We start from the raw sequence: 57,671 nt of genomic DNA, 5'->3' as shown, positions 1-57,671 counted from the left end.
GCCCGTCCACCGCCGCGTCCTGTACGCGATGTACGACGGCGGTTACCGCCCTGAGAAGGGCTTCTACAAGTGCGCCCGCGTCGTCGGCGACGTGATGGGCAACTACCACCCGCACGGCGACACCTCGATCTACGACGCGCTGGTCCGCCTCGCGCAGCCGTGGTCGATGCGCATGCCGCTCGTGGACTCCAACGGCAACTTCGGCTCCCCGGGCAACGACCCGGCCGCCGCCATGCGCTACACCGAGTGCAAGATGGCGCCGCTGTCGATGGAGATGGTCCGCGACATCGACGAGGAGACCGTCGACTTCACGGACAACTACGACGGCCGCTCCCAGGAGCCGACCGTCCTGCCGGCCCGCTTCCCGAACCTGCTGATCAACGGCTCCGCCGGTATCGCGGTCGGTATGGCCACCAACATCCCGCCGCACAACCTGCGCGAGGTCGCGGCCGGTGCCCAGTGGTACCTGGAGAACCCCGAGGCCTCCCACGAAGAGCTCCTGGACGCGCTGATCGAGCGCATCAAGGGCCCCGACTTCCCGAGCGGCGCCCTCGTCGTCGGCCGCAAGGGCATCGAGGAGGCGTACCGCACGGGCCGTGGCTCCATCACGATGCGCGCGGTCGTCGCGGTCGAGGAGATCCAGGGCCGCCAGTGCCTGGTGGTCACGGAGCTTCCGTACCAGGTCAACCCGGACAACCTCGCGCAGAAGATCGCCGACCTCGTGAAGGACGGCAAGGTCGGCGGCATCGCCGACGTCCGCGACGAGACCTCTTCGCGTACGGGCCAGCGCCTCGTGATCGTGCTCAAGCGCGACGCGGTCGCCAAGGTCGTCCTGAACAACCTGTACAAGCACACGGACCTGCAGACCAACTTCGGCGCCAACATGCTGGCCCTGGTCGACGGTGTCCCGCGCACGCTCTCCCTTGACGCGTTCATCCGCCACTGGGTGACGCACCAGATCGAGGTCATCGTCCGGCGCACCAAGTTCCGGCTGCGCAAGGCCGAGGAGCGCGCCCACATCCTGCGCGGTCTGCTCAAGGCTCTCGACGCCATCGACGAGGTCATCGCGCTCATCCGGCGCAGCGACACGGTCGACATCGCGCGTACGGGCCTGATGGAGCTGCTCTCGATCGACGAGATCCAGGCCAACGCCATCCTCGAGATGCAGCTGCGCCGGCTCGCCGCCCTGGAGCGCCAGAAGATCGTCGCCGAGCACGACGAACTCCAGGCGAAGATCAACGAGTACAACGCGATCCTCGCCTCGCCCGAGCGCCAGCGCCAGATCATCAGTGAGGAACTGGCCGCGATCGTCGAGAAGTTCGGCGACGACCGCCGCTCCGCCCTGGTGCCCTTCGACGGCGACATGTCCATGGAGGACCTGATCGCCGAGGACGACATCGTCGTCACGATCACCCGCGGCGGCTACATCAAGCGGACCAAGACCGAGGACTACCGTTCGCAGAAGCGCGGCGGCAAGGGCGTACGCGGGACGAAGCTCAAGGAAGACGACATCGTCGACCACTTCTTCGTCTCCACCACGCACCACTGGCTGCTGTTCTTCACGAACAAGGGCCGGGTGTACCGGGCGAAGGCGTACGAACTTCCCGATGCCGGACGTGACGCGCGCGGTCAGCACGTCGCAAATCTGCTCGCCTTCCAGCCGGACGAGCAGATCGCCGAGATCCTCGCGATCCGCGATTACGAGGCGGCCCCCTATCTGGTCCTCGCGACCAAGTCGGGCCTGGTCAAGAAGACCTCGCTCAAGGACTACGACTCGCCTCGTTCGGGTGGTGTCATCGCCATCAACTTGCGTGAGACGGACGACGGTTCGGACGACGAGCTGATCGGCGCCGAGCTGATCTCCGCCGAGGACGATCTGCTGCTCATCAGCAAGAAGGCCCAGTCGATCAGGTTCACCGCAACGGACGATGCGCTGCGCCCGATGGGCCGCGCGACCTCGGGCGTCAAGGGAATGAGCTTCCGCGAAGGCGACGAGCTCCTCTCGATGAATGTCGTCCGGCCCGGTACGTTCGTGTTCACCGCAACCGACGGTGGGTACGCGAAGCGGACCAACGTCGACGAGTACCGCGTCCAGGGTCGCGGTGGCCTCGGTATCAAGGCCGCCAAGATCGTCGAGGATCGCGGCTCCCTCGTCGGTGCACTGGTGGTCGAGGAGCTCGACGAGATCCTCGCCATCACCCTGGGCGGCGGTGTGATTCGTACGCGAGTCAACGAGGTCAGGGAGACGGGCCGTGACACCATGGGCGTCCAACTGATCAACCTGGGCAAGCGCGATGCCGTGGTCGGTATCGCTCGTAACGCCGAGGCCGGGCGCGAGGCGGAGGAAGTCGACGGGGCCGACGAGGAGTCGGCTGTGTCGGTCGAGTCGGCCGAGGGTGAGACGGCCGCAGGCACGGACGAGGGCACGGCGCCCGAGACCGAGTAGCGCGAGGAGTGCAGGACGTGAGTGGAGCCACGGGCGCCGGAACGAACGGACCCGGACCGGAAGGCGGCCGTGGCCCCGCCGAGTCTGAGCACGCAGCGCAGGGGGGGACAGTGACGGATACGCGAGGGCCCCAGGCATACGCCTCGGAGCCTCAGTCCGAGTACGCCGCCGGGCCCCTGCCCGGTGAGCGTCAGCCGAACGGGCCGTCCGGCCCCTATCACCCGCCGCAGGCCTACCCGGCGCCTCCCGAGGGTGCCGTACGCCGTGCGCGGACCGGTGCGCGTACGACACCGCGCACGCGCAAGGCGCGCCTTCGGGTCGCGAAGGCCGATCCGTGGTCGGTCATGAAGGTCAGCTTCCTGCTCTCCATCGCCCTGGGCATCTGCACGATCGTCGCCGCGGCCGTCCTGTGGATGGTCATGGACGCCATGGGTGTCTTCTCCACGGTCGGCGGGACGATCTCCGAGGCCACGGGGTCCAACGAGTCGAACGGCTTCGACCTCCAGGCGTTCCTCTCCCTGCCCCGGGTCCTGATGTTCACCTCGATCATCGCGGTGATCGATGTGGTCCTCGCCACGGCTCTCGCCACGCTCGGAGCGTTCATCTACAACCTCTCCGCCGGTTTCGTGGGCGGTGTCGAGCTCACGCTCGCGGAGGACGAGTAAGCGCCTGCGGACCGGCCGGTTCTATCGATTTTGGGACTGGGCGCGTCGTGCGCTAATCTTCAGAGGTCAGCGCGCGGGACACACCCCCGCAAAGCGCGGCGGGGCTATAGCTCAGTTGGTTAGAGCGCATCCCTGATAAGGATGAGGCCACAGGTTCAAATCCTGTTAGCCCCACATGCGAGAAGACCCCCAGCCGGCTACGGCTGGGGGTCTTTGGCGTCCGGGTGCTTCTCTTCTACGCGTAGCGCTCTAGCAGAGCCTCGATGTACTCCGCGAGCCTGTCGGCGAGAAGGGCTTGGGTGAGGTCTGTGCGGCCGAGTTCGCGCCAGGGGACGGCTACCTTCTCGGCGTCCGGCGCGAAGGCGAGGGCGTCGATGAGCCGCCAGTACAGGTGGGCCGCACGGTGCTCGGCAAGTTGCCCTCCCGCGGCGAGGTACCGGTCCGCGAAGCTCATTCCCAAGGGAACACCGTGGAGCAGCGCCAGGGCTGTCGAGCAGTGCGCCACATCAAGGTCGGCCGGCCCCCAGGAAGTCTCCACCCAGTCGACGACCCCGCTGATGCGTAGATCGTCCCCGTCGCCGTCGAAGAGGACATTGCCGGGGTGGAAGTCCCGGTGCAGAAAGCAGGGCCGATGGGCGGGAGGGTCCTGACGGATGACGTCGATTGCCCTTTGCCAAAGCTCCGGCAGTGCTGTGGCCTCGGGCAGCGTGACCCGCTCCGGCGAGGTCCAGGCCTGCCAGGTCCGCGGCCTCGTCTCTTCGGAGACCTCGACCTGATGGATGCGCAGCAGCTGCGAGGCCAGCAGATCGGCTCGCTGCTCCGCGCCTCGGTCGTCCACACGGACGCTGCCGGGCAGCATCGACATCAGCAAGGACGGATGGTCGCAGTGCGCCGCAGTCGAGTCCACATCCAAAAGGGTGGCTGCGGGCACGTCCGTCTCCCCGAGCAGGCGCAGGATCGCAGCTTCGCGGGACAACAAGCCGTCCGCGTGCCGGACGTAGAAGGGTTTGACGAAAGAACGCAGCACCAGAACCCGGCGACCGTCCGGACCTGAGACCTGCAGGCTGCGCATCTGTGATGTCCAGCCTCCACGCAAGTGCCCGGTGCCTTCAATGCGCTCTCCACCGGCGAGCCGCTGCTCCACCCACGATCGCGTGGCGTCCCAACCCTGCGTCCCGATACCGCCGACGCCTTGTTCTCCGCCGTCCCCTTTGATCACCAAGGGAGGCTAGCGGCACCACGGTGGCCGGCCGCCAGGGCGAGGCCGAGGGCATCGCGTCGTAGCTCACCGGTGCGCTCGAGGGCTTCCTCCGTGGCATCGCCGGACCGGTGCCGGCGGAAACGGAGGTGTGCGTCGAGTTCCAAGGTGAGCTGATGGTGTACCGAGAGCCCGACGACTCGGGGACCGTGTCGTGGTCCCGCCGTCAGCCGGTCAACATGCTGTGCCGTGCCGTCATATGCGCCTTCGATCAGTGGCGGTCGGCCTCGGTGAGGCCGGTTGCCGGGAGCGGTGGGGTGGCCCTTCGCCGTCGTGAGCTTGAAGGGCTGTGTACCGCTTGGCGCAACGCTCTGGGGAGCGGAAGCCGGCACAACGGGGGTCGTTCGTCCAGGTCTTGCTGCTCCCTGCCTGCGTACGTTCTTCGGGGCGGTGCTTCGTATCGCTCTGCGCTCTCGTGCTTCGCTAGCGGTGCCGAAGACCAGGGCCGGTACTGCCACGAGGGTGAAGGTCACCCGCGGTCCGGCCAGTTGCTGCCAAGTCGTTCATCAGGCTGCTGAACAAGGTCCGCGCCGGCCCGAGGGCCGGGGGCTCGTTCTGCTGAGCCGTCCTCTGCGTACAACTTCTCGGGGAAGTGGCTTCCCTTCCCCTTCACTCACCATCACTCGCCGTCAAGCCTCGCGGCTCCGCCCGACATCAGTGGCTGATATCAACGCGGTGATTCGAGGCGGTCAGGGTCGAGCCCTGACGGACTGCCGCACAGGAAACGTCCGGTAGTTCTCGGAGTTGCCAGGCTTCAGTCACTGCTGTGGTGCTGCAGGTGGCCGGCTGCCGAGTTCGTCTCGTACGCGCCGGCCGCGGTCTCTTCGTTCAGCAGGTGCGGCTCACGGGTGTCGGCCCGGTGGCGTGCCTCGGCGCGCGGGATCTTGAAGCTGCGGGACGAGGGCGAGCTGCCGTGCGCTTCCGCGCGGATGCGCTGCTTCATCGTCGGCGGTAGCGACAGGTCGTAGGGCCGCGCGGCGAGCGGAGCCGGCACGGAGTGCGCGGCCGGGGTGCTCGTCGCCGGGTTGCCGGCGTCGGTCTGCTGCGGTACGGCCGCGGCGGCCTGGGTGGTGATGAGCCCCAGTGAGGCGAAGAAGGCGAGAAGCGCGCTGACGAGCGCGGACCACAGACGCGTGGCCTTGGTGGCAGCCATGATCTTTCCCTTTCGGATCGGTCGTGCAAGGTGGTCGTCCGCCCCATTTGGGTCGGACGATTTGCGTACTTTCCTCATGATGTGTACGCAGGACTTGGAGTGGGGGAGCCACCGCCGTGATTCGCCGATCTTCGGATTAACACCACCCGTTCGGAGTCATGCGGGCCCTTTTGGTCCCCGAGAGTGCGCTTTTGCCCCCGCGAGGGGTGAAAGCGGCGAACGTCACAGGGTGGCGCGGGGGTGTCCCCGACTCCTTCGGCAGCGCTGTTTCGCAGGTCGACTGCGGTGCGGAGGGCGGGAGTTGGGTGCGCGACGAGGCCGTCGGCCGGCCATCCCCGGTGTGTATAGTCGGGCGCCAGAAGGTCCCTCTACGTCAAGGAAAGACGAGGTAGCGCGGTGAAGAAGCTTCTCCTGGTCGCACTGGCCGCCATCGGCGGGCTCCTCGTGTACCGCCAGATCCAGGCGGATCGCGCCGAGCAGGATCTGTGGACGGAGGCGACTGACTCCGTGCCCACCGGTTCGTGAGCCACATACGTCTCTTTGCACTTGCCCCGGTCGCAGCTTGCGGCCGGGGCTTTGTGTTGCGTGGAGTGCAGTTGTGTGCTCAGTGTGACTACGAGCCGTTCTCTCGTGGTCACTGACTGTCCCTTTTGTTCGCTTGCGTGAATCTTTCGATTGCGCTTGTGAACGGGGTGGGTGCAGGGCCGATCTGCCGGCGGTGCTTCGGCATGCGCTGACAGTGCCGTGGGCGTCGCGGCAGGATGAGACCGGCCCGGGCGAAGACGAGGAGCACGGTGACGATGCGGCGTGGCAGCAGGCGTACGGCGGTGGTGGCGGCGGCCTTGAGCGCCGCGATGGTGCTGCACACGCGGACGGCGGCCGCCGAGCCCTATCCGTATGGCTTCCCCGATGGGACGCGGAACGTCGAGGGTGCGAGCGGGCCGGGCGGGGCTCCGACGCTGGCCGCCGACGAGACGTATCGCAGCACCATCGCCCCCGGGCAGAAGCTGCACTACCGCGTCGAGCTCGATGCCGGCTCGGCCGCGTATGTCTCGGCGGTGGCGCTGCCTCGGCTCGATGACCGGGTGGCCTTCGGGGACGGGCTCGACGTATGGCTCGAGAACGCGGACGGCGGGCGGTGCGGGTCCGACTCGAGTGGGTTCGGGTCCGCCGACTATCCGCGGCCGCTGGTGGCCTCCGTGGAACGGCTGGTCGAGCAGGGCAGTACGAGGTGCCAGGCGGCCGGGACGTACACCGTGGTCGTCGAGCGCGCGGCGGGCGGCAGAGCGGCCTCGCGCGAGTCGTGGGACCTGGAGCTGGACTTCGTCAACGAGCCCGCGCTGAAGGGCGCGTCGCCGAGCGCCACGCCTTCGGCCGCGGCGCCGGGGGCCGGTTCGCTGCCGGAGGGGACGGCGAAGGAGCGGCAGGGCGGTACGAGCTTCCATGACGCGGCCGCCATCGGGGCGGGTGTGTGGCGGGGGCGGGTCGAGCCCGGGCGGACGCTCTTCTACAAGGTGCCCGTCGACTGGGGGCAGCGGCTCGCGGCCGAGGCGGAGCTCGCCGGGACGGGCGGCAAGGGGTCGGTCGGGGCGGCGCTGCGGCTCGGGCTGCACAATCCCGCCCGGGCGGAAGTGACCGCGGAGCAGCCCACTTTGAGCGGTACGGGGGTCACGGCGGCGCTCGAGGGGGTGCCGGCGGTGGCGTACGAGAACCGGCTGGCGTCCGCTCCCAAGGTCAAGGGGATGCGCTTTGCCGGGGCGTACTACCTGCAGGTGACGTTGAGTCCCGAGCTGGCCGGGAAGTACGGGGACCAGCCGCAGGACGTGACCCTGCGGGTCGGCGTGGAAGGGGCGGCCTCGGACGGGCCGCCGTACGCCGGTGACCCGGGGATCTTCCAGGTCGAGGAGCAGGACGGACAGGCCGGAGGCGCGGGGCAGGGCACCGGGCGGGACGGCGGGATGCAGGCCGTGGCCGCGGTGGGGATCGGCTTGGGGACGGCGCTGGTGCTGTGGCTGGCGGTGTGGGCTGTGGTGGGGCGGCGGCGGGCTGAGGCGTGACCTGCCTGGGTGCCGGACAACGCTGCGGGTGTCTGTCGGAGCGCGGCCCCTTGCGTGCCTGTCAGAGCCCGCCCCCTTAGCGCCTGTCAGACCCCGCCTCCTTAAGCGCCTGTCAGATCTGACTCAGAGCCCAGAATCCGACCGCGAAGCAGAGCGCCGCGAGGAGGAGGACCGGGACGGCGACTTTGGCGGGGGGACCGCCGCGTGCGCGTCTGTGCGCCGGCGGTGTGGCATGTGGGGTGGCATGAACAGGCTGGCTCTGGGCGGGTGCCGGGGGAATCTGGGCCGGGATGCCGGGGGTCTGGAGGGTGTACGGGCGGGTGGGGGTGTGGTCCGCGAACGCTGCCGGCGAGGGCGCTGAGGTGGGGGCGGGAGCGGCGGCAGCAGGAGCAGGAGGAGGAGCCGGGTGCGGGGGCGGTGGGGTGGGCGTCGTCGGTGCGGCAGCGGGTGGGGGCGCCGACGGGGGCGTATGCGCGGAGGAGAGCGCGATCTGAGGCGTACCGGCCGTTGCCGTGGGGGCGTCGGGGGAGGCCGTGGGGACGCGGATCGGGCCGTCGGGGCCGAAGGCCTCCGGGAGCGGGCCCAGTTGGTCGAAGACCTCGATGAGCTCGTCGTCCACGCCCGGCTCCGGAAGGAGCAGGACGGCTTCCGCGAGCGCCTTGCGCGCGCCTGTCGCGCTGCGGAAGCGGGCGTGGGGTTCCGGCTGGAGAAGGCCCGTGAGGACCTGCCACAGGGGCTCGGGGACCGTACGGGGGGCGTGCGGGGTGCCGTGGGCGCGGAAGAGCTCCGTCAGCGCCTGTGCGTCCGGTTTCGCGCCCTCCAGGAGATAGAGGGCGACCAGACCCGTCGCGAACAGGTCGGCAGGGAAGTCCGGTTCGTCGTACGCGCTCTGCTCCGGCGCGATGTACCCCGGCGTCCCCACGACGAGATCGGTCGCGGTCAGCCGGGGGTCGCCCTTGCGCATGGCGATGCCGAAGTCGGAGAGCCGCAGATGCGGCCGCCTCGTACCGGTGGCCTCGAGCAGGATGTTGGCGGGCTTGATGTCGCGGTGCACGACGCCTTCCGCGTGCACCGCCGAGAGCCCGGAGAGCAGTTGATCGAGCAGCTGCGCCACATAGCGCGGCGGCAGCGGCCCGTAGTCCCCGATGAGATGGGCGAGTGAGCCGCCACCGACCAGGTCCATCGTGAACAGGACCTTGTCGTCGTCGGCGGCCCAGCTCGCCGGGGCCAGAACGTGCGGGTGATCGATGCGCAGAGCCTGCTCGCGTACGAAACGGAGCAGGCTGTGCGCATCGCTCTGCAGCAGGACCTTGGCGGCGACATAGCGGCGTCTGCGGTGATCCCAGGCACGCCAGACGGCACCGACGCCACCGCGTCCGATCGGGTCGACCAGTTCGTACCGGCCGGCGAAGACCTCACCCATGACCGTGCTGCACTCCCCGTCCAGCCCCTGTGGGCTGCTCGGCTGCTGGCTGCCGGTTCAGATCCTCTCCCCGTGTGGACCTGAACCGTTCGATCGAGCCCTGCTGTTGGTCGCGGCCGTCAGCCCTGATGCGACTCGTAGTGCGTCACCGCGTCGGCGGTGCGCCCCGCGCCGTAGACCCGCAGGAACTCTGCCAGTTCCGGATGGGTCGGGGCGAGTGCGTCGGCCGCCTCGATGATCTCGCCCGCGGACGAGACGGAACGCAGCAGCGACTGGATCTCGCGGACCACGCGCTTCACGGTCGGCGCCCCCACGCCGGCCCCCCGCGCCTGAGCGGTCGTGGTGAGCACCGCACCGCCCTGGTTCTTCTTGATCTCCTCCATGCGCTCGGCCGCTTCGGAGGCACTCACGCTGCCGTCCGCGACCTGTCCCGACAGATCCTGGAGCAGCTGTACGCGCTGCACCACGGCCGGGTTGCCGATCTTGGCCCGCTGGCCGCTCATCAACTGCGACAGCATCGGCGCCGACAGGCCGAGTACCGCCGCGAGCCGGGCCTGGTTCAGGCCCAGGTCTTCTATGAGCCGACGGAAGAGCGCCCCCAACGGCTCTCCGTACCAACTGCGCTGGAGCTCTCTGGCTCTCGCAGTGGCTTCCTGCTGCTCCGCATCCACGATGCGTCCTCCCCTTCGCTGGTGCGAACCTCGCGGTGCATCTTACGGAGAGTGGTCGCATAGGGGGAGCCCCAATCCTTTTGCGGGATCCGGGGGGTGACCCGGTACTCTTGTCTCCGACGCACGCGCGGGAAGGATTCTTCCGCGGCGCTTCCCGTCCCGGGGCCTTAGCTCAGCTGGTAGAGCGCTGCCTTTGCAAGGCAGATGTCAGGGGTTCGACTCCCCTAGGCTCCACAGACAAGACCCCGCCTGACCTGCGTATACGCGGTTGGGCGGGGTCTTTTTCGTTAGGTCGGCGGGCGGTTTTCGCTATGCGGTCCGGGCTCACGCCGCAGGATCGTCGGCCATCGTCATACGGGCCACGTGCAGCGCCAGATAGGAGACCTCGTCCTCGCTGAGCTGCTGGCCGAGCCGCAGTTCGACGATCGTCGCCAGCTGCTGTGCGGTGTGGGTGGCGTCCGGGTAGTGCTGGCGGATGCCCTTGCCGATGGTGGACTCGTGGCCCTTGAGCTGCCGGTGCTGCTGGATCCGTACGAAGAGGTAGCGCACGTGCGTGATGAACCGCGCGGCGTTCATCGACTGCTGCGACACGTCGAGTCCGTACCGCTCCCCCACCACCGCGAGCATCTGCTGGATGACGCCGGTCATCGTGTACGTGAAGGACAGATCGCCCGAGGCGAAGCCGGCGTTGACCAGATGGAGTGCGAGCGCGGTCGCCTCGGAGGGCTCCAGCTTCGGGTCCACGCGCTCGTTGATGGCAGCGAGCAGCCGCTCCGCCTGGGCGTACTCGGTGGCGTACAGCGTCTGGGTCTCGGCGCGCAGCGGGTACTCGATGACGATGCCCCGCGCGGCCCGGTCGAGGGCCCCCGCGACATGGTCGGCGACGGCGATGGCGAGCGTGGGGCGGGTGGACTCGCGGCCCTCGATACCGGCCTCGCCGAGGGCGATCACGACGGCCCGCAGGACCTCTTCGTCGATGAGGGCGAGGGTCTCGGCCACATGGTCGGGGTCGCGGCCGTCGGCCGGGACGAAGACGCGCACGATCAGGGAGGGGTCGATGACCGCGCCCTGACGGGAGTTGAAGCCGATGCCCCGCCCCGTGACGATGACCTCCTGGCCCTTCTCGTCGCGCGCGAGGACCACGTTGTTGTTGAGGACACGCAGCGTCTTCACCGCCGGCCCTCCTTCCCGTCCGTGATCAGGCTCTGTCCGATGATCTCGTACTTTCCTGCGGTCTCTTACCGTTTGCTCATCTATGCCTCATCCTCTCCGACACGGCGCACGCACGCGTCCACGAGGGGAAGCGTGCGTGCGCCGGACCGGATGGCGGTGACTACCGCCGTACGGTCACCACGGGGGCGCCGACGGCGACGTCCTGCCCGGTGTGCGGCTCGACCGAGGCGAGGTCCGCGGTGTTGGTGACGGTCATGAGGGTGACGGTCGGGTGCTTCGCGGCCCGTACGGCGTCCAGGTCGACCTCGACGAGCAGGTCGCCTGCCGAGACCTGCTGACCGGACTCGACGCGGACGTCGAAGCCCTCACCCTTCATCTGCACGGTGTCGATGCCGACGTGCACGAGCACCTCGACACCGTCCACGGTGCGGATGCCGAAGGCGTGGCCGGTCTCCGTGGTGGTGACCAGTTCACCGTCGACAGGGGCCACGATGTGGCCGTCGGCCGGCTCGATGCCCACGCCCTCGCCGAGTGCGCGGGAGGCGAAGACCGGGTCCTTGACGTCGTCGAGGCTGACCACGTGGCCCGCGACGGGTGCCGTGAGTTCGATGCCCGTACCGGCTGCGACGCCGACGGAACCCGCGGTGGAGCCGGCAGCCGCGGCGGAACCACCGGTGGCGGACGCGGACTTGGCGGCGGAACCACCGGCCGCGGACGTGACCTTGGCGGCGGCACCGACGCCGACGAGCTCGCGCGCCTCGACCTCGGCGGTCTCGACGTTCGGGCCCTCGGCCGGGGTGCCGGCCGCGGCCGCCTCGGCGGCGTCGCGCTCGGCGTTGGCCTGGGCGCGGTCCTCCTTGGTGCGGAAGTCCGAGAAGTAGACGAGTGCCATCGAGGTGAAGAAGGCCGCACCGATCGCGATGACGTACGTGACCATCGGGTCGAAGACCGGGATGGTGAGCAGCGAGGTGAAGGCGAAGGCGTCGGTGTCCACGCCGCCCATGACGCCGACGATGACGCCGCCGACGAGGCAGCCCACGAGCATGCGCGGGTAGATCCGCTTGAAGCGCAGGTGGATGCCGTAGAGCGAGGGCTCGGAGATACCGCCGAACAGACCCGCGGCGAGCGCGCCGGTCGCGGTCTGGCGCATCTCCTTCTCACGGTGGCGGACCGACAGGAGCAGCACACCGGCGGTGGCGCCGAAGCAGGCGAAGTTCCATGCGCCCATGGGGCCCTGGATGAAGTCGTAGCCGAGGACGCTGATGTTCTGCAGCATGAGCGCGTTCAGCGGCCAGTGCAGACCCAGCGGCACCAGGAACGGGTAGATCAGCGGGATCATGATCGCGAAGACGATCGGGGCGTTGTTGTTCATCCAGGACAGGCCCTCACCGAGGCCGTTGCCGGCCCAGACGCCCATCGGGCCGATGAGGAAGGCGGTCACCGGGATCATGATCAGCATGCTGAAGAACGGCACGAACACCATGTGCACGTTCTCCGGGAAGACCTTCTGCAGACCCTTGTAGACCAGGGCGAGCACGGCGACCATCAGGAGCGGCACGAAGACCTGGCCGCCGTAGTCGTTCAGCTGCATCGGCAGACCGAAGACCTTCGCCACACACTCCTGGGTGCCCAGGGTGTCGTTGACGGTGCAGGTGATGCCGGGGATCCCGGAGTCCTTGTTGAGCATGCCCGTGAAGTTCGGGGTCATCACCGCTGCCATGACGGCGGCGCCCACCCACGGGTCGATCCGCAGCTTCTTGGCCGCGTTGTACGCCACCATGATCGGCAGGAAGTAGAGCACCGAGCGCCACATGGCGTCGACGAACACCCAGGTCGCGGACTTGTCCTCGGCGCGGAAGTCGACGTAGCCGAGGGCGTCGAGGACCGAGGCGATCGCGATGATCAGCGAGGAGCCGAGGAGCACACCCATGAGCGGGCGGAACGAGTCCGAGAGGTACTCGAAGAAGTTGTCGACCCAGGCGAACTTGCCGCGGCTCTTGGCCCGCATCTCGGCCTTGACGTCGGCGTCCGACTTCGGCTTGGCAGCGCCGCCCTTGCTCATCGACGGCAGGTTCATGATCTCGGAGTAGACGCGCGAGACGGCGCCGCCGACCACGATCTGGAAGCGGTCGCCTGACTGCGGCACCGTGCCCATGACGCCCTGGAGGGAGTCGAGCGCGGCCTGGTCGACCTTCGTTCCGTCATGGAGCTGGAAGCGCAGCCGCGTCGCACAGTGCGTGAGGCTCTCGATGTTCTCGGCACCGCCGACACCGCGGAGAATGCTCTCCGCCAGCGTCCCGGGTCCCGCCTGGGGTGTGCTCATGATGCGTCCTTGCACCTTGCTGCTTGGTTTTGGGCAACAAAAAAGGCCCGGGTCGCGCACGCGGCGCTACCCAGGCCTTGCCTCTCCTCAAGCGGCCGGCCTCCGTGGCATCGCGCGGGGCGATGACGGTGGACGTCCTCGGAGAGTAACAATCCTGTGATCGAGATCGATCGACATCACGTTAACCCGCGCGCAACCCATGTTTCACGTGAAACGGGCGTGAGGTGAAGCACACATAAAGGGGCGGGAGACCCAGCCGGCCTCCCGCCCCTCGATGTTCGCGTCGTCCTCAGGCCCTGTCATCCGGGCGCTGCGGCGACCAGTTCCCGTCGTCCGCCTCGGCCTCGGCCTGCTTGGCCTGGACCTCGGGGTCGAGGAGTGCCTGTCCGCTGCCGTCCACCGACGTCAGTGTCGTCGAACCGGTGTCCGCGACCTCGGTGGGTGCGGGCGGCTCGACCAGCCAGTCCGGGTTGGCCTGCTTGTCCCACCACTTCCAGGCGGCAAGCGCGGACAGGCCGATCGCGCCCACCACGGCGAGCCGCTTCATGAAGCGGCCGGCCGAGGCCCGGCGCTCATGGCGGCGCACCAGACGCTGGATCTCCTGGGACGAGACCTGGCCGCGCAGAGCGGCGACGGCCGCCGTACTGCGGTCGACCGCGGCGTCCTTGACCGGCCCTGCGGCCGCGACGGCCTGCTCGACCTTCGGCCGGGTGTACTCGGCGGCCTGGCGGGCTGCCCGGCGGGTGCGCTCGGCGGCCTCCTGGGCGGCGGAGTCCACCTTCGGCGGGACATGGGCGCGTGCCTGCTTCAGACGCGGCGCGACATGGGAGCCGTACTGGGTGCGCGCGGTGTCGGCGGTCAGGTGTGCGGCGTCGGAGACCACGGGCGCGAGCCGTACGCGAGCCTCGTGCGCGTAGTGCGCGGCCCGGTCCTTCGCCGTGCCGGCGTAGGGCGCCACCGCTTCCGCGGCGTGCCGCACAGTCTCCTTCGCCGAGCTGGCCGCGGCACGCGCGCTGTTCTTGCGGGTCACGGGATCCTCCTCCTCGGTGGCGTACGGTATTTCACCTTTCCACCCTTTTAGGGATCATGCCTGTCGGCTGGCGCCCCGGCATGTGCGGGCGGGCATCCGGGTCACGGCCCAGGCGCCCGCGCAGAAACCGGGTGCCCACAAAGAAACAAGCGAATCAGGCGCCGAGCAGATCCACGGGTATCGGGTGATCTTCGGGCATTGCGGTGCAAGGGGAGCTTGCGGCAGACAATGCCACGGATCGGCGCGATGCGCGCCCTTCCGGCGAGGACTCGTGCAGGGATCGGCCAGGACTTGTCGCGTTCCTCTCCCCGAAGGCCCCTGCGTGCGAGGATTCTGGGCGTTGGACGCGACAACGGAAGGCACACCGTGGCTGAGCAGCTGTACGCCACCCTCAGGACCAACCAGGGCGAGATCGAGATCCGGCTGATGCCGTTCCACGCGCCCAAGACGGTCCGCAACTTCGTCGAGCTCGCCACGGGCGAGCGGGAGTGGACCCACCCGGCCACCGGCACCAAGTCCACGGACAGGCTGTACGACGGCACGTCCTTCCACCGCGTGATCAGCGGCTTCATGATCCAGGGCGGCGACCCGCTCGGGAACGGCACCGGCGGCCCGGGCTACGAGTTCGCCGACGAGTTCCACCCCGAGCTGCGCTTCGACCGCCCGTATCTGCTGGCCATGGCGAACGCGGGTCCGGGCACCAACGGCTCGCAGTTCTTCATCACGCTCGCCCCGACGACATGGCTGAATCGCAAGCACACCATCTTCGGCGAGGTCGTCGACGGGCCCAGCCGCAAGGTGGTCGACGCGATCGCGGCCACGCCCATCAACCCGGCGACGCACCGCCCGGTCAGCGATGTGCTCATCGAGTCGGTCGTGGTCGAGAAGCGCTGAGCCGAGCCCACGGAATGCGCTGAGGGAACCATTTCGCCCCGCCCATCCGTAAGGATGAGCGGGGCGGTGTCGTTGCTTCCCATGCCTTCGTACGGAGATTGAGGGGACCCCATGGACCAGGTGCCAGGCAGCCCGCAGCAACCCCAGGGCGCCTCCGGCCTGCCCGGCTGCTACCGGCATCCGGACCGCGAGACGGGCATCAGCTGCACCCGGTGCGAGCGGCCGATCTGTCCGGAGTGCATGGTCAGCGCTTCGGTGGGGTTCCAATGCCCGAACTGTGTGCGGGAGGGGTCGGGGACGGGGCATGCGGCCACGGCGAATCAGCCGCGGACGATTGCCGGCGGGACTCTCGTCGCCGACACCCGGATGGTCACCAAGATCCTCGTTGTGATCAACCTGGCGGTCTTCCTCGCGATCCAGGTCGGCGGTGACCAAGTCGTGGACCGGCTGGTGCTTATCGGCCAGGCCTGGGACCCCGCGCTGGGGGAAGTCGTCGGCGTCGCCGACGGCGAGTGGTACCGCCTGATGACGTCGGTGTTCGCGCACCAGGACTTCTCGCACATCGCGATGAACATGCTGCTGTTGTGGTTCCTCGGCACCCACCTCGAAGAGACCCTCGGCCGGACGCGCTATGTGGTGCTCTATTTGATCTCCGGCCTTGCGGGCAACGCACTGGCGTACTTGATGCTGGCAGCGGACCAGCCCTCGCTCGGAGCTTCGGGAGCGGTCTACGGTCTGTTGGGCGCCACGGTTGTCCTGTTGCGTCGGCAGCAGCAGAACCTCGTGCCCATCGGCATCCTTGTCGTGATCAGCCTTCTCGCCCCGTTCTACAGGGACGGCATCGCCTGGCAGGCGCACGTCGGCGGTCTGATCGCCGGCGTCATCGTTGCGTTCGGCATGCTGCACGCACCCCGCGAACGCCGAGCCCTCATCCAGTGGGGCACCTGCGCCCTGGTCCTGCTGATCACCGTGGCCGTCATCCTGATCCGGACCTCCGAGCTCACCTGAGCGCGCAATTATCCACAGCGAGTGCCGGATCTTGTGCATTACGTGGGGAACGTACGTGCCCCTTGTCGCTGACCTGGGTTTGCCCAGCAAGGGCAAGGTGTGTACGTGCCTGCGAATGGCCCCGCGCAGTCGTACCGGCGTCAACCTCGGAAGAGTTATCCACAGATCTGCTGAGTAGTGTGCTTACTTATCCAGAGCTGTGGATCAGCCTGTGGATAACTCTATGGAGGGCTAGGGGCAGGGCTTGCGCTAGCGCAGTTCCTTGGGCGGTGTCCGCCGCGAGTCCACCTTCTCGATGCGCTCCAGCTCGCCCCACACGATGTACCGGTACTTCGACGTGTAGACCGGCGTGCAGGTCGTGAGCGTGATGTAGCGGCCGGGCTTCTTCACACCCGATGCCTTCGGGACCGCGTTCAGGACGTCCACGTTGTACTTCGAGGTCTCGGGGAGCGACTTGTAGACCTTGTAGATGTACCAGCGGTCCTTCGACTCGAAGACGATCGCGTCGCCGTTGTCGAGCTTGTCGATGTTGTGGAACTTGGCACCGTGCCCGTCCCGGTGCGCGGCCAGCGTGAAGTTGCCGTTCTCGGCCTCGGGGAGCGCGGACTTGACCGGGTCCGTGTAGTACCCGGCGACACCGTTGTTGAGCGTCTTGAGGTCGGTGCCCTTCTTGACCAGGATCTCGCCGCTCTTCATCGCCGGTACGTGCAGGAAGCCGATGCCGCCCTTGGTGTCCCGGGCGCCGGGGCCGCCGTCGTCGCGGCCGGCCCAGTCGTTGCGTACCGCGTCGCCCTGCTTCTGGGCCTCGCGGTCGGCGAGCACGTTCGTCCACCACAGCGAGTAGACGACGAACAGACCGAGCACCAGGCCCGCGGTGATGAGGAGTTCACCGAAGACCATGACCGCCGTGGCGATGGGTCCGCGGCCGCGGCGGGCCCGTGCGGGAGCAGAGCGCTGCGTCTGCTCCCCCTGGTCGGTGGCTACCACTGTCTCCCTGCCCCGTCGTCCCGCGCGCCTGGGGCGCCGGGTCTGCTGTGTGCCGTACGGCCGTAAGTGATCTGCCGTATGAGATGTGCGGTCTATTCAACCAGCGCGCTGGGCTTGCCCTTGTCGCGAGGCCGTTCCTCGGCCAGCTGCCCCCAGACGATCATGCGATACGTGCTGGTGAACTCCGGCGTACACGTGGTCAGCGTGATGTACCGGCCCGGCTTGGTGAAGCCCGAACCCTTGGGGACCGGGTTCAGGACCGAGACGTTGTCGGGCGTCGTCTGCGGCAGGATGCTCGCCATCTTGTAGACGTAGTACGTGTCCTGCGTCTCGACGATGATCGGGTCGCCCGGCTCGAGCTTGTTGATGTAGCGGAACGGTTCGCCGTGGGTGTTGCGATGGCCGGCCACCGCGAAGTTGCCCTTCTTGTCCCCGGGCATCGCGGTCTTGATGCTCTCCTCGCCGTAGTGCCCGACCATGCCGCGGTCGAGCACCTTGGGCTTGCTGATGCCCTCGGCGATGGGCACGACCACATCGAGCTTGGGGATGTACATGATGGCGAAGCCCTGGCCGGGCTCGAAGGCGCCGGGCTTGCCCTTGCCGTTCGCCCAGCCCTCCTCGATCTTGTTGCGCTCGGCGCCCGCCTGCTGGCCGGCGAGGACGTTCGTCCACCACAGCTGGTACGTGACGAACAGCAGCATCAGGACGCCGATGGTGATGAACACTTCGCCGAGCGCCCGGCTGGCGAGCACCGCGGGGCTCGGCCGCTTGGCGCGTTCGGCGCGGCGGGCCTCCAGGCGCGAGAGGCCCGGTACTTGGCGCCTCAGGGCCGCGCGCCGGGTGTCGGAGGTGCGCAGACCGACGGTCTCGTCGTCGCCGGGGCGTTCGGTGTCCGCGGCGGTGTGGCTCGGACGCGGGTCGTCAGCGATGCGGTGCATCGGGCGTGAGCCGCCCGCGCCGGACCGCTGGCGCAGGCCGATCGTCTCGCCGGAGACGGGTGGCGGTGCGGTGGCGCCGAGGCTCACGGTCTCACCGGAGACGGCCGGCACCGACTGCGTGTGGTCGTACATCGCCTCGTAGGCGGCGGCGTCCATGGGCGGCCGGTGGGCGGCGGCCTGCGATATCGGGTCCTGGTACGTGGGCGGCCGGGTGTCGTATGCGGGGTTCTGCCCGCCGCCGTACGCCTGGGAGTTGTCGTACGAGCCGGCGTACCCGGGGTCGTAAGCGGAGCCGTACGAAGAGCCGTCCGCGGAGGAGCCGTACGCCGCCCCCTCACCGTGCCCCGTCCCGTACGACGTCGGCCCGGGCCCCTGCTCCCCGTACCAGTCCCGCTGGTACCCCTGCGGGTCGTACCACTCCTCCTGCGGCTGGGCGGCGGGTGCCTCGGGCTGGGGAGCGGCCGTGCGGAACCAGGGCGAAGGGTGCCGGCCCGGCAGCGGATCGTTCAGCGGATCGTCGAGCCCGTCGACCGCGGCCTCGAACGAGGCACGGTCCCCGTACGCATCGTCGTGCGGGGAACCGCCCTGTTCGGGACGCGTGGAGGTCACGCCGAGGCCCTGCCCACGACGGGTGCGAGGCCTTCCGAGCGGGCCACCGCCTCCGTGTCGCCGCACTGCACCAGCCAGTTGGCGAGCATCCGGTGACCGTGCTCGGTCAGTACGGACTCGGGGTGGAACTGCACGCCTTCGACCGGAAGTTCACGGTGGCGAAGGCCCATGATGATGCCGTCCTCGGTGCGCGCGGTGACCTCGAGCTCGGCCGGGAAGGCGGCCGGCTCGGCGGCGAGCGAGTGGTAGCGGGTCGCGGTGAACGGCGAGGGCAGCCCGGCGAAGACACCGGCGCCCTCATGCCGTACGAGCGAGGTCTTGCCGTGCAGGAGCTCCGGCGCGCGGTCCACTACACCGCCGTACGCGACGGCCATGGACTGCATGCCGAGGCAGACGCCGAAGACCGGAACCCCGGTCGCGGCGCAGTGCTTGACCATCTCGATGCAGACACCGGCCTGTTCGGGCGCACCGGGACCCGGCGACAGAAGGACACCATCGAAGTTGTCCTGGGCGTGCGCCGTGGACACCTCGTCATTGCGCACGACTTCGCACTCGGCGCCCAGCTGGTACAGGTACTGGACGATGTTGAAGACGAAGCTGTCGTAGTTGTCGACGACGAGGACGCGGGTGGTGCGCGAGCTCACAGGACCACCGGCCCCACCGGGGTCACGGCCCCCATGCCTTCGTCGACCGTCACGTCATTGAACGGAAGCAGCGGCTCCGCCCACGGGAAGACGTACTGGAAGAGGAGGTAGACCACGCCGAGCACCAGCACGAGCGAGAGGAGTGCCTTCAGCCAGGCATTGCCCGGCAGGTGCCGCCAGATCCAGCCGTACATGCTGTCCCTTCCGTAGACGTACGCCCGTCCCTTCCGTTGACGTACGCCACCAGCCTAACGGCGCAGCGCCTCGGGTTTCCCGGCGTCCACAGGCTGAGTGGAATCAAGATGTGCCCAGACGATCAGCCGGTGGCTGTGCCCCCACTCGGGCTCACAGGTCGTCAACGTGAGATAACGGCCAGGTCCGTCGAAACCGGACTTACGCGGCACCGGGTCGATCACGGCCACGTCGCCGGGCAGCGTCTTGTACGGCTTGTTCGTGTCGATCCGGTAGGTGAACCAGGTCCGCCCGTCGTTCAGGACCACCGCATCGCCCTTGCGCAGCTTGGGGAAGTCCTTGAACGGGTCGCCGTACGTGCGCCGGTGGCCGGCCACCGCGAAGTTGCCCTTCTGGCCGAGCTGCGCGGTGCTCGCGTAGTGGCCGAGGCCCTTCTTCAGGGTGCCGGTCTTCGTGTTCTCCAGGACGGGCTTGGTCCAGTTGTCGCCGAGCCGCGGGATGTACATCACGGCGAACGGCTTGCCGTCCTCGTACGCATCCGGCGGCGGCGGGTTCTCGTCGTCCGTCACATCGCTGCTGCCGCCTGCGGCTTCGAGCTCCGCGCCGGTCATCGCGCCGTTCGCCCAGCGGTCGTTCAGCTGGTCGATCTGGCTGTCCATCGCGGCGTCGGCCTTGATGCCGGTCCAATAGAGGACATAGGTCACGAACAGCACGATCAACGCGCCGAAGGTGATGCACAGTTCGCTGAAGGTCCTGACGATCACTCGCACCGACACGGGCCGGTCCCTCCCCGACGGACGGCTACCTCGTTGTTCGACTGGCTCGTTATTCGACTGGGCTCGCGTAATGGAGATCCACTGTGCCCGAGTAGCCGGGAAGAGTCACTGCTCCCGGTTCGTCGACTTTCCAGCCGAGGCCGTACGCCTTCACGTAGAGCAGGTAGTTCTGGATCTCGGGGGAGGCGTTCAGCGCCTTCTTGAGCTTCCCGGGTTCGCCGACGGCCGTGATCTTGTACGGGGGCGAGTAGACGCGGCCCTGCAGGATCAGGGTGTTGCCGACGCAGCGCACCGCGGAGGTCGAGATCAGGCGCTGGTCCATGACCTGGATGCCCTCGGCGCCGCCCTTCCACAGGGCGTTGACGACGGCCTGGAGGTCCTGCTGGTGGATCACCAGGTCGTTCGGGGACGGCTCGGGGTAGCCGGGGAGCTTGGCCGTCGCGTCCGGCGGGGCGTCGGCCAGGGTGACGGAGACGGAGTCGCCGCGCAGCTTCTTGGTGCCGGCTTCCTTCTCCAGGGCCTTGAGCTTGGCCTCCTCCTCGGCGGAGGCGCCGTTGTCCCGCGCGGCGAGCGCGTCCACATCGCCCCGCAGCGAACCGAGATCTTCTTCGAGCCGGCCGTTTTTGTGGCTGCGCTCCTGAATCAGGTCGGAGAGCTTGAGCAGCGAGGCATCCGTACGGATATTGGTGCCTTTGGCGGTGTTGAAACTCGTGACAAAGATGAGTCCGGCGAGCGCGAAGACGCCCGCGGTGAGCACTCTCACCGGCCGCCGCCCCGATCGGCGGCCCTCGTCGGGGCTGTCGGCAGAATTGCTCAACGTACCCTTACTCCTTACGGCGCCGCGGAAGCACTACGCTAACGGACGCCCGGGGGAAGCAAGTGGTCCCCCATATGTGCCCCGCCCGCTCGGCGCGGCCAGCCACAACGTTCCCTGCGCGGCCACGCAGCGCATCGACAGGAGAGACCCTCGTGCCGAAGTCACGTATCCGCAAGAAGGCCGACTACACGCCGCCGCCGTCGTCGAAGCAGTCGACCGCCATCAAGCTGACCAACCGCAGCTGGGTCGCCCCGGTGATGCTGGCACTCTTCCTCATCGGCCTCGCCTGGATCGTGATCTTCTACGTCACGGACACCCGGCTGCCCATCGAGGCGCTCGGCAACTGGAACATCGTCGTGGGCTTCGGCTTCATCGCGGCGGGGTTCGGCGTCTCGACGCAGTGGAAGTAACCGTCTGCCGGACGGACCGCAGCATGTGAAAAGGGCCGGCCCCCTCCTTCTGGGAGGGGGCCGGCCCTTTGTCGTGCGTCCTGCCGGGTGCTACTCGTCCTCGCTGCGGCTGAGGCCGGACTGGCCGAAGATGCCGCCGTCGCCCCCGCCGTCGCCGCCATTGCCGCCGTTGCCGCCACCGCCGTCGGTGGTGTTGAGGCTCACAGGCGTACCGGAGGGAACCTGTGTGCCGCCGGGCGGGTTGGAGATCAGCACGATCGACTCGTCGTCACGCGGGCCGTTGATCTGGCCGACGGTGAGTCCGGCGTCCTCGATGGCCTTGCGCGCGTCCTTGAGCTTCATGGTCGCCAGTTGCGGCACCGCGACCTGCTCCTGCGCCTTCGCCACCGTCAGCGTCACCGTGGAGCCCTTGTCCACCGGGGTGTTCGCGGTCGGGGTCTGGCTGGTGACCTGGTTCTCGGGGACGTCGCCGCGCGGCTCTTCCCGCACCTCGACGCTGAACCCGAGGTCCTCGAGGGCCTTGCGGGCCTGGTCGAGCTGCTGGCCGACCACGTTCGGAACGGTCTCCTGCGCCTTCTCCTTGGCGACCGTGAGCGTGATCTCCGAGCCCTTCTCGACCTCGGTGCCCCGGGTCGGGTCCTGCTCGAGGACGGTCCCCGGTTCCTCGCCCGAGACCTCCTTCTGCTTGACCGTCACCCTGAGCCCGTACTCATCGCCCTCGAGCTTGTCGCGCGCGTCATCGATGTTGTCACCGATCACGCTGGGCACGGAGACCTTGGGCGCACCCGTGGAGACGACCACGCTGATGGTGTCGCCCTTTTCGACCTTGCCGCTCTTCGGGTCCTGGTCGCAGATCTGACCCTTGGGGTACTTTTCGCACTCCTTCTTGGTCGGATCGAGCTCGAGCCCCACGTTCGAGGCCTGCTTCTCGGCCGCCTGCAGCGTCTGGCCCACGAAGGTCGGGACGTCGAAGGGCTTCTCGGTGTCGTTCCCGCTGAACACCACGCGCCCGATCAGGATCGCGCCCACGAGCACGAGCACGCCCGCGAGCACGAGCAGGGCGGTCGAGGCCCCGCCCTTCTTCTGCCGGCGCCGGTCAGGGCGGTCGTCGTAGCCGTAGCCGCCGTCGTCCGGGTTCATCGGGGGCAGCATCGAGGTCTGCGCGCCGCCGTTCTGCGGGCGGAGCATCGCCGTCTGCTGGTCGTCCGGGTGGCCGCCGTAGCCGACCGCGCCCATCGCCGCAGTGGCCGCGACCGGCTGGCCGTCGAGGCAGGCCTCGATGTCGGCGCGCATCTCGTCGGCGGACTGGTAGCGGTAGTCGGGGTCCTTGGTCAGCGCGCGCAGGACGATGGCGTCCATCTCGGGCGTGATCTCGCCGTCGAAGACCGACGGGGGCTGCGGCTCTTCCCGTACGTGCTGATACGCGACCGCGACCGGGGAGTCGCCGACGAACGGCGGCCGTACGGTGAGCAGCTCGTAAAGCAGACATCCGGTTGAATAAAGGTCACTGCGCGCGTCGACCTGCTCGCCCTTGGCCTGCTCCGGGGAGAGGTACTGGGCGGTGCCGATGACGGCCGCGGTCTGGGTCATCGTCATACCGGAGTCGCCCATGGCGCGGGCGATGCCGAAGTCCATCACCTTGACCTGGCCGTTGCGCGTCAGCATGACGTTCGCGGGCTTGATGTCGCGGTGGACGATGCCGGCGCGGTGCGAGTACTCCAGGGCCTGCAGGATGCCGACGGTCATCTCGAGCGCGCGCTCGGGCAGCAGCTTGCGCCCGGAGTGCAGCAGCTCGCGCAGCGTCGAGCCGTCGACGTACTCCATCACGATGTACGGGATGGAGACCCCGTCGACGTAGTCCTCGCCGGTGTCGTAGACCGCGACGATCGCCGGGTGATTGAGCGAGGCGGCGGACTGGGCCTCACGGCGGAACCGGGCCTGGAACGACGGGTCGCGGGCGAGATCCACCCGGAGCGTCTTCACGGCGACGGTGCGACCGAGGCGGGAGTCATGCGCGAGGTAGACCTCGGCCATGCCACCACGGCCGAGCACCTGGCCCAGCTCGTACCGGCCGCCGAGGCGACGCGGCTCTTCCATAGCTACCTACCAGCCCTCTCCGTCAGTCCCGACCGCACCCATGTGTGGTCCGGCGGTGTGCTGTCCCGGCATACCGTACCGGCCCGCTCTAGCATGATCTGGCCGCAGCGGTGGTCTGATACAGGACCGGTACCGCAGTGACCGGCGTCACTTGCTCCCGTTGAGAACCGCCTGCATCACGTTCTTCGCGATCGGGGCGGCGAGACCGCCACCGGAGATGTCCTCGCGGTGGGCGTCGCTGTCCTCGACCACCACGGCCACCGCGACCGGCGAACCGTCCGCCGTCTTCGCATAGCTCAGGAACCACGCGTACGGCTTCTCGCTGTTGTCGATGCCGTGCTGGGCGGTACCGGTCTTTCCGCCGACCGTGGCGCCGGGGATCTGGGCGCTGGTGCCGGTGCCGGACTTGACGACGGTCTCCATCATGTCCTGCAGCTTCTGCGCGTTCTCCCCGGACAGCGGGCGGCTCAGCTCCCTGGGGCTGTGCCGCTCGATGGTGTCCAGGCCGGGCGACTTCAGCTCGCTGATCATGTACGGCTCCATCAGCCGCCCGTCGTTGGCGATCGCCGAGGCGACCATGGCCATCTGCAGCGGGGTGGCCGCCGTTTCGAACTGGCCGATGGACGACAGAGCGGTCTGCGGCCGGTCCATCTCCTTCGGGAAGTTGGACGCGGTGGCGCGGACCGGGACGAACTGCTCCTCGTTGAAGCCGAACTGCTCCGCGGTCTCGAGCATCTTGTCCTTGCCGAGATCCGAACCGATCTTGCCGAAGACGGTGTTGCAGGAGATCCGCAGCGCCTCGCGCAGCGAACCGTCCTTGCAGGTGGGGTAGTTCCCCTCGTTCTTCAGCTGGGTCCTGGTGTCCGGCATCGTCCAGGGCAGCGGCGACTCGGTCTTCTCGTCGGGGTCCGTGTAGAGCCCGTGCTCGAGTGCTGCCGCGGCCGTGACCACCTTGAACGTCGAGCCCGGCGGGTAGGTCTCGCGCAGCGCCCGGTTGAGCAGCGGCTTGTTCCTGTCGCTCTCGAGCGACGTCCAGGCCTTCTCGTCGTCCTTGCTGTTGCCGGCGAAGACCGAGGGGTCGTACGACGGGGTCGAGGCGAGCGCGAGAATCGCGCCGGTCGACGGGTCGATCGCGGCGACGGCGCCCTTCTTGTTGCCGAGACCCTCGAACGCGGCCTTCTGCGCGGCCCCGTTCAGCGTCGTGACGACGTTGCCGCCCTCCTTCTTCTTGCCGGTCACCATGTCGAGAGTGCGGCGGAAGAAGAGCCGGTCGTCGTTGCCGGTGAGGATGCCGTCCTCGAGCGACTCGATCTGGGTGGCACCGTAGGCCTGCGAGGCATAGCCGGTCACCGGCGCCCACATCTCGCCGTTCTTGTACGTCCTCTTGTACGCGAAGTCGCTGCCGGTGGTCCGCTCGGAACCGGTGATCGACTTTCCGTCGACGATGATGTCACCGCGCTTTTGCGCATAGCGCTCGATGAGCACGCGCCGGTTCTTCTCATGCGTACGCAGCTCGTCGGCCTTGACGTACTGGAGCCAGTTGTCGCGGATGAGCAGGGCGAGCACGAGCAGACCGCAGAACAGGGCGATCCGCCGCAGGGGCTTGTTCACGGGCTCCTACTCCATCGCCGGGCTCGTCCGTGAGGGAGCCGACTTTGCGCTGTGGGGGTTTGGTTCATTGAGTGCAGATCGTACATGATTTGTTTCGGTGCTTAAAAATTGGCATTTCTCTCAATGTGGACATCCGTTCAATTCGTTTCGAGGGGGAACTTATTTCGCCAATGCAATATTCTTTGTTTGCGATGAAGTGTGGACCCCGTGTAAAAAATGAACGCGGGTTGTCCGGTAAGGGGCTTCCGTGGCGGGCGTGACCGGCGCGGTGCTTGCATTCGGTGCGACGAGCGCATTTGCGACGTAGGCCAGTGAAATTCGCAGCTGCATTTCTATAAGTGCACGACTGATTTCTCCGGCAATGCCAGTGTGGATGTGCAGTTGGTTCGGGTGGACACCTTCCCGGACACTTACTACGACACCAAGCACTTCACGGAATGCTTCACGGGCGGTGCGGATCAGACGAGCACGGGTGTCTGGACCGGCCTCCCTGCGGGTGACTACCGGTTCTACATCAAGGCGATCAACAACGCGGATGTGAACGTCCTGGGCGTCGATAAGGTGACGGTCGACACCACTCAGGCCGACTGACGTTCTGTCCTGACGCCGAAACAAGTCGCCCCGCCCGGGATCCGGGCGGGGCGACTTGTTGTTTGCTCCTCGCCGACGGCTGCCGGCGACTCCGTCACGTGGGCCGGACCACCTGAGTCATCTCCGCGTCAGAGCTCGCCGCGGGGGCGGGCGCGGGACGGCGGGCTGTGTCGCTGATACGGATGAGGATGCCGATCAGGGCCCAGTTGGCGATCACGGAGGAACCACCGGCCGCCAGGAACGGCATCGTCATACCCGTCAGCGGGATGAGGCCCATGACGCCGCCGGCCACGACGAAGATCTGGATGGCGAACGCGCCGGACAGGCCGATCGCGAAGAGCTTGCCGAAGGGGTCGCGGGCGGCGAGGGCGGTGCGCACGCCGCGCTCGACGATCAGGCCGTAGAGCAGCAGGAACGCCATCACGCCCGCCAGACCCATCTCTTCGCCGACTGTGGCGAAGATGAAGTCGGAGTTGGCGGCGAAGCCGATCAGGTCGGAGTTGCCCTGCCCCCAGCCGGTACCGAGGACGCCACCGGAGCCGAAGGCCATCAGGGACTGGGCGACCTGGTCGCTCTGCTGCATGACCGTGTCGGAGAACGGGTGCAGCCAGGCGTCCACACGCGCTTGGACATGGCTTGCGAAGCTGGCGACGCCGACCGCACCCGCGGCCGACATCAGCAGGCCGATGACGATCCAGCTGGTGCGCTCCGTGGCGACGTACAGCATCACGATGAACATGCCGAAGAACAGCAGCGAGGTACCGAGGTCGGTCTCGAAGACCAGGATCATCAGGCTCATCGCCCAGATCGTGATGATCGGGCCGAGGTCACGTCCGCGCGGCAGATACAGACCCATGAAGCGTCGGCTGGCCAGGGCGAGGGCGTCGCGCTTCACCATCAGGTAGCCGGAGAAGAAGACCGCGATGATGATCTTCGCGAACTCTCCGGGCTGGATGGAGAACGGACCGAGGCTGATCCAGATCTTCGCGCCGTTGACCGCGGGGAAGAAGATCGGCAGAGCCAGCAGAACCAGCGCGACAGCCATCGAGATGTACGTATAGCGCTGCAGGATCCGGTGGTCCTTGAGGAGCAGCAGGATCGCCACGAACAGTGCGATACCGATCGCCGAATACATCAGCTGCTTGGGAGCGTCCGGGGTGAAGGAACCGAAGAGGTTCTCGGCACGCGCGATGAGTCGCGGTGACTGGTCGAGCCGCCAGATCAGCACCAGACCGAGCCCGTTGAGCAGCGTCGCCAGCGGCAGCAGCAGCGGATCCGCGTAGGGGGCGAACTTGCGCACCACAAGGTGCCCGACCGCGGCGAGCAGGCCGAGGCCGAGGCCGTAGCCGATCATGCCGGTGGGCAGCTCGTCGTTGACCGCGAGCCCCACGTTGGCGTACGCGAAGACGGGGATGAGCACGGCGAAGACAAGGAGTGCCAGCTCCGTGTTGCGCCTGCTGGGTGCGCCGATGGCACCGATCGTCGAAGTGTGTGTCGTACTACTACTCATGCCTGATGGGCCCCCTGCGCCCTAACTCCTGTCGCAGTTGCCGACCAGCTGCTGCTCCTCCTCGGAGAGGCTGGGGCCGGGCGTGGGTGAGGGCGCCTTGTTCGCGCTCTGGTTCTTGGTGCCGCCGTCGGTACCGCCGGCTTCGCCCTCGCCGGTGCGCGCGTTGTTCTCGTCCTCGGCCTTGCGCTGTGCTTCCTGCTTCTTGCAGGCGGACGCCTGGGTGCCGAGATCCTTGATCTTGTTGTTGGCCTCGGTCAGACCGCCGGCGGCGATCGTCGCCTCGACCTGCTTGCGCTGGTACGGCGGCAGGTACTTCAGCTCGATCTCCGGGTGGTCCTTCTCCACCTTGGACAGGCTGACCCAGGCCAGGTCCTGGCTGATGCCGCGGTACAGCGCGACATGGCCCTCGTTGGCCCCGACGTAGTACTGCGTCTGCGTCCAGCGGTGGCCCGCGTACAGACCACCGCCGATGACGCCGAGCACGATGACGAGGAAGAGCGATCTCTTGATCCACTTCCCGCGGCCGCCGCGCTTGACGAAGTCCTCGTCGCTGTACGCCCCGAAGCCGCCCTCGGGCGCGTACGCGTCCTGCTCGCCGGATCCGGGCGGTCCGAAGCCGCCGCCAGAAGGCTGCGGGGGAACCGGACGGCCGAGGCTCGCGGCGCGGCCCGCAGGGGTCTGCATGGCCCCGTTGTCCTGCAGCTGCTGCTGGTTCTCGGCCACGGCGCCCACGACGACGGGGGTGTCCGTGATGTGCCCGGCGAGGGTGTCGTTGCCGTCGATGTCGAGGACGTCGGCCACGATGCACGTGATGTTGTCGGGACCGCCGCCGCGCAGCGCGAGCTGGATCAGCTCCTGCACGGTGGCCTGCGGGCCCTGGTAGCTCGCGAGGGTCTCCTCCATGGTCTGGTGCGAGACCACACCGGAGAGGCCGTCGGAGCAGATCAAGTAGCGGTCGCCGGCGCGCACTTCGCGGATCGACAGGTCGGGCTCGACATGGTCGCCGCTGCCGAGCGCGCGCATCAGCAGCGAGCGCTGCGGATGCGTGGTCGCCTCGTCCTCGGTGATCCGGCCCTCGTCGACCAGGCGCTGCACCCAGGTGTGGTCCTGCGTGATCTGCGTCAGGACGCCGTCGCGCAGCAGGTACGCGCGGGAGTCGCCGACGTGTACGAGGCCGAGCCGCTGGCCGGTCCACAGGAGGGCGGTGAGCGTGGTGCCCATGCCTTCGAGCTGCGGGTCCTCCTCGACCATGACGCGCAGCTGGTCGTTGGCCCGCTGCACGGCGTCGCCGAGGGACGTCAGGATGTCGGAGCCCGGGATGTCGTCGTCGAGCGCCACGATCGTGGAGATGACCTCGGAGGAGGCGACCTCGCCGGCGGCCTGGCCGCCCATGCCGTCGGCGATGGCGAGGAGGCGGGGACCGGCGTAACCCGAGTCCTCGTTGCCCTCGCGGATCATGCCTTTATGCGATCCGGCGGCAAAGCGCAGTGACAGACTCATGCGCACCTGCCCCGTCGACTCAGACTCCGGGTACATCCGCACAGCGCCCACCCTCCGGTCGGGAGCGCGCTCAGACCCGCGGTGCGGGTCTGGTCGGCTCGCTCGCTCCGCTCGCTCATTCTCGTACTACTTCCGCAGCTCGATGACGGTCTTGCCGATGCGGATCGGCGCGCCAAGCGGGATCGGCGTCGGGGTGGTCAGACGGGTCCGGTCGAGATAAGTGCCGTTGGTGGACCCGAGATCCTCCACGATCCACTGGCCGCCCTGGTCCGGGTAGATCCTGGCATGCCTGCTCGACGCATAGTCGTCGTCCAGCACGATCGTCGAATCGTGCGCACGGCCCAGCGTGATCGTCTGGCCCTGGAGCGCGACGGTGGTGCCGGACAAGGTGCCTTCGGAGACGACCAGCTTGGTCGGCGCACCCCGGCGCTGGCGGCCGCCGCCGCTCTGCTGGCGCGGCGGCGTGGGAGCAGCCTGCTGCCGGCCCTGAGCCGGGCGCGCGTCGGCCCCCCGCCGCGCACCGCGCTGCGTGACTCGCGTGCCGAACAGGTCGCTGCGGATGACCTGGATGGCCACGAACACGAACAGCCACAGGACTGCCAGAAAACACAGCCTCATGACCGTCAGGGTCAGCTCTGACATTGCCCCCGCTTCACCCTTCGGCTTGTCGGTAAATGATCGTCGTACTGCCCACGACGATCCGCGAGCCGTCGCGGAGCGTAGCGCGGGTGGTGTGCTGCCCGTCTACCACGATGCCGTTGGTAGACCCGAGATCCTGGATCGTCGAGGGCGTTCCGGTCCGGATCTCACAGTGCCGGCGCGAGACGCCGGGGTCGTCAATCCGTACATCCGCCTCGGTGCTCCGGCCGAGGACCAGAGTGGGGCGGGAGATCTGATGGCGCTGGCCGTTGATCTCGATCCAGCGCCGCGTCTGGGCACCGGGGAGCGGGCCCGCCCCACCCTGCTGGGGGCGTGCGGGCGCCGGTCCGCGACCGCCGCCGGGAGGCGGGGCCGCGGGCATCGGAGGGGCGGCGGCCGGCGGGTAGCCGTAGCCGCCCTGGCCGCCCTGGGGTCTGGCCGGCGGTGCGGGGGCCGCCGGAGCGGGGCCCGCCTGCGAGGTGCTGGACGCCAGCGTGCGGCTGCGCACCCGGTACAGACCCGTGTCCAGGTCGTCCGCCTTCTCCAGGTGCACCTTGATCGGGCCCATGAAGGTGTAGCGCTGCTGCTTCGCGTAATCGCGCACCATGCCGGACAGCTCGTCGCCGAGCTGGCCCGAGTAGGGGCTCAGCCGCTCGAAGTCGGGCGGGCTGAGCTCCACGATGAAGTCATTGGGTACGACGGTCCGCTCGCGGTTCCAGATCGTCGCGTTGTTGTCGCACTCGCGCTGCAGGGCGCCTGCGATCTCGACCGGCTGGACCTCGGACTTGAACACCTTGGCGAAGGTGCCGTTGACCAGACCTTCGAGTCGCTGCTCGAACTTCTTCAGGACTCCCATGGGGCACCTCCTCCGTCGTTGTCGTCCTGGTACTGCTTACTGATCGTATCCACGCGCCGGGAAATCGGCTGGTTCCCCTTCTCTGCCCTGCGCAGGGGTGTCGCCTCTCACAACGGCCGGGGCCGCCGGTTGGTGCCACGTCTGCGCGACTGCGTCTCCGTATGTCCTCTACAGCTCTTGTGCCGCTCTTGTACCGCTCCTTGCGGGGGTCTCCCGCAGTGGTTCGGTGCCCGCGCCTCCACGGATCGTAGAGGGGGGTCCCAGACAGTGTCCCGCACTCGTGAAGCTCCCCTTCGGGGTGGACGGACGAGGACGTACGAACGTGGGGCGCGGGCAGTCCACAGAAGGCAGGTGCCCGCCCAAAGGGATGTGAACCCACCCTGTCCGGCGTGCTAATCTTCAGATGTCGCCAGGCGCTCCCCAGGGAGCGAGAAGCCAGACGGCAACACCCATGCGCGGGTGGCGGAATAGGCAGACGCGCTGGATTCAGGTTCCAGTGCCCGAAAGGGCGTGGGGGTTCAACTCCCCCCTCGCGCACAAATAGGGAAGCCCGGCATCGTGATCACGATGCCGGGCTTCTTGCTGTGTCCGCGTACGCCTCGGGTGTGGGGCTTGTCACGCGGGGCCTTGCCGCCTGCGGGCGCGTGGGGCTTGTCACGGAGCGGGGCGGCAGCCCGAACGGGCGTCTACGGCAGAGCAGCTCCCCAAGGCGGCCCTTAGGTTTCGCATATGGGACATTCCTCACTCCGCGCTTCTCTAGCGAAGACGACCTGAGCGGCCATGGGCGTCATCAAGGACCATCCGGAATTCGCGCTCTTCATCTCCCTCGCCCTGGGCTATCTCGTGGGCAAGCTCCGGGTCGGACCCCTCACCCTGGGCGGCATCTGCGGCACGCTGATCGTGTCCCTGCTGATCGGGGCGTGGACGAAGGCCTCGGTGTCGGACGATGTGAAGACCGTGTTCTTCGCGCTGTTCATCTTCGCGCTCGGCTACATGGCAGGGCCCCAGTTCTTCGCGAACCTGAACCGCAAGAGCCTGCGCTTCTTCGCGCTGTGCGCCATCGAGGTCGTCTGCGTCCTGGCCATCGCCATCGGCCTGGCCAAGGCGTTCGACCTGGACGTGGGTACGGCCTCCGGCATCCTCGCCGGCGCCGCCACCGAGTCCGCGGTCGTCGGTACGGCCACCGAGGCGATCGGCAAGCTCGACGGGCTGACCCCGGACCAGATCACCCAGTACCAGGGGCATGTGGCCACCGCGTACACCGTCTGCTATCTCTTCGGCCTGGTCACGATCGTCCTCTACACCAGCCAGATCATGCCGAGGCTGCTGCGGACCGATCTGCGGGAGGCCTCGCGCGAACTGTGGGAGCGGATGCGCGGCGGTTCCGGGACGCTCGAGCATGATGAGCGGCCCGCCCTGCCGGGTCTGGTCGGGCGTACCTATCTGGTGACCGCCGGGGACGGCCGTACGGTCGGCGACCTGGAGCAGGCCATGGGCGGCCGGGTCACCGTCGAGCAGATCAAGCGGGGCAGCAAGGTGCTCACCCCGTCGCCCGAACTCGAGCTGACGCTGTCCGACCTGGTCCTGATCGTGGGGCGGCGGGCCAATGTCATCGACGCCGGGCGCGAGGTCGGCGTGGAGACGCCCGGCGTGCCCGGGCTCGACTCCCCGCTGGCCACGACCCAGGTCGCCGTCACCGACAAGGCGGCCGAGGGCAAGAACATCGACCAGCTGCAGCTGGACCACCCGGAGTTCATCAAGGGCGGCGTCTACGTGACGGAGGTTGTCCGCGGTGATCAGGTGATGCCCGCGAACGGTGACACCGTGGTGCACCGGGGCGATGTGCTGTCGCTGACGGGTGCCCGTTCGGGCCTCGGCAAGCTGACCGACAAGCTCGGCGCGGTCGTCAAGAACGACGCGACCGACTTCATCTATCTGGGTCTCGGTATCGCGGTCGGTTCACTGATCGGGCAGATCGTGGTCAGGTTCGGCGATGTGCCGATGTCGCTCGGCACCGGCGGCGGCTGTCTGATCTCGGGGCTGCTCTTCGGCTGGTTCCGCTCCCGCAAGCAGACCTTCGGCGCGTTCCCGCCGCAGGCCGCGACCACCATCAAGGACATGGGCCTGGCGGTCTTCATCGCCTGCACCGGCCTGGTGTCGGGGCCGCAGGCCGGGCCGCTGCTCAAGGAGTACGGGGCGCTGCTGCCGTTCGCCGGGATCGCGATGGTCCTGATCCCGGCCACGATCTCGCTGATCGTCGGCCGCAAGCTCATGAAGATCGAGACGCCGCTGCTGCTCGGCGCCATCGCGGGCCAGCAGTGCTCCACGCCCGCGATCACGGCGATCACGCAGACGGCACAGAGTTCCGTGCCGATGCTCGGCTACACGATCACGTACGCACTCTCGAACTTCCTGCTGCCCCTGACCGGTCCGGTGCTCGTCGGGATTCTCGGTGCCTAGCGGCAAGGGCGCGCGCGTGGTGGCTTGCGGCGAGGAGGCACGCGTGGTGGTTTGCGGCGAGGGAGACCCGTCATGATCGATTTCCTCAACCGGAACATCTTCCAGCCCCATCCGGAGCTGCTGGTGTTCCTCACGGTCGCGATCGGCTTCCTGTTCGGGAAGCTGCGCTACAAGGCGATCGCGCTCGGTGCGGTCACCGGCTGTCTGATCGCCGGGCTGCTGCTCGGCGCGCAGCTCAAGGTGACGATCGACGGCACGGTGAAGAACCTGTTCTTCACGATGTTCCTGTTCGCCCTCGGCTACCGGGTCGGGCCGCAGTTCTTCCAGGGCCTGAAGAAGGACGGCGTTCCACAGGTCATCAACGCCGTGGTGGTCTGTGTGACCGGCCTGCTCGTGTCCTGGGGCTTCGTCTCGATGCTCGGATACGGGCCAGGCCTGAGCGCCGGCTTCCTCGGCGGGGCGCTGACGCAGTCGGCCGTCATCGGTGTCGCACAGGACGCCATCAGTAACCTGCCGGGCCTGTCCGCCGACCAGATCAAGGACGAGCAGAACCTCGTCGCCGTCGGCTATGCCGTCTGCTACCCGCTCGGCACCATCCTGTGCGCGCTCCTGCTCGCCAATGTCCTGCCCCGGCTCTACCGCAGGAACCTGGCCGCCGAATCCGCCCAGCTGGCCGCGGAGTTGGACGTACCGGCCGGGAACCCCGATCTGGGCGAGGGCTACTACGAGGTGGTGCTGCGCGCGTACACCGTGCAGCGGCCCGATGTGGTCGGCCGTACGGTTCAGGACTTCGAGAATCAGCAGAAGGAGCTGGGCCGGCGCATCTACCTCACCAATGTGCGGCGCGACGGCAAGGTCCTCGAGCACGATCAGAACCTTGTGCTGGCCGAGGGCGACATCGTCGCGGTCAGCGCGCTGCGCGGCGATCTGGTCACCTATGACGCCCGTACGCATATCGGTGCCGAGGCCGATGACGCCGAACTGCTCGGCTACCAGACCGAGACGCTGCACGTGATCGCCTCGGAGAAGGAGCAACTGGGCAAGACCGTCGCCGAGTTGCGGGCCGAGCCGTTCATGGTGGGCGTCTACATCGACAAGCTGTACCGCTCGGGTTCCGAGTTCCCGTACCGGCTTTCGACGAAGATCGAACGCGGGGACACCCTGATCCTCACCGGCCCCAGGCGGCTGGTCGATCCGGCGGGTGCGGCGATCGGCAAGCCGGTGCCCACCTCGTTCGCCACCGACATGATCTGGGTGGGGCTCGGGATCTTCCTCGGCGGCTGCATCGGCATTCCCGCGCTGACGGCGGGAGGTGTGCCGATCTCGCTGTCCACCTCGGGCGGTGCGCTGATCATGGGCCTGGTCTTCGGCTGGATCCGCGGCAAGTACCCGACCTTCGGCAACGTACCGCCGGGTGCCCAGTGGTTCATGGACACGCTCGGTCTCTGTCTGTTCATCGCCGTCGTCGGCCTGAACGCCGGCCCGAGCTTCACCTCCGGCCTGTCCACGGCCGGTTGGGGACTGCTGCTCTGGGGCGCCGTCGCCACCCTGATCCCGCTGATCGTCGGGTTCCTGGTCGGCCATCACATCCAGAAGATCCGCTTCCCGATCCTGATGGGCGTCCTGGCCGGCGGCCAGACCACCACGGCCGCGATCGGGGCCGTCAACGAACAGTCGCGGTCCCAGGTGCCGACGCTCGGCTACACCGTCCCGTACGCCATCGGCAATGTGCTCCTGACCATCTGGGGCGCCGTCATCGTCCTCCTGCACCACTGACCTCACGGACTTCCAGGGAGCCGTCATGCCCAAGACCACCTTCACGCGCGAGGAGATCCAGTCCTTCGCCCAGCTCAGCCCGTTCGAGCTGAAGGACAAGTTCATCCAGATCGCGCAGGCCGTCCAGGAGGACAAGCCCGGCCAGAAGGAGAAATCCTCCGCGCAGATGCTCAACGCCGGGCGCGGCAACCCGAACTGGATCGCCTCGGGCCCCCGCGAGGCCTTCTTCGCGCTCGGCTACTTCGCGCTCTCGGAGTCCAAGCGGGTGTGGAGCGCGGACAACCTCGGGGGGATGCCGGAGAAGGGCGACATCGGCAAGCGCTTCGACCGCTGGCTGCGAGCCAACCCCGAACTGCCCGGCACGGAGATGCTGCAGGCCTGCGTGGAGAAGGCGGTCGAACGCTTCGGATTCGACCGGGACGCCTTCCTGCACGAGCTCGCCGACTCCATCGTCGGCGACAACTACCCGGTCCCCGACCGGATGCTGGTGCACGCCGAGAAGGTCGTCCGCGGCTACATCGGCGACGAGATGTTCGACAAGCGGCCCCCGGCGGACAACAACCTGAGCCTGTTCGCCACCGAGGGCGGCACCGCCGCGATGTGCTACATCTTCGACTCGCTGATGAAGAACGGGCTGTTGAAGAAGGGCGACAAGATCGCTCTGCTTACGCCGGTGTTCACGCCGTATCTGGAGATCCCGGAACTCGACACGTACGAGTTCGAGGTCGTGCACGTCTCGGCGAGCATGTTCGCCGAGACCGGGGTGCGTGAATGGCGCTATCCCACCGAAGAGGTCGCCAAGCTGGAGGACCCGGCCATCAAGCTGGCCTGCATCGTCAACCCCTCCAACCCGCCCTCCCTGGCGATGAGTCAGCGCGTGATCGACCAGATCAAGGACATCGTCGCCACCAAGAACCCCCATCTGCTGCTCGTCACCGACGACGTCTACGGCACCTTCGTCGAGGGTTTCCGCTCCATCGCCGCGGACCTCGCCCGCAACACGCTGCTCGTGTACTCGTACTCCAAGCACTACGGCTGCACCGGCTGGCGTCTCGGAGTGATCGGTCTGCACGACGACAACGTGATCGACGAGATGATCGCGAACCTCCCGGCGGACGAGAAGGCACGCCTGGCCAAGAGGTACGGGACGCTGACGCTGGAGCCGGAGAAGATCAGGTTCATCGACCGGCTCGTCGCCGACTCCCGGCAGGTCGCCCTCAACCACACCGCGGGCCTCTCGCTGCCGCAGCAGGTGCAGATGGTGCTGTTCTCCCTCTTCGACATGCTCGACGAAGGGCAGGCGTACAAGCTCAAGGTCCGCTCCATCGTGCAGCAGCGCCTCGACCTGCTGCTCGAAGGTGCCCAGATGAAGATCAGCGAGGATGCGCAGCGCGCCGGCTACTACATCGAACTCGATCTGCTCGCCGAGGCGGAGCGCACGCAGGGCAAGGAGTTCGCGGACTTCCTCGAGAAGAACTACGAGCCCGTCGACCCGCTGTTCCGGCTCGCCGAGCAGACCCATGTCGTGCTGCTCAACGGCGGCGGTTTCGACGGCCCGGAGTGGTCCGTGCGGGTCTCTCTGGCCAACCTCGACGATCTGGACTACCTGAAGATCGGGCACCATCTGCGGGCGATCTTCGATGACTACATTGCGGAGTGGCGGGCTTCGAAGGGATAGGGCCCCGAAGGGGTAAGTCGGCTCTTTCGTACCGTAAGTCGACTCTTTCGTGCGGTAAGTCTGTTCCTTCGTGCGGTAAGTCTGCTCCTTCGTACGGTGATTGGGGTCTTTCGTACGGTGATCGGGGCCCGTGGCCGGGAGGCGCGGGCCCCTTCGCGTGCCGGGGTGCGGCAGTTGTGGGAGCCGAGGCGCGGCAGTCGTGGAGGGTGCCGGCGGAGTTATCCACAGGCTCTGACGCGCTCGGGCGAGGCAGCGTACGGTCTGGGGCAGTCGATGTCCGCGCACGGCGGACCTGGGAGAACGGGGAGGGCCGTCGTGGCCGAGACCGAGGCGATCGTGCAGCAGCGGCAGGCGCGGGTGCCGGCGCAGGACGGAGCTGTGGGCGCGCGGATTCCGAGCGTGCAGGGCTTCGCGCAGTGGGCGGCCGAGGAGTCGCCCAAGCGCCGGGGGAAGGCGCTGCGTGAGCGCATAGGACGGTCCGCGCATGCCGAGTTCACCGCGGACCCGGGCCGGCCCGACGCGGTCTCGGCCGTCGAGGAGTCCAGTGCGGGCCGGATCCCCGAGCTCACCCCGCTGCGGGTGGGACGGATGTCCGCCAACCCCTTCGCCTTCCTGCGCGGCTCCGCCGGACTCATGGCGTACGACCTGGCCCGCACCCCGGTGACCGGCATCGGCGCGCAGATCTGCGGCGATGCGCACGCGGGGAACTTCGGGCTTTACGGGGACGCGCGCGGCGGACTCGTCATCGACCTCAATGACTTCGACGAGACGGTGGTCGGGCCTTGGGAGTGGGATCTGAAGCGGCTCGTCACCTCGCTCGTGGTGGCGGGGCGCGTGGCCGGGGTGGGCGAGGACACCTGCCGTGAGGCGGCGGCGGACGCGGCGGGGGCGTACCGGCGCACGATGCGGCTGATGGCGAAGCTGCCCGCCCTCGAGGCATGGCATGCGATCGCCGACGAGGAACTGGTCTCGCACACCGACGCCCACGACCTGCTCGGCACCCTGGAGCGGGTCTCCGAGAAGGCACGGCGCAACACGAGCGGGCGCTTCGCGGCCAAGTCCACCGAGACGCTCGAGGACGGCAGCCTGCGCTTCGTCGATGCGGAGCCGGTGCTGCGGCGGGTGCCGGACGCGGAGGCCGCGGCGGTGGCGGCCTCGCTCGAGGAGTACGTGACCACGCTGGGCGAGGACCGGCTGCCGCTGCTCGCCCGGCACGCGATCCAGGACGTGGCGTTCCGCGTGGTGGGCACAGGGTCGGTCGGCACCCGTTCGTACGTGGTGCTGCTGCAGGACCACCGGGGCGAGCCGTTCGTCCTGCAGGTGAAGGAGGCCCGCCCGTCGGCGCTCGCCCCGCACCTGCCGGTGGCCGGATTCAAGGCGCCCGAGACGGGGCACGAGGGCCGTCGCGTCGTCCTCGGCCAGAAGCGGATGCAGGTGGTCAGCGACATCCTGCTCGGTTGGACCACCGTCGAGGGACGCCCTTTCCAGGTACGGCAGTTCAGGAACCGCAAGGGCAGCGTCGACCCGGCCGAGCTCGCCGCCGACCAGTTGGACGACTACGGCCGGATGACCGGCGCCCTCCTGGCCCGCGCCCATGCGCACGGCGCGGACCCGCGGCTGATCTCGGGCTACTGCGGCAAGACGGAGGAGCTGGACGAGGCCATGGCCGCTTTCGCGATGACGTACGCGGACCGCACGGAGGCAGACCACGCGGTACTGGAGACGGCGGTGCGGGAAGGGCGGGTTGAGGCCGAGTTGGGGGTGTGAGGGGGAGGGCGGGGGCTGACTGGGGTTGGGTTTCGGTGGGGTGCTGTGTGGGCTCGGGCTCGGGCTGTGGCGGGGTGTGAGAGGGGGAGGGGTGAGGCTGTGCGTGTTTGGTGAGGTGTGCCGCCGCTGGCCGGTGGGGTGACGCGGACGCCCGCCGGTCGGCAGCCGCGTGGCGTGCTGTGTGGGGTCGTGCTTCGGCGGGGTGTGAGGGGTGGAGGAGCGGGGCCGTGCGTGCCTGGTGACGTGTGCCGCCGCTGGCCGTTGAGGTGACCCGGACTCCCACCGGCCGGCAGCCGCACGACGGCGGAAGGGGACGGGGAGGGGTGCCTGTCATACGGGCGCCCCCGTCGGAAACGGCGGCCCTTCGCGGGAACGGTGCCATTGCCCGTATGACAGGTACCCCGGACCGGCACCGACCCCACGACGAGACCGCAGGCGCGACCTCAGGACGACACCGCAAGCGGGGCGTCAGGACGAAGCCGCAGACGAGACCGCAGGCGCGACGTCAGGACGACACCGCAGGCGCGACGTCAGGACGACACCGCAGGCGCGACCTCAGGGCGAAGCCGCAGACGTGAGCACCGGGATGGAGGGGGCACAGGAGCCGAGGCACGCGTTGAGGGAAGGGGCGCGGAGGTGGGGCGGTGCCCAGGTCGCTCACCGGCGCCCCGGCCGGTACGGCATACAGGGCAGGGCGCGGTGGCGGGTGGCCTAGGCTGGACGGGTGACGACCCCGGAAGCTGACGAGCCCGTACCGCCGCAGGACGCTGGGCAGGAGCGGCCCGAGGCCCGGCTCGAGCGGGCCGTGCGGGCGGCCGAGCAGGCCCTGATCGAGTACGAGATCGCCGTCGAGACCTTCCGCGTCGAGGTGGAGAACTTCTCACGACTGCACCACCAGAAGCTCGGCCCCATGTACGCCCGGCTCGAAGAGCTCGACGCCCTGATCGCCGAGGCGAAGGCCGCGCGCACCGGAGACCCGGACGACCTGCGGACCGCCCAGGAGCTGCGTGCCCGGGTGCTGCCGATGCCCGATGTGTCCGAGCTGTTCAACGAGTGGATCGACTCCGACGGCCTCTCCCCCGAAGCCGCCGCGATGCTCAACGAGCAGCCGGTGCGGGCGCCCGAGCGGGTGCGGCCCAGCGATGAGGCCCGCAAGCTCTACCGCGACCTCGTACGCAAAGCCCACCCGGACCTGGCCCAGGACGACAAGGAGCGGGCCCGGCGTGACGAGTTCATCGCCCGGGCCAATGCCGCCTACGCCCGAGGCGACGAGCCGCTGCTTCGCGAGCTCACCGAGGAGTGGGCTGCCGGGCCCGTACCGCCCGAGCAGCAGCCCAGTGAGAGCGAGGAGCTGTACGCGCGCCTCGAGTGGCTTGCACGGCGCAAGGAGCTCCTGTCCGTGGTCGCACGCGATCTGGAGGAGGGCCCGATCGGGTCCATGCTGCGGATGGCCCCCGACGACCCGGACCGCCTGCTCGAGCAGATCGCCGAGCAGCTGATCGCGCAGGTCGGCGAGCGTGAGGCGGAGCTGGCGTCGCTCGCGCAGTAGCCGATGCGGACGGCTCCGGCCGGGCTGACGCGGCGCCCGTCCGCGCCGACAGCCAGGGCCGCCAGCCCGCGCCGGCTGGTCGTGCGCGGGTGGCTCCGGCTGGGCGGATCCGGATCGCTGAGTCCGGGCCGGTGCGGCGGGCAGCTCCGGCCGGGCCGAGGCCGGGGCCGGGGCGGGCGCGTGGTCGGGTAGCGTCGGGGCATGGTTTTCGGTTCTGGTGTGCCCACGGTCGGCGTCGACGCGCTGAACGACAGCGACTTCCTGGTGGACGTCCGTGAGGACGACGAGTGGCAGGCGGGCCACGCCCCGCACGCGCTGCACATCCCCATGAGTGAATTCGTCGCCCGCTACGGCGAGTTGACCGAGGCGGCGCCGCAGGACGGCAAGGTGAACGTCATCTGCCGCTCCGGCGGGCGCTCCGCCCAGGTGACGATGTACCTCGTGCAGCAGGGCATCGACGCGGTCAACGTCGCCGGCGGTATGGAGTCCTGGCACACGGCCGGCCGGCCCGTCGTGGACGACAAGGGGCAGCCGGGCTTCGTCGTCTGAGCTTCGTCGTCCGAGTTCCCGCGGACAAGCCGGGCACCTGCGAACGGGTGCCCGGCTTCGGCATGCTCAGGCCCTCAGGCGAGGGTGTGCGTGGCAAGGAGCTCGCCGAGGGCCTCCTCGTGGGCCGCGGCCGGCCCGAGCGACAGCTCCAGCTGCTTGGCCCAGGCGTGATAGCGGTGCAGCGCGTAGTCGGTGTCGGCGCCGAAGCCGCCGTGCAGATGCTGGGCGGTCTGCACGACCCTGCGGACGCCTTCCGAGGCCCAGATCTTCGCCACCGCGATATCGCCCGCGGCCGGCAGCGCACCGCCCGCGCCCGTGGAGATACGCCAGGCCGCCTGCCAGAGGGTGACCTCCATGGCGCGCAGATCGATGAAGCGGTCCGCGGCCTGCATGGCCACCGCCTGGAATGTGGCCACCGGGTGCCCGAACTGCTCCCGCTTGCTGGTGTATTCGCTGGTCATGCCCAGCACACCCTCGCCGAGGCCGAGCGCCAGCGCACACGTACCGGTCGCGAGCAGCTGGTGCAGGGACTCCCAGGCGCCGTCGGCGTCGATGACGTTTGTGGCGGGGATCCGTACGGACTCCAGGCGGAGTTCGGCGAAGCGTTCGCCCGAGGTGGAGAACTGTTCGGCGAGCGTGAGCCCGTCGTGGACCCGGGGCACGAGCGCGAGCACGGTGCGGCCGTCGGTGGTGTGAGCGGGAACGACCGTGTAGTCGGCGGTGTGCGCCCACGGCACCCCGGTCTGCAGTCCGTCGAGCACCCAGTCGGTGTCGTCGGGGCGTGCGGAGACGGCGAGTTCGGCACTGTCGTGGCCGGTGCGGCCGTTGGCGGCGACGGTCAGGACCGTGGTGCCGTCGGCAACGCCCGGCAGGATCCGGGCCTTTGCCTCGGAACTCCCGTACATCTCAATGGTCTTGGCGGCCGCGCTGGACTCCAGAAGCGGTACGCGCGCAAGGACCTTCGCCGATTCGCGCAGTACGAGGCAGAGGGCGATGGCGTCGAGGCCCGCCCCGTCGTACTCGTCCGAGAGCAGCAGACTCAGCACGTCCGCCTCGGCGAGCTTGGCCCACAGCGCGCGGTCGAAGTCGTCGGCGACGGCTCCCGGGGTCAGGGCCGGGCTCGGCACCGCGTCCACGTCCACGCCGGCGAAGACCGCCTTGGCCGCCTCGACGGCCGCCTGCTGCTCTTCGGTGAAGTCGAAGTCCACTGCCTGTCCTCCCGTGCGCGCCGGCTCTGTCCGGCGGCGCCCGGCCATACGGGCACCGCCATCTGACGGACCGTCAAGATAGAACAGGTTCTAGCGGATTGGAATGGCCCCGCCGGAGCGGGATCGCACACCGGGGCGGGATCGCACACCGGGGCGGGATCGCACACCAGGGTGGGATCCACACCAGGGTGGGATCCCACATCGGGGTGGGATGGCCCCATCACGCTGGGATCGCCCCCCAGCCACTGCGGGATCGCCCCCATTCGCGACGGGATGGCCCCACCACGATGGGGATACCCCCACCGCGAGGGGGAGGGCCCACCCGGCAATGCCCGGCCCGGCCTGGCGGGGACCTCAGCGGTCGAAGTCCAACTCCACCTGCTCCGTGGCCGGATGGGACTGGCAGGCAAGGACATAGCCCGCGTCCGTCTCTTCCGGCTCCAGCGCATAGTTGCGGTCCATCCGCACCTCACCGGAGACCAGGAAGGCGCGGCAGGTGCCGCAGACCCCGCCCTTGCAGGCATACGGAGCGTCCGGACGGTTGCGCAGGACGGTCTCCAGAAGGGACTCGCCGTCCTGGACCGGCCAGCTCCCCGACCGTCCGTCGAGCTGCGCCGTCACCCGGCTGTGCGCCACGACGGGCACCTGCGAGGACGCCGGGGCCGTACCGGAGTCCACATGGAAGATCTCCTCGTGGATCCGCGCCCGCTCCACCCCGAGCCCCCGCAGCGCGCGCTCGGCGCCCTGCACCAGGCCGAACGGTCCGCACAGAAACCATCCGTCGATCCGCTCGACGGGCAGCAGCGCGGGGAGCAGCCCGGTCAGCCGCTCCTCGTCGAGCCGCCCCGACGGGAGCCCAGCCTGCTGCTCCTCCCGCGACAGCACGGTGACCAGCTGGAAGCGCTGTGGATAACGGTCCTTGAGGTCCGCCACCTCCTCCAGGAACATCGTCGAGGCAGCGCTGCGATCGCTCCGTATCAGACAGAAACGAGCCTCCGGCTCCCGCGCGAGAAGCGTGGCGGCGATGGACAGCACCGGCGTGATGCCACTGCCGCCGACGACCGCGGCGAAGTGCCCCGGCCTCGGCTCCAGGGTGAACCGGCCCGCTGGGGTCATCACATCGAGCGTGTCACCGACGGCGATCTCCTTGTGCGCATACGTGGAGAACTCGCCGCCCTCGACCAGGCGTACGCCCACGCGCACCTCGGCGGGGCCGTCCGCCCCGAGCACGGGCGAGCACACCGAGTACGTACGACGGATCTCGGCGCCTTCCGCGTGGCGCCGTATCGCCAGGTGCTGGCCCGGCGCATAGCGGTACTCCGCGCGGAGCTCCGGCGGCACGGTGAAGGTCAGGGCCACGGAGTCGTCTGTGAGCCGGTCGACCGCGGTCACGCGCAGAGCGTGGAACCGGGACTTGGCAGGGGCCCCCATCACAACTCCTTGAAGTGGTCGAACGGTTCACGGCAGCTCACGCACCGTCGCAGCGCCTTGCACGCGGTGGACGAGAAACGGCTGAGCAGCTCCGTATCGATGGAGCCGCAATGCGGGCAGCGCACGGCGAGCGTCAGCGGTATCGGACCGTCCGCCGGCTGGGGCCGGGGCGGGGCGATGCCCGCCTCGGAGAGCTTGCGACGGCCCTCCGCGGTGATGTCGTCCGTGGACCAGGCCGGTGCGAGCACCGTCCGTACCGTCACCTCGGGCATGCCCTCGGCATGCAGCACGTCCTCGATGTCACAGGACATCGCCTCGACGGCGGGGCAGCCCGTATACGTCGGCGTGATCTCGACGCGGACCTCGCCGGGACCGAACATCCGCAGATCGCGTAGTATCCCGAGGTCGCCCAGGGTGACCATCGGCAGCTCGGGGTCGGGCACGGCTCCCGCGAGCTCCCAGAGCCGCTGCTCCAAGGGAGTGCGTTCGCGGGTGCGTTCGGCGGTCACCACGACGCCCCCGGGTGGCTGCGGTGCAGATGCTGCATCTCGGCGAGCATCCGCCCGAACGGCTCCGTGTGCAGCCCTTCGCGTCCCGCGCCCGCGGCCCACGCCCCGGTGCGCGGACCTTCCGGTACCCGCAGGGTGGCCCGCTCGATCACGGCGGTGACCGAGGAGAGCCAACGGGCTTCCAGCTCCTGCCAGTTGACCGCCTCGAGGCCGTCGACCGGCCGGAACATCTCCCCGGTGTAGCGCCACAGCGCATCGAGCCCGCGCTGCATCCGAGCCTGGCTCTCATCCGTGCCGTCGCCCAGGCGGAGCGTCCACTGCTCGGCGTGGTCCTGGTGGTATGCCACCTCCTTGACCGCCTTGGCGGCGAGCGGCCCGAAGACGGGATCGCCGGCCAACGCCTCGTACAGGAAGCGCTGGTAGGTGGAGAAGAGGAGCTGGCGGACGATGGTCTGGGCGAAGTCCCCGTTCGGCTGCTCGACCAGCTGGAGGTTGCGGAAGGCGCGCTCCTCGCGGAGATACGCCAGCTCGTCCTCGTCGCCGGCCATCGAGAGGAGCACGCGGGCCTGGCCTAGGAGGTCGAGGGCGATATTGGCGAGCGCCACCTCCTCCTCGAGGACCGGGGCGTGGCCGGCCCACTCGGCGAGGCGGTGGGAGAGCACCAAGGCGTCGTCACCGAGCGCCAGCGCGGCGCCGGTCGTGCCCGACACGGTCGCGGTCACAGGTGCTTCACCCCGTCCGGGATCTCGTAGAACGTCGGGTGCCGGTACGGCTTGTCGGCGGCCGGCTCGAAGAACGGGTCCTTCTCGTCCGGCGAGGAAGCGGTGATCGCGGTGGACGGGACCACCCAGATCGAGACGCCTTCGCTGCGCCGCGTGTACAGATCGCGGGCATTGCGCAGGGCAAGCTCCGCATCCGGTGCGTGCAGGCTGCCGGCGTGGGTGTGCGAGAGCCCGCGCCGCGAGCGTACGAACACCTCCCACAAGGGCCAGTCGCCGCTCATGCCGTTGCCTCCTGCTCGTTCTGTGCGCTGCGTGCCGTGGTGTGCTTCGCGGCGTGTGCGGCCGCCGCCTCCCGTACCCAGGCGCCGTCCTCATGGGCCTTGCGGCGCTGGGTGATCCGCTGCTCGTTGCACGGGCCATTGCCCTTGAGGACATCCCAGAACTCGGTCCAGTCGATGGCCCCGAAGTCGTGCTGCCCCCGCTCCTCGTTCCACTTCAGATCCGGGTCGGGGAGGGTGAGACCGAGCGCCTCGGCCTGCGGGACGGCGATGTCGACGAAGCGCTGGCGGAGCTCGTCGTTGGAGTGGCGCTTGATCTTCCAGGCCATGGACTGCGCGGAGTGCGAGGACTCGTCGTCCGGCGGGCCGAACATCATCAGCGACGGCCACCACCAGCGGTTCACCGCGTCCTGCGCCATCGCGTGCTGTGCCTCGGTGCCGCGGCTGAGCGTGAGCAGCAGCTCGAAGCCCTGGCGCTGATGGAAGGACTCCTCCTTGCAGATCCGCACCATCGCGCGGGCGTAAGGACCGTAGGAACAGCGGCAGATCGGCACCTGGTTGGTGATCGCCGCACCGTCCACGAGCCAGCCGATCGCGCCGACGTCGGCCCAGGTCAAGGTGGGGTAGTTGAAGATCGAGGAGTACTTCTGGCGGCCCGCGTGCAGCTTGTCGAGGAGCTCTTCGCGGCTGGTCCCGAGGGTTTCGGCGGCGCTGTAGAGGTACAGCCCGTGGCCCGCCTCGTCCTGGACCTTGGCCATCAGGATCGCCTTGCGGCGCAGTGAGGGCGCGCGCGTGATCCAGTTGGCCTCGGGCTGCATGCCGATGATCTCGGAGTGCGCGTGCTGCGCGATCTGGCGCACCAGCGTCGCGCGGTACGCGTCGGGCATCCAGTCCCGCGGTTCGATCCGCTCGTCGGCGGCCACGGCGGCGTCGAACACCGCCGTACGGTCAGCGTCCACCGCCGTCTGACCAGCGTCTGTCACCGTCGCCATGCCCGGCCCCCTTGCCTCGGCACTCGATCCTGGGCTGCCCGCGTCTTCGCGGTCGCCTTGATCAATCTACCGACCGATCGTTCGGTTCGCTTGGTTTCCATGGTGGGACCGGCGGCCGTAGGGTGTCAACCCTGTGGATAACGTCACGAGAGCTGTGCGTGGCGACCGACGCTGAGTACCGTTCCGACCCGTAGCGGCAGAGGCGGATGGGGAACGGGGCGGAATGGACGCGTACGACGAGGACACGGGCGCGGGCCCGGGGTCCGAAACCGCGGCTCCGTCCGCAGCGGAGGGTCCGTCCGCAGCGGAGGGTCCGTCGGCGTCCGCGTCCGACCGGACCGACCACAGCCCGGAAGTCAGCCCGCCGCCCAGGCCCGAGGCGGACCCGGCGCCGGCGGGCCCGGCGTTGTCAGTGGGTGCCGATAGCCTTCAAGGGGCTCGGCCCCCGGGAGGGCGGGGTCTGTCCGGCGAACCCGGTGCAACAGGCGGGCTCACCGCCCTCACCCTCCCCTACCAGCTGGCCGCCGCCCTGGTCCTCGCCGTGGTCGCGGTGGTCGGTGCGGTGCATCTCGGCATGGTGTTTCTGCACGTGGCCCCGTCGAACAGTGCTTCCAGGGAGTACGGGGAAGCGGTGGACGGCTGGATCTACCCGGAGTTCGAGCAGAACTGGAAGCTGTTCGCACCCAACCCGCTGCAGCAGAACGTCGCCGTCCACGCCCGCGCCACGGTGCGCACGGAGGGCGGGCACCTGCGGACGACCGGGTGGATCAACCTCTCCGCACAGGACGGTGCCGCGATCGACGGCAATCTGCTGCCCAGCCACACGGAGCAGAACGAACTGCGCCGCGCTTGGGACTTCTACAACGGCTCGCACACCAGCGAGAACGTCTCGAACGGTCTGCGCGGCGACCTCTCCGAGCGCTATCTCCGCCGGATCGCTCTGCTCCGCTTCGACCGCGAACCGCTCGGCGGCACTGTGGAACGCATTCAGCTGCGCTCCTCCACGACCAACGTGCAGCCGCCCAAGTGGAGCGCGGAGAAGATCGACTCGAAGCCGTCCTTCCGTGAGCTGCCCTGGTGGACGATCACGTCCCGCGACCGTGAGGTGAGCGCCCGATGAGCAGCCCCGAGCGGCCGATGAGCAGCCACGAGCGCCCGATGAGCAGCCACGAGATGACCAGCCACGAACCGCCGTTGGGCAACAGCCACGAACCGCCGTTGACCAACACCCACGCGCAGCCCCTGGCGAAGCGCCGCTTCGACCAGTCCGTGGCCAACGGCGTGCTGCGGGTCACGGGCGCCGCGCTGGGCCCGTATCAGAGCGCCGTCATCCGGATCGGCTTCGCGCTGACCTGGCTGCTCTTCCTGCTGCGCGAGTTCCCGCACCGCCATGAGCTCTATGGTCCCGAGGGGCCGTGGGGCTGGGACATGGCGCAGCAGCTGATCGCGGACAACCGCGCCTTCACCGTGCTGATGTGGGACGACGGGCGCGGCTGGTTCGAGTTCGTCTACCTCGTGGCCGTGCTGTCCAGCGCCCTGCTCCTGGTGGGGTGGCGGACCCGGACGATGTCCGTGCTCTTCATGGTCGGGGTGCTGTCGCTGCAGAACCGCAGCGTGTTCATGGGCGACGGCGGCGACAACGTCATCCATCTCATGGCCATCTACCTGGTCTTCACGCAGTGCGGCCGGGTCTGGTCCCTCGACGCACGGCGTGCGGTCCGGGGGCCCGAGGGCGAGGACCGGGTCGGTCCCCTTCTGTGGACGGTGCTCGGCGGGCTGCTGCTCTTCGGAACGTTCACCGGCAGGTTCGACTGGCAGACCGAGCTCCCCTGGAATCTGCCGATCATCCCGTACCTGTTGTGGGGCGTCTGGCTCGGGACCGCCCTGAGCTGGTGCGTCAGGCGGTACGGGAGTGAGCAGCCGCGCATCCTGGCGGATGTCGTCCGCAATCTGCTGCACAACACGGCGCTGGTCGTGATCATGGCCGAGGCCTGTCTGATCTACGCCACGGCCGGCTGGTACAAGATCCAGGGCAGCCGCTGGCAGGACGGCACGGCGGTGCACTACCCGCTGCACCTCGACTATTTCTCGCCCTGGCCCGCCCTTTCCGAGCTGCTCTCCTCGTTCGCCCTGCCGCTGCTTCTGATCACTTACGGCACGGTCGCGGTCCAGGTCGCCTTCCCCTTCACGCTCTTCAACCGGCGCGTGAAGAACGTGCTGCTCGCCGCGATGATCACCGAGCATGCGGTGATCGCGGTGATCCTCGGCCTGCCGTTCTTCTCGCTTGCGATGATCGCCGCGGACGCGGTCTTCCTGCCGACCACCTTCCTGCGCCGGCTCGAACGTCTCACCACGCGGGTACGGGACCGGGTGCTGCCCCGGCGGCGTGGTGTGGAACTGCCCGCGCAGCGGACGGACGAGGAGGCCGCCCGGCCGGAGCGGGAGCCGGAAAGCGTCGAGCACGCGCGCGCGTAGGGCGAGCGTGCGCGCATAGGGGAGCTTGCGCGCGTAGGCCGTGCGCGCGCGTAGGCTGCACGCCATGAGCGCGGGCAAGGCCGGTACGCAGAGCACGGATGTCGTACGACGATGGCGTACCCACGCCGACGACTGCGTGCTCCTCGACGGCTTCCACGCCCTGAAGCACGCTCTGCGCTTCGGCGCGGAGATTCCGCTCGTGCTCACGTCGGACCGGCAGGGTGCTCTCGACCTCGCCGCGGACCTCGCTCCGGATGTCGCCGGGGCGCTGGGCGCGCGGGCCGTGGACGTCCCCGATGACGTGCTGCGCACGCTGGTGCCGCGGCTGCATCCGACGCGGATCGCGGCGCTGGCGGTACGGCCCTCCCGTACCGCGCGGCTCGCGGCGCTGTCCGACACCGCGCGCCGTGCGCCGGTCGTCGTGCTCGACCAGCCGCGCAACCTCGGCAACGCGGGGGCCGTGATCCGTCTCGCAGCCGGGTTCGGGGCGACCGGGGTGGTCACCACGGGTCCGTTGGACCCGTGGCACTCCACAGTCGTACGGGGAGCGGCGGGGCTGCACTTCGCCACTGCCGTCGAGCAGTTGAGCGTGCCGGAGCTGCCGGCCGGGCCGTTGTTCGCCCTCGATCCCGAGGGCGAGGACATCCGCTCGTACGCGCTGCCCGACGATGCGTTGCTCGCCTTCGGCTCGGAGCGCAGCGGGATCTCGCCCGAACTGCGGGACCGGGCCGACCACTTGGTGTCCCTGCCGATGCGGTCGCAGGTGTCCAGCTACAACCTGGCGACCAGCGTGGGGATGACCCTGTTCCACTGGTCGGCGGGGCACGAGTTCGGTTGAGCGGTGCCGGTGCCGGTGCCGGTGCCGGTGCGGGTCGGGGTGCGGGCGCGGGCGGTGCGGGGGTGGGTTGTTTTCTTGGGGCGCTGCCCCAAGCACCCCCAGCGAGGGCTGCGCCCCCTGCACCCCACTAGCAGGCCGGCCTACTTGGCCTCCCGGCGCACCTCCACCACCCTGAACCGGTTCGACACGAACGCTCCGTCGCACAGGGCCGCGTTTGCTGCCGGGTTGCCGCCCGAGCCGTGGAAGTCGGAGAAGGCAGCTGTCTGGTTGACGTATACCCCGCCCGTCAGGTTCAGCGAGAGCTGGGCGCACTCCTCCAGGCAGGCCTCCTCCACGGCGCGCTCCACCTCGTCCGACGTGGTGTACGCGCCGACCGTCATCGCGCCCTTGTCCCGCACCGTGCGCCTCAGCAGCTCCACCGCGTCGGCCGATGAGTCGACCGCGACCGCGAAGGAGACCGGGCCGAAGCACTCGCTGAGGTACGCGGCCTCCGCGTCGGGCTTGGTGCCGTCGAGCTTGACGATCACCGGGGTGCGCACGACCGCGCCCGGGAACTCCGGGTTCTCGACTTCCCTTGTGGCCAGGGCGAGTTCACCGAGGCCGGGTGCCGCCTCCAGGCGGGCCTTCACATCCGGGTTGACCAGCGCGCCGAGCAGCGCGTTCGCCCGGGCGTCGTCGCCGAGCAGTCCGGAGACCGCGCCGGCGATGTCCGTGACCACCTCGTCGTACGACTTGGGGCCGGCGTCCGTGGTGATGCCGTCGCGGGGGATCAGCAGGTTCTGCGGGGTCGTGCACATCTGGCCGCTGTAGAGGGAGAGGGAGAACGCCAGGTTGGAGAGCATTCCCTTGTAGTTGGCGGTCGAGTCGATGACGACCGTGTTGACGCCGGCCTTCTCCGTGTAGACCTGTGCCTGGCGGGCGTTGGTCTCCAGCCAGTCGCCGAAGGCGGTGGAGCCGGTGTAGTCGATGATCCGGATCTCCGGCCGTACCGCCAGGGTCTTGGCGATGCCCTCGCCCGGGTTCTCGGTGGCGAGACACACCAGGTTGGGGTCGAAGCCCGCCTCGGCGAGCACCTCGCGGGCCACCTGCACGGTGAGCGCGAGCGGCAGGACCGCGCGCGGGTGGGGCTTGACCACCACCGGGTTGCCGGTGGCGAGGGAGGCGAAGAGGCCCGGATACCCGTTCCACGTCGGGAAGGTGTTGCAGCCGATCATGAGCGCGATACCGCGCGGCACGGCCGTGAACTGCTTGCTGAGGTTGAGCGGATCCCGCTTGCCCTGCGGCTTGCTCCACTCCGCCGCACCCGGCGTGCGCACCTGCTCGGCATAGGCGTACGCGACTGCCTCCATGCCCCGGTCCTGGGCGTGCGGCCCGCCGGCCTGGAACGCCATCATGAAGGCCTGGCCGCTGGTGTGCATGACCGCGTGCGCGAACTCATGGGTGCGCGCGCTGATCCGCGCCAGGATCTCCAGGCAGACGACGGCGCGCAGCTCGGGCCCGGCGTCGCGCCAGGCGGGGATCGCCGCGCGCATCGCGGGCAGCAGCACGTCCGGATCCGCGTGCGGATACTCGATGCCCAACTCGATGCCGTACGGCGAGACTTCACCGTTCTCGGAGCCGCCCGTCCAGCCGTCGGTGCCCGGCTGGCCCAGGTCGATCCGGCTGCCGAGTAGCGCGTCGAAGGCGGCCTTGCCGTCAGCGGCGCTCAGGCTGCCTTCGAAGGGGGAGCCCTCTCCGTACGCCTTGGGGTGCTCGGGGTGCGGCGACCAGTAGGCGCGTGTGGCGATGGCGTCCAGCGCCTTGAAGAGCGTGGGGTTGTGCTTCTCGGTCAGCTGTTGAGCGGTGAGCTCGGCGGCGGCCATGGAGACCAACTCCTCCTCATGCCGGTTCGACGGTGAACCGGTGAGCTTGGACGGTGACGGGCGTGCGGCGCTGCTGGGCAGCGGCGCGGTGAGAGCTGCTGGGCAGGGAGGTGCGACGAGAGCTAGAGTAACCGAACGATCGGTCGGGACAAGGGGGTCCGGGGAACCTGTGGAAAACCCATACGGGAGGATCGCGGACATGACAGCAAGCGACCGCGCCGCCTCGCAGCCGGAGGACCGCACGCCCGAGTCCGGGCCCGTGCGGGACCGCGTGCCCGTGCCGACCGCCCTGTCCGTGGCCGTCATCGGCACCGGCACCATGGGCCAGGGCATCGCCCAGGTCGCGCTCCTGGCCGGCCATCACGTGTATCTGCACGATGCGGCGCCGGGCCGGGCCAAGGAGGCGGTCGGTGACATCACGGCGCGCCTGGACCGTCTGGTGGAGAAGGGCCGTCTGACCTCCGGGGCCCGCCATCAGGCACGGTCGCGACTCGTGCCCGTCACGTCCCTCGGCGCGCTCTTCGACTGCGGCCTGGTCATCGAGGCCGTCACCGAGCAACTCGCAGTGAAGCAGGACCTCTTCAAGGAGCTCGAGAAGACCGTCTCCGACGACTGTCTGCTCGCCACGAACACCTCCTCCCTCTCCGTCACCGCGATCGCCGGCGCCCTGCGCGTCCCCGGCCGGTTCGTCGGCATGCACTTCTTCAACCCCGCGCCGCTGCTGCCCCTCGTCGAGATCGTCAGCGGGCACGCGACCGACGAGGCCGCCGCGTCCCGCGCGTACGACATCGCCCGCGCCTGGGGCAAGACCCCGGTCCGCTCGGCCGACACCCCCGGGTTCATCGTGAACCGCATCGCCCGCCCCTTCTACGCGGAAGCGTTCCGCCTGTACGAGGAGCGCGCCGCCGACCCCGCCACCCTCGACGCGGTGCTGCGCGAGTGCGGCGGCTTCAAGATGGGGCCCTTCGAGCTCACCGATCTGATCGGCCAGGACGTCAACGAGGCGGTGACGCGCTCGGTCTGGGAGTCCTTCTTCCAGGACCCCAAGTTCACGCCGTCCCTGGCGCAGCAACGGCTCGTCCAGTCGGGCCGGTTGGGCCGCAAGTCCGGTCAGGGATGGTTCTCGTACGAGGAGGGGGCGGCGCGTCCCGAACCGCGTACGGAGCCGCCGGCGGACGCGCCCGCGAGCATCACCGTCCATGGAGACCTCGGCCCGGCCAAGGCGCTGGTGAAGCTTGCCCGGCAGGCCGGTATCGGCGTCGAGGCCGAGGACGACGCCGAGCCGCACATCGAACTGCCGGGCGGTGGGCTGCTGTTCCCGACCGACGGCCTGCCCGCCGGGGTGTACCAGGCCGAGGACGTCCTGGTCTTCGACTGGTCCTTCGACTACGCGGCGGCCACGCGCATCGCCCTGGCCACCGGTCCGCACACCGGGCAGGGGGCCAGGTCCGAGGCGGCCGGCTTCTTCCAGGCGCTGGGCAAGAAGGTCACGTACATCCCGGATGTGCCCGGCATGATCGTGGCCCGCACCATGGCGATGCTGATCGATCTGGCTGCCGACGCCGTCGCCCGCGAGGTCGCGCACCAGGAGGACGTCGACACCGCGATGCGGCTCGGCGTCAACTACCCGGTCCGGCTGCTCGACTGGGCCGCCGAGACGGGTGAGCTGCGCATCGCGAGCGTGCTGCGCAACCTGCACACGTACCACCCCACCGGCCGCTACGGACCCACCCCGGGCCTGCTCGGCCGGGTCGATCCCATGGAGTACGGGGACCTGCTATGACCACTGCCAGACGCGACACGTACACCCCCGAGACGCTCCTCGCCGTGGCCGTGCAGGTCTTCATCGAGCGCGGATACGACGGCACCTCCATGGAGCACCTCTCCAAGGCCGCCGGGATCTCCAAGTCCTCGATCTACCACCACGTCGCCGGCAAGGAGGAGCTCCTGCGCCGCGCCGTGAGCCGCGCGCTCGACGGGCTCTTCGGCATCCTCGACGAGCCCGAGGCGTGCGAGGGCCGTGCGGTGGACCGGCTCGAGCACGTCACGCGGCGCATGGTCGGCGTACTGACCACCGAACTCCCGTATGTGACGCTGCTGCTGCGCGTCCGCGGCAACACCGAGACCGAACGCTGGGCGATGGACCGCCGACGGGACTTCGACCACCGGGTCGCGGATCTGCTCAAGGCCGCCATCGCCGAGGGCGATCTGCGCGGCGACGTGGAGGCCCGGCTCGCGACGCGGCTGCTCTTCGGGATGATCAACTCGCTGGTGGAGTGGTTCCGCCCGGAGGCCCGGGGTGCGGACGGAGCGGAAATCGCGGACGCCGTGGTGCAGTTGGCGTTCCGGGGGCTGCGAGTGGAGGACTGAGGACCGCGGACCTCCGGTGTACGGACGGCCTGGGTGCGGCATGCGTGCCCCGCAGACCCGGCACCGACCCACCACGACACCGCACGCGCGAGCACGCGGCGGGCAGAGCCTCACACGCGGCGTATCCGCCCGTCGGCCCTCACGCCTCAGGATCCAGATCCGTCTCCTCGAAGACCAGGAGCGTGCGCGTGCTCAGGATCTCCGGCATGGACTGGAGTCTGGTCAGGACGAGCTCGCGCAGCGTGCGGTTGTCCGGGGTGTGGACCAGGAGCAGAACGTCGAAGTCACCGCTGACCAGGGCGATATGGGCCGCGCCCGGCAGCGCGCGCAGCTGTTCGCGGACCGTGCGCCACGAGTTCTGGACGATCTTCAGGGTGATGTAGGCGGATGCGCCCTGGCCCGCGCGCTCGTGGTTGACCCGGGCACCGAAGCCGCGGATCACGCCGTCCTCGATCAAGCGGTTGATACGGGCGTACGCATTGGCGCGTGAGACGTGCACGTGTTCGGCCACGGAGCGTATCGAGGCGCGACCGTCCGTCTGCAGCATCCGCAGGATCGACCGGTCGATCGAGTCCAGCGGGCGCGGTGGGATCTCGGCCTCGGGGGAGTCCGGTACGCCCCCGGCCTGCGTGGCCTCCGGGGGTCTCGAGGATCCGTCCTCGGCCATTCGTTCAGATGCCATGTCCCCCCGCCTCCCTACCATGGACGTAATGCATCTATCCCAGGCTGTGGAGAACCGTTTGTCCACAGCCTGGAGGGGCCTGTAGCCAAAATGTGTCGGCGACCGAACAATCGGTTGGTGAGGCGCATCACAACCGCGCTGCCCGAGGCAGCTCCCACGAGGAGCCGCCGAGCCGCTCCCACAAGGAGGTGCAAGCGGTGTCCACGCGTACAGATCACGGCACACCGGTGATGGAGCAGCGGGGGGTCCACCAGCCCACGCCGCCGCCCGCCTGGAAGCCCCGCACGGACCCTGCCCCGCTGCTGCCGGACCCGGAGCCGTACCGGGTCCTCGGCACGAGCGCCGCGGACAAGTCCGACTCCGCTCTGTTGCTGAAGCTGTACGGGGAGTTGGTGCGCGGCCGGCGCTACAACGCGCAGGCGACCGCCCTCACCAAGCAGGGCCGCCTCGCCGTCTACCCGTCGACCACCGGCCAGGAGGCCGCCGAGGTCGCCGCCGCCCTGGTCCTCGAGGAGCAGGACTGGCTCTTCCCCAGCTATCGCGACACCCTCGCCGCCGTGGCCCGCGGGCTCGACCCCGTGCAGGCCCTCGGTCTGCTGCGCGGCGACTGGCACACGGGCTATGACCCGTACGAACACCGCATAGCCCCCCTGAGCACCCCGCTCGCCACCCAGCTCCCGCACGCGGTGGGGCTCGCGCACGCCGCGCGCCTCAAGGGCGACGACGTCGTGGCGCTCGCCATGGTCGGCGACGGCGGCACCAGCGAGGGCGACTTCCACGAGGCGCTGAACTTCGCGGCCGTATGGAAGGCCCCGGTCGTCTTCCTCGTGCAGAACAACGGCTTCGCGATCTCCGTGCCGCTCGCCAAGCAGACCGCCGCCCCATCGCTGGCCCACAAGGCCGTCGGCTACGGGATGCCGGGCCGCCTGGTCGACGGCAATGACGCGGCCGCGGTGCACGAGGTCCTGAGCGAGGCCGTACGCAATGCGCGGGCCGGCCACGGTCCGACGCTCGTCGAGGCCGTGACGTATCGCATGGACGCGCACACCAACGCCGACGACGCGACCCGGTACCGGGACGACGCCGAGGTCGAGGTCTGGCGCGCGCATGACCCGGTCGCCCTGATGGAGCGGGAGTTGACCGGCCGCGGGCTGCTCGACGACGAGCGGATCAAGGCCGTACGGGACTCCGCGGAGGAGTTCGCGGCCGCACTGCGCCAGGGGATGAACGCGGATCCGGTGCTCGACCCGATGGATCTGTTCACCCACGTATACGCGCAGCAGACCACCCAACTGCGCGAGCAGGCCGAGCAGTTGCGGGCCGAGCTGGAAGCGGAGCAGGAGCGATGAGCACGGCAGTCGGCCTTTCGGGGGCCTCCCGGACGAAGCCCGCCACCATGGCGCAGGCCCTGCAGCGGGCGCTGCGGGACTCGCTCGCCGAGGATCCGTCCGTCCATGTGATGGGTGAGGACGTCGGCGCGCTCGGCGGGGTCTTCCGGATCACCGACGGGCTCGCCAAGGAGTTCGGCGAGGACCGCGTGACGGACACCCCGCTCGCCGAGGCCGGGATCCTCGGTACCGCGGTCGGCATGGCCATGTACGGCCTTCGGCCGGTCGTGGAGATGCAGTTCGACGCGTTCGCGTACCCGGCGTTCGAGCAGCTGATCTCGCATGTGGCCAAGATGCGCAACCGCACCAAGGGCGCGATGAGTCTGCCGCTGACCATCCGTGTGCCGTACGGCGGCGGTATCGGCGGCGTCGAGCACCACAGCGACTCCTCCGAGGCGTACTACATCGCGACCCCGGGCCTGCATGTCGTCACACCGGCCACGGTCGAGGACGCGTACGGCCTGCTGCGTGCGTCGATCGCCTCCGACGACCCGGTGATCTTCCTGGAGCCCAAGCGGCTCTACTGGTCGAAGGATTCCTGGAACCCCGAGGCGCCCACGTCCGTTGAGCCGATAGGCAGGGCCGTGGTGCGCCGACGGGGTCGCAGCGCGACGCTGCTCACGTACGGGCCCTCGGTCCCGGTCTGCATGGAGGCGGCCGAGGCCGCGCGGGCCGAGGGATGGGACCTCGAAGTCGTCGATCTGCGCTCGCTCGTGCCGTTCGACGACGAGACGGTCTGCGCGTCCGTGCGCAGGACGGGGCGTGCGGTGGTCGTGCACGAGTCGGGTGGCTTCGGCGGTCCCGGTGGCGAGATCGCCGCGCGGGTCACCGAGCGGTGCTTCCACCATCTGGAGGCGCCGGTGCTGCGCGTCGCCGGGTTCGACATTCCTTATCCGCCGCCCATGTTGGAGCGCCACCATCTGCCCGGGGTCGACAGGATCCTGGACGCGGTGGCGCGGCTGCAGTGGGAAGCGGACGGGTCGGATGGGCCGGCCGCGTCGGATGGGGGAATGAGCTGATGGCACAGGTCCTCGAGTTCAAGCTGCCCGACCTCGGCGAGGGACTCACGGAGGCGGAGATCGTCCGCTGGCTGGTGTCCGTGGGCGAGGTGGTCGCGATCGACCAGCCGGTGGTCGAGGTGGAGACGGCCAAGGCGATGGTCGAGGTGCCCTGCCCCTACGCGGGGGTGGTGACGGCCCGCTTCGGCGAGGAGGGTTCGGAACTTCCGGTCGGTGCCCCGCTGTTGACGGTGGCGGTGGGGGCTTCGGCTCCTTCCGACGCGGGTGCCGCGGCCGCGGATACGGCGTCGTCGTCGGACGGTGAGGCCGAGGGGTCGGGGAATGTGCTGGTCGGGTACGGGACGGGTGCCGCGCCTGCTCGTCGGCGACGGGTGCGGCCGGCTTCGTCCGTAGTCGGTTCCGCGCCGCCAGTCGGTTCCGCGCCGCCGGTTGCTCCGGCGCCTGCGGTTGCTCCGGCACCTTCCGTCGGTGCGGCACCTTCCGTCGGTCCGGCACCTTCCGTCGGTTCAGCGCCGCTCGACGGGGTTCCGGGGCAGACGCCCGGCCGTCCGTCCGGTGGCTCGCCCGCGGCCGAGGGACCCGTGCCGGTGATCTCTCCTCTCGTCCGCCGGCTGGCGCGTGAGAACGGGCTCGACCTGCGGGAGTTGACCGGCTCGGGGCCGGACGGGCTGATCCTGCGTGCCGATGTCGAGTACGCCGTACGGGCCGCCGGACAGCGGACCGCCGCCGTACCGGCCGAGCCCGTGCCTGCGCACGGGGAGACACGGACACCGTTGCGCGGGGTGCGCGGTGCCGTGGCCGACAAGCTGTCCCGCAGCCGGCGCGAGATCCCCGAGGTGACCGTCTGGGTGGACGCGGACGCCACCGAGCTGATGACCGCGCGGGCGGCGATGAACGCGGTGGGCGGGCCGAAGATCTCGCTGCTCGCGCTCTTCGGCCGGATCTGCACGGCCGCGCTCGACCGCTACCCGGAGCTCAACTCCACGGTGGACACGGCCGCGCGCGAGATCGTGCGGCTGGACCGGGTGCATCTGGGCTTCGCCGCGCAGACCGAGCGCGGGCTCGTCGTGCCGGTGGTGAAGGATGCGCAGTCCAGGGGCGCCGAGTCGCTGAGCGGTGAGTTCGCCCGGCTGACCGAGGAGGCCCGGGCGGGGCGGCTCACTCCGGCCGATCTCACGGGTGGCACTTTCACGCTGAACAATTACGGGGTGTTCGGCGTCGACGGCTCCACACCGATCATCAACCACCCCGAGGCCGCGATGCTCGGGATCGGGCGGATCGTGGCCAAGCCCTGGGTGCACCAGGGGGAGTTGGCGGTACGCAAGGTGGTCCAGCTGTCGCTGACCTTCGACCACCGGGTGTGCGACGGCGGTACGGCGGGCGGGTTCCTGCGGTACGTGGCGGACTGCGTCGAGCAGCCGGCGGTGTTGCTGCGGTCGTTGTGAGGGGTGGGGTGAGGGCTGGGGTGGTGGCTGGGGTGGTGGGGGCTGGGCTTTTTGGTGCGGGTGTCCCGGGGTTTCCGGGTGCTCCTATTCGTCGCGCCCGGCAGGCGCTCCTATTCGTCGCGCCCGGCGCCCCCGGCGCGCCCGGCGGCGCTTCGAATACCGGCAGGGTCAGGGTGTGACCTAAGTCCCGCCGCACCCGGGCCCTCCGCAGGGGTAGCAAAGATCCAACGCGCGGCCATACTCGTCGGGTGACCACGTATGACGCCGTAGTGCTCGCCGGGGGCGCGGCCAAGCGCCTCGGGGGAGTCGACAAGCCCGCGTGCAAGTGGGCGGGCGCGCCCTGCTCGACCGGGTGCTCACCGCCTGCGCCGCGGCGGGCACCACGGTCGTCGTCG

General features: G+C 69.2%; 49 protein-coding genes, 3 tRNA genes and 1 pseudogene (1 of these 53 running past the window's edge). 26 read left to right on the top strand and 27 right to left on the bottom strand.

Annotated features, from left to right (window positions below):
• The 3 genes from gyrA to ABT367_RS09290 form a co-directional block, all read left to right on the top strand.
• Positions 1–2,446: the 3' portion of a DNA gyrase subunit A gene (gene gyrA / locus ABT367_RS09300; RefSeq protein WP_352251205.1), read on the top strand. 173 nt of this gene lie to the left of the window's left edge; only the last 2,446 of its 2,619 coding nucleotides appear in the window; its start codon lies off the left edge, out of view; the stop codon is at positions 2,444–2,446.
• Between the two features lie 17 nt (positions 2,447–2,463).
• Complete coding sequence (locus ABT367_RS09295) at positions 2,464–3,111, top strand: DUF3566 domain-containing protein (RefSeq protein WP_352251203.1); 648 nt, start codon at positions 2,464–2,466, stop codon at positions 3,109–3,111.
• A 100-nt stretch (positions 3,112–3,211) separates the two neighbouring features.
• Positions 3,212–3,285, top strand: a tRNA-Ile gene (locus ABT367_RS09290).
• 61 nt (positions 3,286–3,346) lie between these two features.
• Here the strand turns inward: ABT367_RS09290 and ABT367_RS09285 are convergent.
• Positions 3,347–4,327: a phosphotransferase family protein gene (locus ABT367_RS09285; protein ID WP_434975433.1), complete on the bottom strand. Its 981-nt coding sequence runs from the start codon at positions 4,325–4,327 to the stop codon at positions 3,347–3,349.
• A gap of 796 nt (positions 4,328–5,123) precedes the next feature.
• A complete protein-coding gene (locus tag ABT367_RS09280; protein WP_352251202.1) occupies positions 5,124–5,522 on the bottom strand; it encodes a DUF6344 domain-containing protein in 399 nt (132 codons plus the stop codon).
• Positions 5,523–5,918: 396 nt separating this feature from the next.
• Between ABT367_RS09280 and ABT367_RS09275 the strand changes: the two genes are divergently transcribed.
• The gene (locus ABT367_RS09275) at positions 5,919–6,047 is read left to right on the top strand and encodes a DLW-39 family protein (protein WP_003999697.1); all 129 of its coding nucleotides are present in this window, start codon (positions 5,919–5,921) and stop codon (positions 6,045–6,047) included.
• Between the two features lie 269 nt (positions 6,048–6,316).
• On the top strand, positions 6,317–7,579 hold the full coding sequence (locus ABT367_RS09270; RefSeq protein WP_352251200.1) for a hypothetical protein: 1,263 nt from the start codon (positions 6,317–6,319) through the stop codon (positions 7,577–7,579).
• 112 nt (positions 7,580–7,691) lie between these two features.
• Here ABT367_RS09270 and ABT367_RS09265 read toward each other — a convergent pair whose 3' ends face one another.
• Both ABT367_RS09265 and ABT367_RS09260 read right to left on the bottom strand, forming a co-directional pair.
• On the bottom strand, positions 7,692–9,002 hold the full coding sequence (locus ABT367_RS09265) for a serine/threonine-protein kinase (RefSeq protein ID WP_352251198.1): 1,311 nt from the start codon (positions 9,000–9,002) through the stop codon (positions 7,692–7,694).
• A gap of 119 nt (positions 9,003–9,121) precedes the next feature.
• Positions 9,122–9,673 carry a helix-turn-helix transcriptional regulator gene (locus ABT367_RS09260; protein ID WP_165333741.1) on the bottom strand — a complete coding sequence of 184 codons (552 nt, stop codon included), beginning with the start codon at positions 9,671–9,673 and terminating at the stop codon, positions 9,122–9,124.
• A 161-nt stretch (positions 9,674–9,834) separates the two neighbouring features.
• Here ABT367_RS09260 and ABT367_RS09255 point away from each other — a divergent pair.
• A tRNA-Ala gene (locus ABT367_RS09255) sits at positions 9,835–9,907 on the top strand.
• Between the two features lie 90 nt (positions 9,908–9,997).
• On the opposite strand, the gene ABT367_RS09250 is transcribed toward ABT367_RS09255, so the two are convergent.
• The 3 genes from ABT367_RS09250 to ABT367_RS09240 all read right to left on the bottom strand — a co-directional run bounded on the left by ABT367_RS09250 (position 9,998) and on the right by ABT367_RS09240 (position 14,199).
• On the bottom strand, positions 9,998–10,846 hold the full coding sequence (locus ABT367_RS09250; protein WP_352251196.1) for a PRD domain-containing protein: 849 nt from the start codon (positions 10,844–10,846) through the stop codon (positions 9,998–10,000).
• Positions 10,847–11,006: 160 nt separating this feature from the next.
• On the bottom strand, positions 11,007–13,169 hold the full coding sequence (locus tag ABT367_RS09245) for a glucose PTS transporter subunit IIA (RefSeq protein WP_352251194.1): 2,163 nt from the start codon (positions 13,167–13,169) through the stop codon (positions 11,007–11,009).
• A gap of 289 nt (positions 13,170–13,458) precedes the next feature.
• Positions 13,459–14,199, bottom strand: a complete 741-nt coding sequence (locus ABT367_RS09240) for a DUF5324 family protein (protein WP_199551163.1) — start codon at positions 14,197–14,199, stop codon at positions 13,459–13,461.
• A 366-nt stretch (positions 14,200–14,565) separates the two neighbouring features.
• Here ABT367_RS09240 and ABT367_RS09235 point away from each other — a divergent pair, with 366 nt between their 5' ends.
• Positions 14,566–15,093, top strand: coding sequence for a peptidylprolyl isomerase (locus ABT367_RS09235; RefSeq protein WP_352251192.1), 528 nt, complete (start codon positions 14,566–14,568; stop codon positions 15,091–15,093).
• A gap of 111 nt (positions 15,094–15,204) precedes the next feature.
• Positions 15,205–16,101 (top strand): rhomboid family intramembrane serine protease, encoded by an 897-nt coding sequence (locus ABT367_RS09230; RefSeq protein WP_352251190.1) that lies wholly within the window; start codon positions 15,205–15,207, stop codon positions 16,099–16,101.
• Between the two features lie 249 nt (positions 16,102–16,350).
• Here the strand turns inward: ABT367_RS09230 and ABT367_RS09225 are convergent, their stop codons facing one another.
• From ABT367_RS09225 to ABT367_RS09200, 6 genes are all read right to left on the bottom strand, one after another.
• Positions 16,351–17,088, bottom strand: coding sequence for a class E sortase (locus tag ABT367_RS09225; RefSeq protein ID WP_352251188.1), 738 nt, complete (start codon positions 17,086–17,088; stop codon positions 16,351–16,353).
• Positions 17,089–17,180: 92 nt separating this feature from the next.
• A complete protein-coding gene (locus ABT367_RS09220) occupies positions 17,181–18,635 on the bottom strand; it encodes a class E sortase (RefSeq protein ID WP_352251186.1) in 1,455 nt (484 codons plus the stop codon).
• Positions 18,632–19,279, bottom strand: coding sequence for an aminodeoxychorismate/anthranilate synthase component II (locus ABT367_RS09215; protein ID WP_352251184.1), 648 nt, complete (start codon positions 19,277–19,279; stop codon positions 18,632–18,634). The genes ABT367_RS09220 and ABT367_RS09215 overlap by 4 nt, the downstream gene beginning before the upstream one ends.
• A complete protein-coding gene (locus ABT367_RS09210; RefSeq protein WP_352251182.1) occupies positions 19,276–19,473 on the bottom strand; it encodes a hypothetical protein in 198 nt (65 codons plus the stop codon). The genes ABT367_RS09215 and ABT367_RS09210 overlap by 4 nt, the downstream gene beginning before the upstream one ends.
• A gap of 54 nt (positions 19,474–19,527) precedes the next feature.
• Positions 19,528–20,241: a class E sortase gene (locus ABT367_RS09205; protein ID WP_352251246.1), complete on the bottom strand. Its 714-nt coding sequence runs from the start codon at positions 20,239–20,241 to the stop codon at positions 19,528–19,530.
• Positions 20,242–20,296: 55 nt separating this feature from the next.
• Positions 20,297–21,064 carry a DUF881 domain-containing protein gene (locus tag ABT367_RS09200; protein ID WP_352251180.1) on the bottom strand — a complete coding sequence of 256 codons (768 nt, stop codon included), beginning with the start codon at positions 21,062–21,064 and terminating at the stop codon, positions 20,297–20,299.
• Positions 21,065–21,216: 152 nt separating this feature from the next.
• On the opposite strand from ABT367_RS09200, the gene crgA reads away from it, so the two are divergent.
• Entirely contained in the window at positions 21,217–21,474 is a 258-nt protein-coding gene (crgA, locus tag ABT367_RS09195) for a cell division protein CrgA (protein WP_165333752.1), read from the top strand.
• Between the two features lie 90 nt (positions 21,475–21,564).
• Here crgA and pknB read toward each other — a convergent pair whose 3' ends face one another.
• Together pknB and ABT367_RS09185 are read right to left on the bottom strand one after the other, a co-directional pair.
• Positions 21,565–23,571, bottom strand: coding sequence for a Stk1 family PASTA domain-containing Ser/Thr kinase (gene pknB, locus ABT367_RS09190; RefSeq protein ID WP_352251178.1), 2,007 nt, complete (start codon positions 23,569–23,571; stop codon positions 21,565–21,567).
• 147 nt (positions 23,572–23,718) lie between these two features.
• Positions 23,719–25,182 carry a peptidoglycan D,D-transpeptidase FtsI family protein gene (locus tag ABT367_RS09185; RefSeq protein WP_352251175.1) on the bottom strand — a complete coding sequence of 488 codons (1,464 nt, stop codon included), beginning with the start codon at positions 25,180–25,182 and terminating at the stop codon, positions 23,719–23,721.
• 369 nt (positions 25,183–25,551) lie between these two features.
• Here ABT367_RS09185 and ABT367_RS09180 point away from each other — a divergent pair, with 369 nt between their 5' ends.
• Positions 25,552–25,773 (top strand): hypothetical protein, encoded by a 222-nt coding sequence (locus ABT367_RS09180; RefSeq protein ID WP_352251173.1) that lies wholly within the window; start codon positions 25,552–25,554, stop codon positions 25,771–25,773.
• Between the two features lie 94 nt (positions 25,774–25,867).
• On the opposite strand, the gene ABT367_RS09175 is transcribed toward ABT367_RS09180, so the two are convergent.
• The 4 genes from ABT367_RS09175 to ABT367_RS09160 all read right to left on the bottom strand — a co-directional run bounded on the left by ABT367_RS09175 (position 25,868) and on the right by ABT367_RS09160 (position 30,278).
• Positions 25,868–27,283 (bottom strand): FtsW/RodA/SpoVE family cell cycle protein, encoded by a 1,416-nt coding sequence (locus tag ABT367_RS09175; protein ID WP_352251171.1) that lies wholly within the window; start codon positions 27,281–27,283, stop codon positions 25,868–25,870.
• Positions 27,284–27,304: 21 nt separating this feature from the next.
• The gene (locus ABT367_RS09170) at positions 27,305–28,819 is read right to left on the bottom strand and encodes a PP2C family protein-serine/threonine phosphatase (RefSeq protein ID WP_434975432.1); all 1,515 of its coding nucleotides are present in this window, start codon (positions 28,817–28,819) and stop codon (positions 27,305–27,307) included.
• Positions 28,820–28,909: 90 nt separating this feature from the next.
• Entirely contained in the window at positions 28,910–29,425 is a 516-nt protein-coding gene (locus ABT367_RS09165) for an FHA domain-containing protein FhaB/FipA (RefSeq protein ID WP_352251168.1), read from the bottom strand.
• A gap of 10 nt (positions 29,426–29,435) precedes the next feature.
• Entirely contained in the window at positions 29,436–30,278 is an 843-nt protein-coding gene (locus ABT367_RS09160; RefSeq protein WP_352251166.1) for a DUF3662 and FHA domain-containing protein, read from the bottom strand.
• Between the two features lie 453 nt (positions 30,279–30,731).
• On the opposite strand from ABT367_RS09160, the gene ABT367_RS09155 reads away from it, so the two are divergent.
• From ABT367_RS09155 to ABT367_RS09125, 7 genes are all read left to right on the top strand, one after another.
• Positions 30,732–30,815, top strand: a tRNA-Leu gene (locus tag ABT367_RS09155).
• Positions 30,816–31,058: 243 nt separating this feature from the next.
• The gene (gene aspT, locus ABT367_RS09150) at positions 31,059–32,738 is read left to right on the top strand and encodes an aspartate-alanine antiporter (protein ID WP_352251164.1); all 1,680 of its coding nucleotides are present in this window, start codon (positions 31,059–31,061) and stop codon (positions 32,736–32,738) included.
• Positions 32,739–32,810: 72 nt separating this feature from the next.
• Entirely contained in the window at positions 32,811–34,514 is a 1,704-nt protein-coding gene (gene aspT, locus ABT367_RS09145; protein WP_352251162.1) for an aspartate-alanine antiporter, read from the top strand.
• Between the two features lie 25 nt (positions 34,515–34,539).
• Positions 34,540–36,192 (top strand): bifunctional aspartate transaminase/aspartate 4-decarboxylase, encoded by a 1,653-nt coding sequence (locus tag ABT367_RS09140; RefSeq protein WP_352251160.1) that lies wholly within the window; start codon positions 34,540–34,542, stop codon positions 36,190–36,192.
• A gap of 273 nt (positions 36,193–36,465) precedes the next feature.
• On the top strand, positions 36,466–37,959 hold the full coding sequence (locus ABT367_RS09135; RefSeq protein ID WP_434975431.1) for a DUF2252 domain-containing protein: 1,494 nt from the start codon (positions 36,466–36,468) through the stop codon (positions 37,957–37,959).
• Between the two features lie 724 nt (positions 37,960–38,683).
• Entirely contained in the window at positions 38,684–39,508 is an 825-nt protein-coding gene (locus ABT367_RS09130; protein ID WP_352251158.1) for a J domain-containing protein, read from the top strand.
• A 201-nt stretch (positions 39,509–39,709) separates the two neighbouring features.
• Positions 39,710–40,057 carry a rhodanese-like domain-containing protein gene (locus ABT367_RS09125; protein WP_352251156.1) on the top strand — a complete coding sequence of 116 codons (348 nt, stop codon included), beginning with the start codon at positions 39,710–39,712 and terminating at the stop codon, positions 40,055–40,057.
• Positions 40,058–40,131: 74 nt separating this feature from the next.
• Here the strand turns inward: ABT367_RS09125 and ABT367_RS09120 are convergent, their stop codons facing one another.
• The 6 genes from ABT367_RS09120 to paaA all read right to left on the bottom strand — a co-directional run bounded on the left by ABT367_RS09120 (position 40,132) and on the right by paaA (position 45,197).
• Positions 40,132–41,265: an acyl-CoA dehydrogenase family protein gene (locus ABT367_RS09120; RefSeq protein WP_352251154.1), complete on the bottom strand. Its 1,134-nt coding sequence runs from the start codon at positions 41,263–41,265 to the stop codon at positions 40,132–40,134.
• Positions 41,266–41,619: 354 nt separating this feature from the next.
• Entirely contained in the window at positions 41,620–42,696 is a 1,077-nt protein-coding gene (gene paaE, locus ABT367_RS09115) for a 1,2-phenylacetyl-CoA epoxidase subunit PaaE (protein ID WP_352251151.1), read from the bottom strand.
• Entirely contained in the window at positions 42,696–43,205 is a 510-nt protein-coding gene (paaD, locus tag ABT367_RS09110; protein ID WP_352251149.1) for a 1,2-phenylacetyl-CoA epoxidase subunit PaaD, read from the bottom strand. The genes paaE and paaD overlap by 1 nt, the downstream gene beginning before the upstream one ends.
• Positions 43,202–43,927 carry a 1,2-phenylacetyl-CoA epoxidase subunit PaaC gene (paaC, locus tag ABT367_RS09105; RefSeq protein ID WP_352251147.1) on the bottom strand — a complete coding sequence of 242 codons (726 nt, stop codon included), beginning with the start codon at positions 43,925–43,927 and terminating at the stop codon, positions 43,202–43,204. The genes paaD and paaC overlap by 4 nt, the downstream gene beginning before the upstream one ends.
• Positions 43,924–44,208: a 1,2-phenylacetyl-CoA epoxidase subunit PaaB gene (gene paaB, locus ABT367_RS09100; RefSeq protein WP_187814722.1), complete on the bottom strand. Its 285-nt coding sequence runs from the start codon at positions 44,206–44,208 to the stop codon at positions 43,924–43,926. Before paaB ends, paaC begins: the two co-directional genes overlap by 4 nt.
• Entirely contained in the window at positions 44,205–45,197 is a 993-nt protein-coding gene (gene paaA / locus ABT367_RS09095; RefSeq protein ID WP_352251145.1) for a 1,2-phenylacetyl-CoA epoxidase subunit PaaA, read from the bottom strand. Before paaA ends, paaB begins: the two co-directional genes overlap by 4 nt.
• Before the next feature lie 412 nt (positions 45,198–45,609).
• On the opposite strand from paaA, the gene ABT367_RS09090 reads away from it, so the two are divergent.
• From ABT367_RS09090 to ABT367_RS09080, 3 genes are all read left to right on the top strand, one after another.
• Positions 45,610–46,317 (top strand): DUF5819 family protein, encoded by a 708-nt coding sequence (locus ABT367_RS09090; RefSeq protein ID WP_352251143.1) that lies wholly within the window; start codon positions 45,610–45,612, stop codon positions 46,315–46,317.
• On the top strand, positions 46,314–47,672 hold the full coding sequence (locus ABT367_RS09085) for an HTTM domain-containing protein (RefSeq protein ID WP_352251141.1): 1,359 nt from the start codon (positions 46,314–46,316) through the stop codon (positions 47,670–47,672). The genes ABT367_RS09090 and ABT367_RS09085 overlap by 4 nt, the downstream gene beginning before the upstream one ends.
• 64 nt (positions 47,673–47,736) lie before the next feature.
• The gene (locus tag ABT367_RS09080; protein ID WP_352251139.1) at positions 47,737–48,510 is read left to right on the top strand and encodes a TrmH family RNA methyltransferase; all 774 of its coding nucleotides are present in this window, start codon (positions 47,737–47,739) and stop codon (positions 48,508–48,510) included.
• A 140-nt stretch (positions 48,511–48,650) separates the two neighbouring features.
• Here the strand turns inward: ABT367_RS09080 and paaN are convergent, their stop codons facing one another.
• Positions 48,651–50,372 carry a phenylacetic acid degradation protein PaaN gene (gene paaN / locus ABT367_RS09075; protein WP_352251137.1) on the bottom strand — a complete coding sequence of 574 codons (1,722 nt, stop codon included), beginning with the start codon at positions 50,370–50,372 and terminating at the stop codon, positions 48,651–48,653.
• Between the two features lie 199 nt (positions 50,373–50,571).
• On the opposite strand from paaN, the gene ABT367_RS09070 reads away from it, so the two are divergent.
• A complete protein-coding gene (locus tag ABT367_RS09070; protein WP_352251134.1) occupies positions 50,572–52,155 on the top strand; it encodes a 3-hydroxyacyl-CoA dehydrogenase in 1,584 nt (527 codons plus the stop codon).
• Positions 52,152–52,742 (top strand): TetR/AcrR family transcriptional regulator, encoded by a 591-nt coding sequence (locus ABT367_RS09065; protein WP_352251132.1) that lies wholly within the window; start codon positions 52,152–52,154, stop codon positions 52,740–52,742. Before ABT367_RS09070 ends, ABT367_RS09065 begins: the two co-directional genes overlap by 4 nt.
• A gap of 139 nt (positions 52,743–52,881) precedes the next feature.
• Here ABT367_RS09065 and ABT367_RS09060 read toward each other — a convergent pair whose 3' ends face one another.
• Positions 52,882–53,424 (bottom strand): Lrp/AsnC family transcriptional regulator, encoded by a 543-nt coding sequence (locus ABT367_RS09060; protein ID WP_352251130.1) that lies wholly within the window; start codon positions 53,422–53,424, stop codon positions 52,882–52,884.
• A gap of 230 nt (positions 53,425–53,654) precedes the next feature.
• Here ABT367_RS09060 and pdhA point away from each other — a divergent pair, with 230 nt between their 5' ends.
• The 4 genes and pseudogenes from pdhA to ABT367_RS09040 all read left to right on the top strand — a co-directional run.
• On the top strand, positions 53,655–54,773 hold the full coding sequence (gene pdhA, locus ABT367_RS09055; protein ID WP_352251242.1) for a pyruvate dehydrogenase (acetyl-transferring) E1 component subunit alpha: 1,119 nt from the start codon (positions 53,655–53,657) through the stop codon (positions 54,771–54,773).
• On the top strand, positions 54,770–55,831 hold the full coding sequence (locus tag ABT367_RS09050; RefSeq protein ID WP_352251128.1) for an alpha-ketoacid dehydrogenase subunit beta: 1,062 nt from the start codon (positions 54,770–54,772) through the stop codon (positions 55,829–55,831). Before pdhA ends, ABT367_RS09050 begins: the two co-directional genes overlap by 4 nt.
• A complete protein-coding gene (locus ABT367_RS09045) occupies positions 55,831–57,276 on the top strand; it encodes a dihydrolipoamide acetyltransferase family protein (protein ID WP_352251126.1) in 1,446 nt (481 codons plus the stop codon). The genes ABT367_RS09050 and ABT367_RS09045 overlap by 1 nt, the downstream gene beginning before the upstream one ends.
• A gap of 248 nt (positions 57,277–57,524) precedes the next feature.
• Positions 57,525–57,671, top strand: a pseudogene (locus ABT367_RS09040) (NTP transferase domain-containing protein); the annotation flags it as partial.

It is taken from the genome of Streptomyces mesophilus, from assembly GCF_040300965.1.
In the GTDB taxonomy this organism is placed as follows: Bacteria; Actinomycetota; Actinomycetes; order Streptomycetales; family Streptomycetaceae; genus Streptomyces; species Streptomyces mesophilus_A.
This window is presented reverse-complemented; position numbering and strand designations above follow the sequence as displayed.

Excerpts from the sequence above, each read along its gene's own strand:
- ABT367_RS09280 (WP_352251202.1), bottom strand. The coding sequence starts at position 5,522 with ATGGCTGCCACCAAGGCCACGCGTCTGTGGTCCGCGCTCGTCAGCGCG.
- ABT367_RS09265 (WP_352251198.1), bottom strand. The coding sequence starts at position 9,002 with ATGGGTGAGGTCTTCGCCGGCCGGTACGAACTGGTCGACCCGATCGGA.
- ABT367_RS09245 (WP_352251194.1), bottom strand. The coding sequence starts at position 13,169 with ATGAGCACACCCCAGGCGGGACCCGGGACGCTGGCGGAGAGCATTCTC.
- ABT367_RS09230 (WP_352251190.1), top strand. The coding sequence starts at position 15,205 with ATGGACCAGGTGCCAGGCAGCCCGCAGCAACCCCAGGGCGCCTCCGGC.
- ABT367_RS09210 (WP_352251182.1), bottom strand. The coding sequence starts at position 19,473 with ATGTACGGCTGGATCTGGCGGCACCTGCCGGGCAATGCCTGGCTGAAG.
- pknB (WP_352251178.1), bottom strand. The coding sequence starts at position 23,571 with ATGGAAGAGCCGCGTCGCCTCGGCGGCCGGTACGAGCTGGGCCAGGTG.
- ABT367_RS09175 (WP_352251171.1), bottom strand. The coding sequence starts at position 27,283 with ATGAGTAGTAGTACGACACACACTTCGACGATCGGTGCCATCGGCGCA.
- ABT367_RS09170 (WP_434975432.1), bottom strand. The coding sequence starts at position 28,819 with ATGTACCCGGAGTCTGAGTCGACGGGGCAGGTGCGCATGAGTCTGTCA.
- ABT367_RS09165 (WP_352251168.1), bottom strand. The coding sequence starts at position 29,425 with ATGTCAGAGCTGACCCTGACGGTCATGAGGCTGTGTTTTCTGGCAGTC.
- ABT367_RS09160 (WP_352251166.1), bottom strand. The coding sequence starts at position 30,278 with ATGGGAGTCCTGAAGAAGTTCGAGCAGCGACTCGAAGGTCTGGTCAAC.
- aspT (WP_352251164.1), top strand. The coding sequence starts at position 31,059 with ATGGGCGTCATCAAGGACCATCCGGAATTCGCGCTCTTCATCTCCCTC.
- aspT (WP_352251162.1), top strand. The coding sequence starts at position 32,811 with ATGATCGATTTCCTCAACCGGAACATCTTCCAGCCCCATCCGGAGCTG.
- ABT367_RS09140 (WP_352251160.1), top strand. The coding sequence starts at position 34,540 with ATGCCCAAGACCACCTTCACGCGCGAGGAGATCCAGTCCTTCGCCCAG.
- ABT367_RS09135 (WP_434975431.1), top strand. The coding sequence starts at position 36,466 with ATGTCCGCGCACGGCGGACCTGGGAGAACGGGGAGGGCCGTCGTGGCC.
- ABT367_RS09125 (WP_352251156.1), top strand. The coding sequence starts at position 39,710 with ATGGTTTTCGGTTCTGGTGTGCCCACGGTCGGCGTCGACGCGCTGAAC.
- paaE (WP_352251151.1), bottom strand. The coding sequence starts at position 42,696 with ATGGGGGCCCCTGCCAAGTCCCGGTTCCACGCTCTGCGCGTGACCGCG.
- paaB (WP_187814722.1), bottom strand. The coding sequence starts at position 44,208 with ATGAGCGGCGACTGGCCCTTGTGGGAGGTGTTCGTACGCTCGCGGCGC.
- paaA (WP_352251145.1), bottom strand. The coding sequence starts at position 45,197 with ATGGCGACGGTGACAGACGCTGGTCAGACGGCGGTGGACGCTGACCGT.
- ABT367_RS09085 (WP_352251141.1), top strand. The coding sequence starts at position 46,314 with ATGAGCAGCCCCGAGCGGCCGATGAGCAGCCACGAGCGCCCGATGAGC.
- ABT367_RS09080 (WP_352251139.1), top strand. The coding sequence starts at position 47,737 with ATGAGCGCGGGCAAGGCCGGTACGCAGAGCACGGATGTCGTACGACGA.
- paaN (WP_352251137.1), bottom strand. The coding sequence starts at position 50,372 with ATGGCCGCCGCCGAGCTCACCGCTCAACAGCTGACCGAGAAGCACAAC.
- ABT367_RS09070 (WP_352251134.1), top strand. The coding sequence starts at position 50,572 with ATGACAGCAAGCGACCGCGCCGCCTCGCAGCCGGAGGACCGCACGCCC.
- ABT367_RS09065 (WP_352251132.1), top strand. The coding sequence starts at position 52,152 with ATGACCACTGCCAGACGCGACACGTACACCCCCGAGACGCTCCTCGCC.
- ABT367_RS09060 (WP_352251130.1), bottom strand. The coding sequence starts at position 53,424 with ATGGCATCTGAACGAATGGCCGAGGACGGATCCTCGAGACCCCCGGAG.
- pdhA (WP_352251242.1), top strand. The coding sequence starts at position 53,655 with ATGGAGCAGCGGGGGGTCCACCAGCCCACGCCGCCGCCCGCCTGGAAG.
- ABT367_RS09050 (WP_352251128.1), top strand. The coding sequence starts at position 54,770 with ATGAGCACGGCAGTCGGCCTTTCGGGGGCCTCCCGGACGAAGCCCGCC.
- ABT367_RS09045 (WP_352251126.1), top strand. The coding sequence starts at position 55,831 with ATGGCACAGGTCCTCGAGTTCAAGCTGCCCGACCTCGGCGAGGGACTC.